55 protein-coding genes, 9 tRNA genes, 1 rRNA gene and 5 pseudogenes (1 of these 70 running past the window's edge) are annotated in these 57,671 nt (G+C 38.7%); 14 read left to right on the top strand and 56 right to left on the bottom strand.

All coding sequences use genetic code 11. The annotated features are described in order from the left end of the window. On the top strand, nt 1-1,012 hold the end of the coding sequence (locus tag AC1TO4_RS16090) for an EAL domain-containing protein (RefSeq protein WP_482106156.1). 1,385 nt of this gene lie to the left of the window's left edge; the window shows 1,012 of its 2,397 coding nt (coding positions 1,386-2,397); the start codon falls outside the window, past its left edge; the stop codon is at nt 1,010-1,012. Between the two features lie 367 nt (nt 1,013-1,379). Here AC1TO4_RS16090 and AC1TO4_RS16085 read toward each other — a convergent pair. Then, nucleotides 1,380-1,823 (bottom strand): annotated as a pseudogene (locus AC1TO4_RS16085) (aldehyde dehydrogenase family protein); the annotation flags it as partial. A gap of 259 nt (nt 1,824-2,082) precedes the next feature. On the opposite strand from AC1TO4_RS16085, the gene AC1TO4_RS16080 reads away from it, so the two are divergent. After that, nucleotides 2,083-2,883 carry an IclR family transcriptional regulator gene (locus AC1TO4_RS16080; protein ID WP_482106155.1) on the top strand — a complete coding sequence of 267 codons (801 nt, stop codon included), beginning with the start codon at nt 2,083-2,085 and terminating at the stop codon, nt 2,881-2,883. A gap of 367 nt (nt 2,884-3,250) precedes the next feature. On the opposite strand, the gene AC1TO4_RS16075 is transcribed toward AC1TO4_RS16080, so the two are convergent. Together AC1TO4_RS16075 and AC1TO4_RS16070 are read right to left on the bottom strand one after the other, a co-directional pair. Further along, nucleotides 3,251-4,669, bottom strand: coding sequence for a purine-cytosine permease family protein (locus AC1TO4_RS16075; RefSeq protein ID WP_482106154.1), 1,419 nt, complete (start codon nt 4,667-4,669; stop codon nt 3,251-3,253). A gap of 795 nt (nt 4,670-5,464) precedes the next feature. After that, complete coding sequence (locus AC1TO4_RS16070) at nt 5,465-6,439, bottom strand: NAD(P)H-dependent flavin oxidoreductase (protein ID WP_482106153.1); 975 nt, start codon at nt 6,437-6,439, stop codon at nt 5,465-5,467. 84 nt (nt 6,440-6,523) lie between these two features. Here AC1TO4_RS16070 and AC1TO4_RS16065 point away from each other — a divergent pair, with 84 nt between their 5' ends. Beyond that, nucleotides 6,524-7,051: a gamma carbonic anhydrase family protein gene (locus AC1TO4_RS16065; RefSeq protein WP_482106152.1), complete on the top strand. Its 528-nt coding sequence runs from the start codon at nt 6,524-6,526 to the stop codon at nt 7,049-7,051. 58 nt (nt 7,052-7,109) lie between these two features. On the opposite strand, the gene paaX is transcribed toward AC1TO4_RS16065, so the two are convergent. The 14 genes from paaX to AC1TO4_RS15995 all read right to left on the bottom strand — a co-directional run bounded on the left by paaX (nt 7,110) and on the right by AC1TO4_RS15995 (nt 19,214). Continuing rightward, nucleotides 7,110-7,988 (bottom strand): phenylacetic acid degradation operon negative regulatory protein PaaX, encoded by an 879-nt coding sequence (gene paaX, locus AC1TO4_RS16060; RefSeq protein WP_482100951.1) that lies wholly within the window; start codon nt 7,986-7,988, stop codon nt 7,110-7,112. A gap of 86 nt (nt 7,989-8,074) precedes the next feature. Continuing rightward, a complete protein-coding gene (locus AC1TO4_RS16055; RefSeq protein ID WP_482106151.1) occupies nt 8,075-8,851 on the bottom strand; it encodes an enoyl-CoA hydratase-related protein in 777 nt (258 codons plus the stop codon). A 286-nt stretch (nt 8,852-9,137) separates the two neighbouring features. Next, entirely contained in the window at nt 9,138-10,343 is a 1,206-nt protein-coding gene (locus AC1TO4_RS16050; protein ID WP_482106150.1) for a 3-oxoadipyl-CoA thiolase, read from the bottom strand. Then, nucleotides 10,340-11,212, bottom strand: a complete 873-nt coding sequence (locus AC1TO4_RS16045; protein ID WP_482100954.1) for a 3-hydroxyacyl-CoA dehydrogenase — start codon at nt 11,210-11,212, stop codon at nt 10,340-10,342. Before AC1TO4_RS16045 ends, AC1TO4_RS16050 begins: the two co-directional genes overlap by 4 nt. Before the next feature lie 397 nt (nt 11,213-11,609). Beyond that, nucleotides 11,610-13,127, bottom strand: a complete 1,518-nt coding sequence (locus tag AC1TO4_RS16040; RefSeq protein WP_482106149.1) for an aldehyde dehydrogenase family protein — start codon at nt 13,125-13,127, stop codon at nt 11,610-11,612. A gap of 13 nt (nt 13,128-13,140) precedes the next feature. After that, nucleotides 13,141-13,914 (bottom strand): enoyl-CoA hydratase-related protein, encoded by a 774-nt coding sequence (locus AC1TO4_RS16035; RefSeq protein WP_482106148.1) that lies wholly within the window; start codon nt 13,912-13,914, stop codon nt 13,141-13,143. Nucleotides 13,915-13,926: 12 nt separating this feature from the next. Next, on the bottom strand, nt 13,927-14,706 hold the full coding sequence (locus tag AC1TO4_RS16030; RefSeq protein WP_482106147.1) for an enoyl-CoA hydratase/isomerase family protein: 780 nt from the start codon (nt 14,704-14,706) through the stop codon (nt 13,927-13,929). Beyond that, the gene (locus tag AC1TO4_RS16025; RefSeq protein WP_482106146.1) at nt 14,706-15,008 is read right to left on the bottom strand and encodes an EthD family reductase; all 303 of its coding nucleotides are present in this window, start codon (nt 15,006-15,008) and stop codon (nt 14,706-14,708) included. Before AC1TO4_RS16025 ends, AC1TO4_RS16030 begins: the two co-directional genes overlap by 1 nt. A 17-nt stretch (nt 15,009-15,025) precedes the next feature. Then, complete coding sequence (gene paaD / locus AC1TO4_RS16020; RefSeq protein WP_482100959.1) at nt 15,026-15,526, bottom strand: 1,2-phenylacetyl-CoA epoxidase subunit PaaD; 501 nt, start codon at nt 15,524-15,526, stop codon at nt 15,026-15,028. Between the two features lie 25 nt (nt 15,527-15,551). After that, nucleotides 15,552-16,364 carry a 1,2-phenylacetyl-CoA epoxidase subunit PaaC gene (paaC, locus tag AC1TO4_RS16015; RefSeq protein ID WP_482106145.1) on the bottom strand — a complete coding sequence of 271 codons (813 nt, stop codon included), beginning with the start codon at nt 16,362-16,364 and terminating at the stop codon, nt 15,552-15,554. Continuing rightward, nucleotides 16,361-16,708, bottom strand: a complete 348-nt coding sequence (gene paaB / locus AC1TO4_RS16010; RefSeq protein ID WP_482100961.1) for a 1,2-phenylacetyl-CoA epoxidase subunit PaaB — start codon at nt 16,706-16,708, stop codon at nt 16,361-16,363. Before paaB ends, paaC begins: the two co-directional genes overlap by 4 nt. A 19-nt stretch (nt 16,709-16,727) precedes the next feature. Next, nucleotides 16,728-17,633: a 1,2-phenylacetyl-CoA epoxidase subunit PaaA gene (gene paaA / locus AC1TO4_RS16005; RefSeq protein ID WP_482106162.1), complete on the bottom strand. Its 906-nt coding sequence runs from the start codon at nt 17,631-17,633 to the stop codon at nt 16,728-16,730. 272 nt (nt 17,634-17,905) lie between these two features. Further along, nucleotides 17,906-18,145, bottom strand: coding sequence for a ferredoxin (locus tag AC1TO4_RS16000; RefSeq protein ID WP_482100962.1), 240 nt, complete (start codon nt 18,143-18,145; stop codon nt 17,906-17,908). Nucleotides 18,146-18,188: 43 nt separating this feature from the next. Continuing rightward, the gene (locus tag AC1TO4_RS15995; RefSeq protein WP_482106144.1) at nt 18,189-19,214 is read right to left on the bottom strand and encodes an NAD(P)/FAD-dependent oxidoreductase; all 1,026 of its coding nucleotides are present in this window, start codon (nt 19,212-19,214) and stop codon (nt 18,189-18,191) included. A gap of 393 nt (nt 19,215-19,607) precedes the next feature. Here AC1TO4_RS15995 and AC1TO4_RS15990 point away from each other — a divergent pair, with 393 nt between their 5' ends. Then, nucleotides 19,608-20,057, top strand: coding sequence for a PaaI family thioesterase (locus tag AC1TO4_RS15990; RefSeq protein WP_482106143.1), 450 nt, complete (start codon nt 19,608-19,610; stop codon nt 20,055-20,057). A 151-nt stretch (nt 20,058-20,208) separates the two neighbouring features. On the opposite strand, the gene AC1TO4_RS15985 is transcribed toward AC1TO4_RS15990, so the two are convergent. The 11 genes from AC1TO4_RS15985 to AC1TO4_RS15935 form a co-directional block, all read right to left on the bottom strand. Then, a complete protein-coding gene (locus AC1TO4_RS15985) occupies nt 20,209-21,387 on the bottom strand; it encodes an ABC transporter substrate-binding protein (protein ID WP_482106142.1) in 1,179 nt (392 codons plus the stop codon). 15 nt (nt 21,388-21,402) lie between these two features. Next, complete coding sequence (locus AC1TO4_RS15980) at nt 21,403-22,143, bottom strand: ABC transporter ATP-binding protein (RefSeq protein WP_482106141.1); 741 nt, start codon at nt 22,141-22,143, stop codon at nt 21,403-21,405. Further along, the gene (locus tag AC1TO4_RS15975) at nt 22,140-22,925 is read right to left on the bottom strand and encodes an ABC transporter ATP-binding protein (protein ID WP_482106140.1); all 786 of its coding nucleotides are present in this window, start codon (nt 22,923-22,925) and stop codon (nt 22,140-22,142) included. The genes AC1TO4_RS15980 and AC1TO4_RS15975 overlap by 4 nt, the downstream gene beginning before the upstream one ends. 16 nt (nt 22,926-22,941) lie before the next feature. After that, nucleotides 22,942-23,973 carry a branched-chain amino acid ABC transporter permease gene (locus AC1TO4_RS15970; protein ID WP_482106139.1) on the bottom strand — a complete coding sequence of 344 codons (1,032 nt, stop codon included), beginning with the start codon at nt 23,971-23,973 and terminating at the stop codon, nt 22,942-22,944. Continuing rightward, nucleotides 23,973-24,851, bottom strand: a complete 879-nt coding sequence (locus AC1TO4_RS15965) for a branched-chain amino acid ABC transporter permease (protein ID WP_482100969.1) — start codon at nt 24,849-24,851, stop codon at nt 23,973-23,975. The genes AC1TO4_RS15970 and AC1TO4_RS15965 overlap by 1 nt, the downstream gene beginning before the upstream one ends. Before the next feature lie 30 nt (nt 24,852-24,881). Continuing rightward, nucleotides 24,882-26,171, bottom strand: coding sequence for a phenylacetate--CoA ligase family protein (locus AC1TO4_RS15960; protein WP_482101017.1), 1,290 nt, complete (start codon nt 26,169-26,171; stop codon nt 24,882-24,884). A gap of 1,184 nt (nt 26,172-27,355) precedes the next feature. Further along, entirely contained in the window at nt 27,356-28,012 is a 657-nt protein-coding gene (locus AC1TO4_RS15955; protein WP_482106138.1) for a carboxymuconolactone decarboxylase family protein, read from the bottom strand. A gap of 215 nt (nt 28,013-28,227) precedes the next feature. Next, entirely contained in the window at nt 28,228-29,613 is a 1,386-nt protein-coding gene (locus AC1TO4_RS15950) for an LLM class flavin-dependent oxidoreductase (RefSeq protein ID WP_482106137.1), read from the bottom strand. A 619-nt stretch (nt 29,614-30,232) separates the two neighbouring features. Continuing rightward, complete coding sequence (locus AC1TO4_RS15945) at nt 30,233-30,433, bottom strand: cold-shock protein (protein WP_025783429.1); 201 nt, start codon at nt 30,431-30,433, stop codon at nt 30,233-30,235. A 963-nt stretch (nt 30,434-31,396) separates the two neighbouring features. Then, complete coding sequence (locus tag AC1TO4_RS15940) at nt 31,397-31,654, bottom strand: hypothetical protein (protein ID WP_482106136.1); 258 nt, start codon at nt 31,652-31,654, stop codon at nt 31,397-31,399. Between the two features lie 280 nt (nt 31,655-31,934). After that, nucleotides 31,935-32,111 (bottom strand): hypothetical protein, encoded by a 177-nt coding sequence (locus AC1TO4_RS15935; RefSeq protein ID WP_482106135.1) that lies wholly within the window; start codon nt 32,109-32,111, stop codon nt 31,935-31,937. Between the two features lie 376 nt (nt 32,112-32,487). On the opposite strand from AC1TO4_RS15935, the gene AC1TO4_RS15930 reads away from it, so the two are divergent. From AC1TO4_RS15930 to AC1TO4_RS15915, 4 genes are all read left to right on the top strand, one after another. After that, nucleotides 32,488-33,291, top strand: a complete 804-nt coding sequence (locus tag AC1TO4_RS15930) for a LysM peptidoglycan-binding domain-containing protein (protein ID WP_482106134.1) — start codon at nt 32,488-32,490, stop codon at nt 33,289-33,291. 19 nt (nt 33,292-33,310) lie between these two features. After that, nucleotides 33,311-33,400: a YjcZ family sporulation protein gene (locus tag AC1TO4_RS15925; protein WP_482100975.1), complete on the top strand. Its 90-nt coding sequence runs from the start codon at nt 33,311-33,313 to the stop codon at nt 33,398-33,400. A gap of 434 nt (nt 33,401-33,834) precedes the next feature. Then, complete coding sequence (locus AC1TO4_RS15920) at nt 33,835-34,653, top strand: mechanosensitive ion channel family protein (RefSeq protein WP_482106133.1); 819 nt, start codon at nt 33,835-33,837, stop codon at nt 34,651-34,653. 603 nt (nt 34,654-35,256) lie between these two features. Beyond that, nucleotides 35,257-36,075 (top strand): serine/threonine-protein kinase, encoded by an 819-nt coding sequence (locus tag AC1TO4_RS15915; RefSeq protein WP_482106132.1) that lies wholly within the window; start codon nt 35,257-35,259, stop codon nt 36,073-36,075. 560 nt (nt 36,076-36,635) lie between these two features. On the opposite strand, the gene AC1TO4_RS15910 is transcribed toward AC1TO4_RS15915, so the two are convergent. Further along, complete coding sequence (locus AC1TO4_RS15910; RefSeq protein WP_482106131.1) at nt 36,636-36,914, bottom strand: hypothetical protein; 279 nt, start codon at nt 36,912-36,914, stop codon at nt 36,636-36,638. Nucleotides 36,915-37,230: 316 nt separating this feature from the next. On the opposite strand from AC1TO4_RS15910, the gene AC1TO4_RS15905 reads away from it, so the two are divergent. After that, entirely contained in the window at nt 37,231-38,070 is an 840-nt protein-coding gene (locus AC1TO4_RS15905; protein ID WP_482106130.1) for a CAP domain-containing protein, read from the top strand. Nucleotides 38,071-38,796: 726 nt separating this feature from the next. On the opposite strand, the gene AC1TO4_RS15900 is transcribed toward AC1TO4_RS15905, so the two are convergent. Further along, entirely contained in the window at nt 38,797-39,087 is a 291-nt protein-coding gene (locus tag AC1TO4_RS15900) for a hypothetical protein (protein WP_482106129.1), read from the bottom strand. Between the two features lie 180 nt (nt 39,088-39,267). Here AC1TO4_RS15900 and AC1TO4_RS15895 point away from each other — a divergent pair, with 180 nt between their 5' ends. Next, entirely contained in the window at nt 39,268-39,465 is a 198-nt protein-coding gene (locus tag AC1TO4_RS15895) for a transposase (RefSeq protein WP_482106161.1), read from the top strand. An 898-nt stretch (nt 39,466-40,363) separates the two neighbouring features. Here the strand turns inward: AC1TO4_RS15895 and AC1TO4_RS15890 are convergent. The 10 genes and pseudogenes from AC1TO4_RS15890 to AC1TO4_RS15845 all read right to left on the bottom strand — a co-directional run bounded on the left by AC1TO4_RS15890 (nt 40,364) and on the right by AC1TO4_RS15845 (nt 48,574). Beyond that, nucleotides 40,364-40,789: an SRPBCC family protein gene (locus AC1TO4_RS15890; protein ID WP_482100982.1), complete on the bottom strand. Its 426-nt coding sequence runs from the start codon at nt 40,787-40,789 to the stop codon at nt 40,364-40,366. A gap of 174 nt (nt 40,790-40,963) precedes the next feature. Then, nucleotides 40,964-42,409 carry a beta propeller repeat protein gene (locus AC1TO4_RS15885; RefSeq protein ID WP_482106128.1) on the bottom strand — a complete coding sequence of 482 codons (1,446 nt, stop codon included), beginning with the start codon at nt 42,407-42,409 and terminating at the stop codon, nt 40,964-40,966. A 485-nt stretch (nt 42,410-42,894) separates the two neighbouring features. Next, a complete protein-coding gene (locus tag AC1TO4_RS15880) occupies nt 42,895-43,104 on the bottom strand; it encodes a hypothetical protein (RefSeq protein WP_482106127.1) in 210 nt (69 codons plus the stop codon). A gap of 15 nt (nt 43,105-43,119) precedes the next feature. Beyond that, nucleotides 43,120-43,572, bottom strand: a pseudogene (locus AC1TO4_RS15875) (group I intron-associated PD-(D/E)XK endonuclease). Between the two features lie 583 nt (nt 43,573-44,155). Continuing rightward, the gene (locus AC1TO4_RS15870; protein ID WP_482106126.1) at nt 44,156-44,530 is read right to left on the bottom strand and encodes a DUF6744 family protein; all 375 of its coding nucleotides are present in this window, start codon (nt 44,528-44,530) and stop codon (nt 44,156-44,158) included. 226 nt (nt 44,531-44,756) lie between these two features. Then, a pseudogene (locus AC1TO4_RS15865) lies at nt 44,757-45,184 on the bottom strand (nicotinate phosphoribosyltransferase); the annotation flags it as partial. A 60-nt stretch (nt 45,185-45,244) separates the two neighbouring features. Then, a complete protein-coding gene (locus AC1TO4_RS15860; RefSeq protein ID WP_482106125.1) occupies nt 45,245-45,823 on the bottom strand; it encodes an HD domain-containing protein in 579 nt (192 codons plus the stop codon). Nucleotides 45,824-45,862: 39 nt separating this feature from the next. Then, entirely contained in the window at nt 45,863-46,651 is a 789-nt protein-coding gene (locus tag AC1TO4_RS15855; protein ID WP_482106124.1) for an SIR2 family NAD-dependent protein deacylase, read from the bottom strand. A gap of 141 nt (nt 46,652-46,792) precedes the next feature. After that, nucleotides 46,793-47,671, bottom strand: coding sequence for an SIR2 family NAD-dependent protein deacylase (locus AC1TO4_RS15850; protein ID WP_482106123.1), 879 nt, complete (start codon nt 47,669-47,671; stop codon nt 46,793-46,795). 36 nt (nt 47,672-47,707) lie between these two features. After that, on the bottom strand, nt 47,708-48,574 hold the full coding sequence (locus tag AC1TO4_RS15845) for an SIR2 family NAD-dependent protein deacylase (RefSeq protein WP_482106122.1): 867 nt from the start codon (nt 48,572-48,574) through the stop codon (nt 47,708-47,710). 219 nt (nt 48,575-48,793) lie between these two features. On the opposite strand from AC1TO4_RS15845, the gene AC1TO4_RS15840 reads away from it, so the two are divergent. From AC1TO4_RS15840 to AC1TO4_RS15830, 3 genes and pseudogenes are all read left to right on the top strand, one after another. Next, on the top strand, nt 48,794-49,129 hold the full coding sequence (locus AC1TO4_RS15840; protein ID WP_482100989.1) for a winged helix-turn-helix transcriptional regulator: 336 nt from the start codon (nt 48,794-48,796) through the stop codon (nt 49,127-49,129). A gap of 285 nt (nt 49,130-49,414) precedes the next feature. Then, entirely contained in the window at nt 49,415-49,774 is a 360-nt protein-coding gene (locus tag AC1TO4_RS15835; protein WP_482106121.1) for a MarR family winged helix-turn-helix transcriptional regulator, read from the top strand. 40 nt (nt 49,775-49,814) lie between these two features. Next, nucleotides 49,815-50,996: pseudogene (locus tag AC1TO4_RS15830) on the top strand (MFS transporter). 160 nt (nt 50,997-51,156) lie between these two features. On the opposite strand, the gene AC1TO4_RS15825 reads toward AC1TO4_RS15830, so the two are convergent. Next, a complete protein-coding gene (locus tag AC1TO4_RS15825; RefSeq protein WP_482106160.1) occupies nt 51,157-51,264 on the bottom strand; it encodes an Lrp/AsnC ligand binding domain-containing protein in 108 nt (35 codons plus the stop codon). A 373-nt stretch (nt 51,265-51,637) separates the two neighbouring features. Here AC1TO4_RS15825 and AC1TO4_RS15820 point away from each other — a divergent pair, with 373 nt between their 5' ends. Next, complete coding sequence (locus tag AC1TO4_RS15820; protein ID WP_482106120.1) at nt 51,638-52,183, top strand: cysteine hydrolase family protein; 546 nt, start codon at nt 51,638-51,640, stop codon at nt 52,181-52,183. Between the two features lie 277 nt (nt 52,184-52,460). Here AC1TO4_RS15820 and AC1TO4_RS15815 read toward each other — a convergent pair whose 3' ends face one another. From AC1TO4_RS15815 to rrf, 15 genes and pseudogenes are all read right to left on the bottom strand, one after another. Then, complete coding sequence (locus AC1TO4_RS15815) at nt 52,461-53,075, bottom strand: PH domain-containing protein (protein WP_482106119.1); 615 nt, start codon at nt 53,073-53,075, stop codon at nt 52,461-52,463. A gap of 461 nt (nt 53,076-53,536) precedes the next feature. After that, nucleotides 53,537-53,956, bottom strand: a pseudogene (locus tag AC1TO4_RS15810) (group I intron-associated PD-(D/E)XK endonuclease). A gap of 546 nt (nt 53,957-54,502) precedes the next feature. Further along, nucleotides 54,503-54,652, bottom strand: a complete 150-nt coding sequence (locus tag AC1TO4_RS15805; protein ID WP_482106118.1) for a hypothetical protein — start codon at nt 54,650-54,652, stop codon at nt 54,503-54,505. Nucleotides 54,653-54,737: 85 nt separating this feature from the next. Further along, complete coding sequence (locus tag AC1TO4_RS15800) at nt 54,738-54,932, bottom strand: hypothetical protein (RefSeq protein ID WP_482100996.1); 195 nt, start codon at nt 54,930-54,932, stop codon at nt 54,738-54,740. A 24-nt stretch (nt 54,933-54,956) separates the two neighbouring features. Next, nucleotides 54,957-55,679, bottom strand: coding sequence for a DUF6744 family protein (locus AC1TO4_RS15795; RefSeq protein ID WP_482106117.1), 723 nt, complete (start codon nt 55,677-55,679; stop codon nt 54,957-54,959). Nucleotides 55,680-56,420: 741 nt separating this feature from the next. Beyond that, nucleotides 56,421-56,492: transfer RNA gene (locus AC1TO4_RS15790), tRNA-Glu, on the bottom strand. Nucleotides 56,493-56,544: 52 nt separating this feature from the next. Then, nucleotides 56,545-56,619: transfer RNA gene (locus AC1TO4_RS15785), tRNA-Asn, on the bottom strand. Between the two features lies 1 nt (nt 56,620). Next, nucleotides 56,621-56,697: transfer RNA gene (locus AC1TO4_RS15780), tRNA-Ile, on the bottom strand. Between the two features lie 7 nt (nt 56,698-56,704). Further along, nucleotides 56,705-56,775: transfer RNA gene (locus tag AC1TO4_RS15775), tRNA-Gly, on the bottom strand. 70 nt (nt 56,776-56,845) lie between these two features. Next, a tRNA-Asp gene (locus AC1TO4_RS15770) sits at nt 56,846-56,921 on the bottom strand. 3 nt (nt 56,922-56,924) lie between these two features. After that, a tRNA-Met gene (locus tag AC1TO4_RS15765) sits at nt 56,925-56,999 on the bottom strand. A gap of 45 nt (nt 57,000-57,044) precedes the next feature. Continuing rightward, nucleotides 57,045-57,121: transfer RNA gene (locus AC1TO4_RS15760), tRNA-Arg, on the bottom strand. A gap of 132 nt (nt 57,122-57,253) precedes the next feature. After that, a tRNA-Lys gene (locus AC1TO4_RS15755) sits at nt 57,254-57,329 on the bottom strand. A gap of 90 nt (nt 57,330-57,419) precedes the next feature. Further along, nucleotides 57,420-57,495 (bottom strand) — tRNA-Val (locus AC1TO4_RS15750). 47 nt (nt 57,496-57,542) lie between these two features. After that, a 5S ribosomal RNA gene (gene rrf / locus AC1TO4_RS15745) occupies nt 57,543-57,658 on the bottom strand. Nucleotides 57,659-57,671 lie beyond the last annotated feature (13 nt).

The following is a 57,671-nucleotide window of genomic DNA, read 5'->3' as shown; positions in this document are numbered from 1 at the left end:
TTATAAGGCGAAAGATAGTGAAGACTTTGCCAAGGAATTATTGGGAGAATTCAGAAACAGCTTTTTAATCGACGGTAGCAATTACCATATTACTCCAAGCATTGGAATTAGCCTCTTTCCAAATGATGGGGATGACGCTAATACATTAATAAAACATGCAGATACCGCAATGTACTACGTGAAAGATAGAGGGAAAAATAACTATCAATTGTTTACATCGGAAATGCATCATGATTTTTACAGAAAAATGATGATTGAAAAACAATTAAGAACCGCTTTAGAAAATGAAGAATTCGAACTTTATTACCAGCCTATTATGAATCTGAAAACAAATGAAATCATGGGAATGGAATCTCTTATAAGCTGGAATAACAAAACACTTGGACAAGTTACACCGGATGAATTTATTTCAATTGCGGAAGAAACAGGAATGATTATTCCAATAGGCCACTGGGTACTGAATACAGCAATTGAACAAAGTGCTCGTTGGCAAAAGGAAGCATATAAGCCATTAAGAGTAGGTATTAATGTATCTGTCAGACAATTAATCGATCCAAATTTTCTAGAGAAAGTGAAAACCACAATTGAGAACAATGCACTTGATGCGACCTATATCGTGTTAGAGATTACTGAAAGTATTGCGATGTATGCAGAGGCGATGAGTGAAAAGTTAGATGCCTTAAAAGAACTTGGTATAAGTCTATCAATGGATGACTTTGGAACAGGATACTCATCACTCGGCTATTTGAATAAATATCCACTTGATTCATTGAAAATCGATAAGTCATTTGTTATTGGAATGAATCGAGACGATGAGAGCAAAGCCATTGTAAAAACGATTATAGCCGTAGCAAAAGAACTCGATTTGAAAGTCATAGCTGAAGGTGTAGAAGGACAAGAAGAATATCAATTCTTAAATGAGATTGGCTGTGATTACGCTCAAGGCTATTACTTCAGCCCCCCACTCCCTGCAATCGATTTCAAAGAAAAATGGCTTACATCGGGCGACTGACCCATTGGAATGCTAACGATACATTTTTGACATGAAACACTTGTAAATGGTTTTATATCAACGTAAAAATGACTATCCAATCGATATACAATTGGATAGTCATTTTTATTTTTCCCTCGGCATAGGAATTGGTGAGGCCTTGAAGTTATCCTACCTTTTCCTATTGCTTTTTGTTAACTATAAAGCTTTTACTAGTAGATTATTTTCTCTAGTTCCTTTAAGTGTACAAGTTGGATGCTATAGTATCAAAAACGTGAGCTACACCGTCTAAAACAACCTGTTGGTAAACATTATATCTTTGGCAAAGGTCTAAAAATTGAAACTAAACGACCAGTCTCCGGTACAATTCCGTCAACTGGTCGTATCATATCGCGAAATGCAAGGCTATATTATCTTGTTGGTATGCCTCCGTTCCTACTGTTGTCATATAGTTAGCAAAGAAATGGAAATTGTACGCTGCACGTTCAATATCCACTTTTTTCGAAAGCCATAATGGCTTTCCTGTATCCAAGGACTCGAGTATTGCTAATTCCTCTTTTCTTTCTAAGATCAAATCTCCTATTTTGCGAATGATAGCGGAGCGCTGACTTAATGGCATGTTTCCCCAATCTCCTTTAATAACCCTTCTCGCGATACCGACTGCATGATCTACTTCTTCTTTTCCACCTTCTGCAACAATTCCTAACACCTCTTCAGTTGCTGGGTTAATATTTTCAAATGTTTTACCATTGACTGATTGCAAATACTTTCCATTAATATAGTGGAAGCAATCGATTGGACTTACTTTCACCTTTGTTATTGTTGTTTGCATGATAAATTCCTCCTTATTTTTTCATAAATATATAGTTAATAAACGTTCAAAATCAGAACTTTTTATCAACTTGACCTAACTATAGGGGTAATATCAAAATATATAAACGTCGGCGTTCCAATACAACAAATAAAAATATAACCGATCAGTTATTTAATTTACTTAGAGTATATGTATACATAAAGCATCTTTCGCTGATATAATTACGAATTATACCGTTCCTTTATACGGAACAAAAATATTGGAGGGTAAAAAAGTCATGTCAGAAAATAAAGGAAGTCCACAAATTCTAACTTCCGTCAGAAATGCACTACGTATACTCAAAAGTTTTTCAACCTTTGAACCTACGAAGAGAGTTAACGAGCTTTCCAAATCCTTAGGTTTAGGTAAAAGTACCGTAAGCAGACTACTTTCAACGCTAGCAAGTGAAGGTTTCGTAACAAAAGACGAGAAGACCAATGCTTACCGTTTAGGGTTATCCGTTCTCACCTTAGGTGGAATTATCACAAATGATTTAGAGATTCATAAGGAGGCCACACCTGTTCTGTCCAAATTAGTTAATGATACGGGTGAAACAGCGCATTTAGCCATATTAGATGAACTTGAAACGATTTATATTCATAAGGAAGAGTGCAATCATCCTGTTCGCATCTTGACTCATCTTGGCAGAAGAAATCCATCTTATTGTACAAGTTCAGGTAAGGTCCTACTTGCTTTTAGTGAATCCAACATTGTAGAAAAAGTGATTGAAGAAGGACTGGTTGCCCATATGAATAATACACTTACGAATCCCGCTCAATTACGAAACGAGCTTGAAACGATTCGCCAGCAGGGATTTGCAGTCAGTACAGAGGAGCTAACCGAGGGAACGAGATCAGTTGCAGCCCCAATCCGTGACTATACTGGCCAGATTGTGAGTGCCGTTGCTGTAGTCGGTCCCATCCAACGAATGACAGACCATAAAATCAATCAAATTGCAAAAAAAGTCATGGAGGCAGGAAATGAAGCATCGGAACGACTTGGGTATGATGAACGGTATTTCAAACATTTACGGAGTTGATTTTGAGGTGTGATTGGATAGAGGCTTGTTATGTAGCAAATGCACTTGGCCAACGGGATGCAAGTCCATCAAAAATTTTATCTTTTAAATGGTATTCAGCACTCCCTAAAACGAGAGAATGGAAAAGTTGAAATCGATAACAGCACACAAAAAGAATTTTGTATAATAAAATCACGCGGGAAATAGAATTATACCGATTTTCAAGCTCACTTGTCCCTTTAGCATATACCTTATATGGTTTTAACGGAAAATTTGAGTAAATAGTAAAAAAACCAATATTTAAGAAAATGGTCATAAACAAAAAAACGCACCCGGAGCGCAAAGCTTACAGGTGCGGCAATTCATTGGTGGAACTCATTATGTTTTCTCAGGCAATCCAATCCTCTTTCGGAATATCATGCACTTCTCTCTTCATATAATAACGGCCTTTTGTCGCTATTCCCAGGATGACGGTCAGAATAGCCGCCAAAAATGCTGCGAAAAACGCTGCCGTACTTTGGAGGAATGTGCCCATATAGCCGAGTGCCGCAATCGTCCCCAGTATAGTAGGCACGGTCAACGCTACAACACCTACCGGATTCCATTTATACAAATTTTTCTGTCTTGATTCATAATAACCTGGTCCGATTTTAAGCCATTTCTTAAGAATCAGTGCATCTGTTACTAGAATCGACGCCCAACTCATTAATGCGACGCCTTGGAAAGTCATTGCCATACCGAGATGGTCGACAATACCGCCGAGCATCAGGATCATTGCAGCAACTGCAGCCACCACGACCCAAAAGCGACGCCCAGGTTTAAAGCCGAACATGTTTTCAAAAAAGTTCGACAGGGACAGCGAGCTGCTGTAAATATTGGTAATGTTGATGCGAATTTGTGTGAGCACTGTAAACAGCACACCGCCGAGCCCTAACAGGACAACGATGTAAACACCCGGGTTTGCTTCGCCAAGTGTGACACCGAACCAAATACCGAGGCCGCCCATCACGCCAAAACAAAATATTTGCGGAATAAAACCGATGGCGATTGAACCGATTTTTAAATCTTTTGGTTTCAGGAAACGCGCGTAATCCGAGGCAATTAACGCGGTTAGCCCCATTATGCCGTGCTGCATTCCTATACATAACAGCAATGCGGCTCCGCCGATTTGGACGCCTTCAGGAATATAGGTCCAAAAATTGCCCGCGTATTGCGACGGGTAGTTGGACGCAACGACAATCGCTGCAATCAGAAAGATGAAAAAAATGGGCAATGACCATTTCTGTAGTTTGTCCAATTGTTTAATGCCGAACCAGTTTAATGGAATGACCAATGAACCAAAGACGACAATTAAGAGCCATACAGGGATGGCGGGGAAATATGCATGGACCGCAGCGACTAGAATCATGCCTTCAAATGCACAATACATGATAAAATTCGATGCGTAGATTAATGAGGTTAACGAGGCCCCGATGTAACCGAATCCTCCGCGGGATAATAAGTTGACATTCATACCGGATTTTGCCGACAAATAAACGATGATGCTTCCAAGGATTCCTGCGACAATAATAGCGTAGATTGCCGAGATGATCGCATTGGCCGCTCCAAATTTCAGTGCCAGGACGCTTCCCGTCTGGAAATAGAATATGGCAGTTGCGATGCCGAATGTGATATTGGTGATACTTAGCCATCCCATTTTACGTTCTTCACGTGGGACTCGGTCAAATGTATAGTCACCAGTTTTTTCTTCTTTGGGGCTTAAGTCTTTTTCTTCTAAATCTAGATCTGCGGAAATATCAGATCGCATTCAATCAAGTCCTTTCAGTATTCATTTGTAGTTCTCTTTGTCACAGGGAATGTTAGATAGGATTGGACTGTATGTCTTATCGGGGAAAGACAGTTCGCATGCTACGAGGACATCAAGATTCTGTTGATTCACCTGAGACAAAAAAAGATGTGATTGTTTCTACCCAGAAAATTCTGGAGCGGATAAAATCACTCTGCTTATAATTTTAACATAATTTAATTCAAATATATGACTTCTATCTTCGACTCATTCAAAATGCCTATATTAATTTCGTTCATATTTTAGTGAATAATACCTGTTAAAGGCTCATTCTGATAAGTTAGAGCTAAACAACGATTTCATCAAAATAGTTAACACTTGTTATTCACATGAGATACTCGTCTCTCGGATAGGTAATTTTCTATCTATTTTAGACAACTTAATCTGTCGGAACAAATTCTCATTGATTTTGCATGGTCTATTAGTTTTTTTATATTCAGTTTTCGTTTATTCAATGTGTATAATATGTAAAAATCTTTTCAAAACATGCATTACTCTAACCACATACTTTAACGAATTACGGTAAGCCATTCTCGGAGCTTTTAATTGTCTAGTCCATCTCCCCCCTCTATTTCATGAATATAAAAACACCGACAGCTATTCCCGTCAGTGCATGTTGTACTTACATATTAATAGCTGCTAAGCTTCCGATATTCTAGTAGGATTACCTGGTTCGTAACCTCAACTAAACAAATTCATTTTTCTCCATGACGCGGGTTGGTGTTAACCCGGTCGATTAGGTATTGCATTACTTGCCTAATCATTTTTATTTCTTTGTATTTTTCCGAATTCACCTAGTGATTTATTCATTCTATTTTCCGCTTCTTCCATCATACTATTTAGTAAATCTTTAACAGTCGGAATGTTTTCGATCAATCCGGCAATTTGACCGCTATTGATAAAACCATTTTCCATATCGCCTTCAATTGCACCTTTAACATGTTGTTTTTCCGATGTCATTTCACCATATTGTTCAATTGTCATTCCTGCTCTTTCCAAGCTATTAAGTTTCATAGCATAAGGTGTCTTTAAAATCCGCCTCAACCTTCCAACACTACGTCCAATAAGTAACGTTTCTGTATCACTTGCTTTCACAAGGCTCTGCTTGTACGTGTCATGGAATGGCGCCTCCTTCGTCGCGATTAAACGCGTACCAATCTGCACACCACTTGCGCCTAACATTAGCGCAGCTGCCAATCCTTTGCCATCACCGATTCCACCCGCAGCAATTACCGGTACTTTAACACTTTTCACTATTTGCGGTATTAGCGTGAATGTCGTCAGCTCCAAAGTTGAGTTGATGCCAGCTGCTTCAAACCCCTCTGCCACTAATATATCTGCCCCGGCCGCTTCCGCTTTTTGGGCATGCTTCACTGAAGCTACGAGCGCAATGACTATCACACCCCGTTCATGTAGTTCTGAAATATAGGGCGCTGGATTTCCCGCCGACAGCGAAACAACAGCAATATTATATTTGGTAACAAGGTTAATAAGTTCTTTTACGTATGGTGAAACACTGATTGCGATATTGATTGCGAAGTTTTTATCCGTTAGTTTTTTTGTTTCAACTATTATATCTTCTACTTCTTCCGGAGTCATTGTTCCGCATCCTATTGTACCTAGACCCCCAGCCTCTGAAACTGCTGCCGTCAGTTGTGCATTACTAATGTTGCCCATTCCACCTTGAATAATCGGAAAATCAATCTGAAGCATTTCACAAACGTATATCATTTTTCATCCACTCCTATGTAAATATGTTATAGTATATGGAGTTAAAAAACAATTATGATACTTTAAAAAATGGGGGTAATTTTTATGATAATTACGTATAAAGGGAAAAAACCAGTTCTCGATCCAACAGTTTTCGTCGCACCAGGTGCTAAAGTTATCGGGGAAGTTCAGATTGGGCTAGAATCTACCATTTGGTTTAATACAGTCCTACGAGGGGATGAAGGGTCTATTACAATAGGCAATAGATGTAGCATCCAGGACAATTCAACAATCCATTTATATGAGGGCGCTCCAGTCCTTATAGATGATGAAGTGACCGTTGGACATAATGTAATCCTGCATGGCTGCAAAGTTGGAAAACGGTCAATAATTGGCATGGGATCTACAATTCTAGACCATGCCGAAATTGGTGAAGAGTGTATTATTGGCGCGAACACATTAATCCCACCCGGAAAGAAAATTCCTCCGCGCTCACTGGTTGTCGGTTCACCCGGGAAAGTAGTAAGGGAATTGAACGAAAAAGATTTCGAAATTATTCAACTGTCGATTGATTCATATGTTCAAAAAGGCTATGAATACCGAGAGATTTTCAAAAACAGTGAAAATGATTAAAAAAACTGGGTAGCCTTTAGGCACCCAGTTTTTTTATGAAAATAATTGTCGATAGTTATTAGTCAATAATGAGCGGGTGGTCATCTGCATCATAAGATTTATCTTTCCTGCGCATGTCATTATCTTCTTGAAATACATCTTCGAAAAATTGGTTAGCCGATTGGGCCAATAGCTTATAATATTGTTCAAACAAATGAGCGGCATGATTACCGTTCCATATTTCCGGAAGCAACTCTTTCGGTAGTCCAGGATCTATAAAAAGGAACTTACGATATTCATGGACAAGGTTTGTTCTCTCTACGAAGCACTCTGCATTCGTCATTTGCCCATTATTTATTAGGCTTTGATGAACAATATACTTATTGCTGTACGTCGAAATGAATTCCTGATACTTCCCTTCAATTTCTGAAAGTGGCCAGCTTTTTTCAACAAGCGCTCTGTCTGCTTGCGGTCCTTTATATTCGGATAGGAATAAATCCACGTAAGCTTGGATGTTATATTTATCAATGAGTAGTCTTACTTCTACCCCAAGGTCATTCGGTGTAATCCAGCAACCATTTGAAAAGCTCCCTAGTCCACTCCATAAAAGTTCCTTACGCAGTTCATCACGAATCTGTCTTTTTTCTTCCGGAATCGCGTACATCAATATACGCCATTTACCATCCCACTCGTGTGGCATCAATTTAAATATTCGGGCAGCTGCCTCTTCAATTCGTATTTCTCCACGAGATGTCAAGAAATAATAGCTTTTATTCCCCTTTTTTTCCGAATTAAGCCACCCTTGCTTCATCATTCTGGAAACGGCAACACGAACGGATTGTTCATTATGTCCAAACTCTTTCAGTAATCTAATCAGGCTACCAATCCAGATATTATTTCCGTAATGACGAATATAATCTCCATATATTGTAAAAATCATTGATTGTGCATTCGCCAATTAACCTCACTCTTTCTTATTCGAACATAAAAATGTATCATGATTTTTCCTATTCCCATTATATCGTTTTATCAATAAAAGAAAACTTATTTACCCAAAAATAGCGGACTTCTTTTTTCACTGAATGCAAGGAGAGCTTCCGTTCGATCTTCGGTCGGGATTATTAATTCGTAGGCTTTCGATTCAATTGCAAGTCCCGTCTGCAAATCCGTGTTCATCCCTTGTGTAATTGCATACTTCGCTTGCCTAATTGCAACCGGACCATTTTTCATCATATCGTAAGCTAGTTGTTCACAAGCTGCAAGAAGTTCTTCCTTATTCACAACTCTCAAAACAATACCGAGCCCTAGAGCTTCTTCTGCAGTGATTCTTCTTGCAGTGAAGATTAACTCTTTCGCCTTCATTTCTCCTACAAGTCTTGGAAGGCGTTGCGTCCCGCCAGCACCTGGAATAATGGCCCAGCTCGTTTCAGTCAGCCCCATTTTCACACCCTCGACCGCTATTGAAAAGTCACATGATAACATCAACTCAAAACCGCCGCCAAATGCATAGCCGTTCACTGCAGCAATTGTCGGCTGTGGCAGACTCGCAATGCTGTTGAACGCATCTCTAATTGCTTTGACGTTTCTCCTAACCTCTGTTTCATTTAGTGTCTTACGTTCTTTCAAATCAGCGCCTGCACTAAATGATTTTTCACCTGCTCCAGTAAAAATAACCACTTTCACCTCTTGATCTAACGAAATAGAATCCGTTACCTCTTGAAGCTGATGTAGCGTTTCGTAATTAAAGCAATTCAATGCTTCTTCACGGTTAACAGTCACATATGCAATATTGTTTTCTTTTTTATATAAAATAGTTGACATTTTTCCATCTCCTTTATAATAAACAAAAGCACAAGCGCCTGGTCAAGGGCGACAGGCATAAGACAGACCGGCGAAGAGGCGTTCTTTGCCTCGCAAGCCGGTATGACTTATGATCCGAGCCCTTAGGCGCTGGAGTCTAGACGTGAAAGATCACCTTCCGCAGGTTATCCACAGTACGAGATTTTATCATTTCCTAGTGTAAAAAAACTGTCCAACTCCTGCCGCGGCTCATCCTTTCCTTTTCAAGAAGAGCACCGGCCCTTGAAGGACAGCTATTTTCAACTAATTATTCCGTTACATTCTCAATAATTGCCGCAATTCCCTGGCCTACCCCGATACACATCGTTGCTAGTCCATATTTAACGTCCTGTTTTTTCATTTCATATAAAAGTGTAGTAAGAATTCTGGCCCCACTAGCACCTAATGGATGTCCAAATGCGATTGCGCCACCATTGACGTTTACTTTTTTATCATCTAGTTCTAACTGGCGTATACACTCAAGCGATTGAGAAGCAAAAGCCTCATTTAATTCAACAAGTCCAATATCATTTGTTGTCAGCCCTGCTCGTTCCAATGCTTTTCTTGAAGCATATATCGGACCAAGACCCATTACGGCAGGTTCAAGTCCCGCTGTTGCTCCAATAACATATTTAGCTAGCGGCTTAAGGTTTAGTTCTTTCGCTTTCTCAGCACTCATAAGAAGCAAAGCAGACGCACCGTCATTGACACCCGAAGCGTTGCCTGCTGTAACGGTACCACCTTCAAATATCGGTTTCAGTTTACCAAGCTTTTCAAGTGTCGTGTCCGCCCTTGGATGTTCATCCCGATCCACAGTGATTTCGTTACCTTTCCGATCTTTATAGACAACCGGAACAATTTCTTCAGCGAAACGATTTTCTTCCATTGCTCTTTTCGCACGTTGTTGGCTTTCATAAGCAAATAAATCCTGATTTTCTCGCGTTATCGCATATCGTTGTGCGACGTTTTCAGCTGTCTGCGGCATTGAATCTACGCCATACATTTCTTTCAGCTTATTATTCGTAAAGCGCCAACCGATTGTTGTATCTTGTAATTCCATATTGCCACGTGGAAATGCTTTATCAGGTTTTGACATGACAAGGGGTGCACGCGTCATGCTTTCTGTTCCGCCGGCAATGTAAATATCGCCATCTCCAACCGCGATTGCTCTTGCAGCGAAAATGACAGCATCAAGCCCTGAACCACAAAGACGGTTAATCGTCGTGCCCGCCACTTCGACAGGAAGACCCGCTAACAAGCCGGACATTCGAGCTACATTACGGTTATCTTCCCCAGCTTGATTAGCGTTTCCGAATATAACTTCTTCAATTTTCTCTGTCGGCAGGTTGGGATTCCGTTCGACTAGTGCCTTAATAACAACCGCTCCCAAATCATCCGGACGTACGTCTTTCAACGCGCCATTATATCTACCGATGGGTGTACGGACAGCATCTACTATGACTACTTCTCTCATTTCGTAACCACCTCTTCTACAATTGTATAGTCGTATACGCCTTTACCACTTTTTCGACCAAGGCGGCCCGCTTTTACATATTGCTCCAATAGAGGCGCGGGACGGTACTTCTCTCCAAGCTTTTCGTGTAAATATTTCAGGTTATTCAGACGCGCATCAAGTCCAACCAAATCCACGAGTTCAAATGGTCCCATGGGGTAATTTAAACCAAGCTTAATTGCTTTATCAATTTCTTCTGGTGTTCCAAGCCCTTCTTGTAGCATGTAAAATGCTTCGTTGCCAACAAGTGCACTAATTCGGCTTGTGACGAATCCTGGAAATTCATTAATAACAACAGTTTCTTTGCCCATATTCACGGCTACTTGTCTAATTACATCCGCCGTTTCATCACTTGTTTCCAAACCACGAACAATTTCAACAAGTGGCATTTTATGTACAGGATTGAAAAAGTGCATAGCGATTGTTTTTTCTGGACGTTTACCGAAAGAAGCAATTTCTGTCGGACTCATCGTCGATGTATTCGTTGCAAAATAACACTCTTTTGAAGCGTGTTCTTCTATTTCTTCAAACACTTGTTTTTTAATCGATGCTAGTTCAGGTACGGCTTCAATAATTAAATCCGCGTTTCCTGCAACTTTTGCAAGATTGTTTTCATAGTTTAAATTTTGGCGCGCCTTTTCAGCTGTATCCGCTGAGATTTTTCCATACTTAAGTCCTTTTTCAAAAATAACTTCAATTTCATTCTTTGCATTTTGTAGTGCAGTCTCGTTAATATCAACAATCGTAACTGAATACCCACCAAGTGCTCCAACATAGGCAATCCCTCTACCCATCACGCCGGAACCGACAACAACTATACGATTAATCATCAGTACCCTCCTTTTTATGATGAAAGAATACGGACAAGAGATAACACATCCCTGTCCGTCATTTTTTAATAGATCATTATAATTTTTCAATATGGAACAATGTCTAGCTCCGGGCGCAAGCCGCTCGGGCCATAAACAATCCAGCTATGTGGCAAAGTGCGCCACGCCGTGCCTGCAAGGAGGCAGGTATGCAGTCGTTGCGACAGGACGTCGCGATCTTAGACTGCCTTCCTTTTGACTTATGCCTGTCGCGGCTAAACTGCGCCCTGCGCTTTTCTTGTCTAGCTCCAGGCGCAAGCCGCTCGGGTCATAAGCAATCAAGCTATGTGGCAAAGTGCGCCACGTCGCTGGATTGACTTATGCCTGTCGCGGCTAAACTGCGCCTTGCGCTTTTCAATTATAGTCCGAATGGATTTACTGGACGGCTGCCAAAGTAAGACATGATGCTTTTCGTTTCAGTGTAAAGATCAAGCGATCCGACTGATAGTTCACGGCCAAATCCGGATTGTTTATAGCCACCGAATGGTGTACCTGGGAATGCAGAGAATGGCGTATTAATCATAACGATTCCCGCTTGAATTTGGTTTGCAACACGTGTTGTAGTTGCATCATTTGTTGACCAAATAGAAGATGCTAGACCAAATTCTGAGTCATTCGCTAATGCAATTGCCTCTTTTTCATTTTTAAACTTCGATACTACAACAACTGGACCGAAGATTTCTTCACGCACAACCTTCATTTCTTGTGTTACGTTTCCAATAATTGTCGGCGCATACCAATACCCGTTTTCAAAGCCTTCTGGTTTCAATTCTTTCCCACCAGTAAGGATTTCCGCACCTTCATCAATCGCAGATTGAACATACATTTTCACTGTGTCCAATTGTCCTTGATCGATAACCGCGCCCATATGTGTTCCTTTATCAAATGGATCTCCAATTGATAGTTTTTCTGTTTTAGCAATAAACTTCTCAACGAACTCATCGTACACATTTTCATGAATATAGATACGCGTACGTGCATCACAAGATTGACCTGTGTTATTGAACGCACCATAGAGTGAACCATCAACAGCCGCCTCAATGTCTGCATCTTCAAAAACAAGGCTTGGGGATTTCCCACCAAGTTCTAGTGTTACGCGTTTTACAGTTCCTGCTGCTCTTGCCATAATGTCTTTTCCGATTGGTGTAGAACCCGTGAACGCAACTTTATTCACTAAATCATGTTCTACCAAGTAGTTACCAATTTCAGAACCAGATCCTGGTAAAATGTTAACAACGCCGGCTGGAACGCCTGCTTCGAAACAAATTTCCCCAAGAATAATAGCTGTAAGCGGCGTTAGTGACGCCGGTTTAATAACAACCGAGCAACCTGCTGCAATCGCCGGAGCAATTTTCCAAGCAGCCATCATTAGTGGATAGTTCCACGGAATAATTTGCGCACATACACCTAGTGGTTCTTTTTCTGTGTAGTTATGGAATTGACCAGGTACGTTGTTTACAGAGCCACCGTGTCCAACAATTGCGCCCGCGTAAAATTCAAAGTCTTCAATTGCTTGTGAAATCTGCCCTTTAGCAGCTGCAAGTGATTTACCTGTATTTAAAATTTCAAGTTCTACCAGCTCATTAAAGCGTGAGCCCATAATTGCTGCAATTTTGTTGAGTACACGTGCACGACGTCCTGAAGGCGTTATTTTCCATTTTCCATTATCAAATGAATCTCTGGCAGCTTGAACAGCTCTTTCAGCATCTTCTTGTGTTGCTTTTGCTACTTCCGCAAGAAGTTCACCCGTCGCAGGATTGTAAATTTTTGTGCGTTCGCCATTGCTACTTTCGACTTGTTCACCGTTAATGAAAAGTTTGTAAAAGTCACGTTTCATTGATTCTTGCTCTATTTTTCCTTCTTGAATTGTCGTCATTGGTTTATTCCTCCTATTGTCCTGTATAAACAGGTTTGCGTTTTTCCATAAATGCAGTAACACCTTCACGATGATCAGTTGTTAAACCAGCTATACGCTGCCCTTGTGCTTCTTGTTCAAGATAATCTTCAAAAGATAATTCCGTAACTGCTTTCAAGGATCGTTTTATCAAGCCTATTGCTTTTGTTGGCAGAGCGGCAAGATGCGCTGCAAATGTGGTTATATCTTCTTCCCATGTTTCAGATGAAATAAGTCGATTCGCAAGACCCATTTCTACTGCCTTATCGGCTGGTACTTTTTCTCCTAAAACGGCTAGTTCCAACGCTTTGGAATGTCCTACAAGTTGTGTCAAATAATAGAGATTACCAGAATCAGGAATAAGACCGACATGTACAAAAGCGTTCAAAAAACTTGCACGTTCCGAAATAAGTCTGAAGTCACACGCAAGTGCGAGGCTAAATCCGGCTCCAGCTGCAACTCCATTTACAGCTGCAATAATCGGTTTTTCACATTGTCTAATTTGATTAACCATCGGACCATAATGGTCTCTTAGCACTTGACCATGGTCCATGTTTTCATCGACTTCTGATAAATCCTGTCCGGAACAAAATGCCCGTCCTTCACCCGTTATGACAATACAACGAACTGCGTCATCATTGGAAGCGGCTTTGACTGCATTTTTCACTTCTCGGTTCATCTGTGCGATAAATGCATTCAGTTTGTCTGGCCTATTTAAATAGAGCCATGCAATTCCATTTTCAACTTCATAACGAATTGTCTCAAACATTGAGCTACCTCCTTACTTACCCTGAAAATCTGGTTTTCTTTTTTCAACAAATGCGTTCATACCTTCTTTTTGATCCTGTGAAGCGAATAGTAGATAGAAATTTTTCCGTTCATATTGCATTCCTTCATTTAAAGGAGAGTCCACTGCTTTATTTACCGAATCTTTAATGAGGCGTACCGATAGTGGCGGCTGTTTAGCAAGCCGTTTTGCAAATTTCAACGTTTCTTCCATTAATAGTTCAGGGGCAACGATTTTGTTGATGACTCCGTGTTTCAGAGCCGTTTCCGCAGAAATCCGCTCCCCTGTCCATAGCCATTCCAGTGCTTTCGTACGACCAGCAAGTTTCGTCAACCTCTGTGTACCTCCTGCACCTGGCATGACGCCAAGGCCAACCTCTGGAAATGAAAATTCTGTGCCGCTTGCTGAGATTAATAGATCACAGCAAAGGGCAAGTTCGAACCCTCCGCCCATTACGAAGCCTTTTACTGCACCGATGATTGGCTTTTTAATGAGAGCTAAGCGGTCCCAATCGGCAAATTGATTCAAAAGCTCAAGGCTGATTGGATTATCATTAGCCATCTCATCAATGTCAGCTCCAGCTGAAAATGCGCGTCCTTTTCCAGTCAACACGATGATTCTTACAGTATCGTCACGATCAAATTCTTCCATCGCAATGACTACTTCACTAATCAGTTTCCGATTCAATGAATTTAACTGACGGGGCCGATTCAGACAAATGACCGCAATGTCGTTTCCCTCTATTGAAGTTTCAATGAATTCGAAACTGGTCATTATGCATCCTCACCAATCATTAATGTGACAAGATTACCTGCAAACCCCATTAAGTCCTTACCAGATGCTTTCCCTTCAGGTGAACGTAAGCCTTGCTGTAATGCTTCTAAATTGTCATAGTACATCTCGCATGTTAGGTAGTATTTTCCTTCGCCACCCATTGGAGATCCAGTTACTTTAGTTACCTTCATTTCACGCAGTCCAGGAATTTTCGCTGTAATTGGTGCATGAACATTGAAGTAATGTTCATCAAATTCCTCTTTATTTTCAGGGTGTTTGTATAACGCAATTAGTTTAGCCATTTATTATTCTCCTCACTTTACATTAGTGTCGAAACAGGTTTCATTGCCTCAAATACGTTTTTACAGCTCTTACAATACAAAATACTTCTGCACGCAGTCGGCCCAAAAATATTTTCCATTGTCACATATGTAGATCCACAATATGCGCAATCAACATGCCATGAACCATCTTCTTCAAAATGGCGGGGTGGTGGAGCTATTCCGAACGCTCGCAGATTCACATGCCCTTCTTCTGTAATACGGTCTGACGTCCAAGGTGGATGAAAGACGATTTCTACTTCGACTTCTTCCACTTCAGGAAGTTGTTTTATAGCATTTGCCGTGTTTTTTTTAATAATGTCGAGAGCCGGGCATCCTAAAAACGTCGGAAGTAGAACTACTTTTACGTTATTTCCTTCAGTCGTGACTTCTTCAACCATACCAAGGTCAATAATGCTAACTGAGTCAATTTCAGGATCTTTCACTGTCATGAGCACTTCTAATACACGCTCCGTTGTTAATTCTAAAGTTGTAGTCATTAAGATCGCCTCTTTCCTTTTTCAGTTACCAGGTAGCCGCCGGATCTAACTTGTAAACTTCTGAAAGTGTAAGCAGTGCTTCATCCAAATCTTCTGTATGCTCGCCATTCCGTCCATTATTCGTTGGTTTTTCAGGAATCGTCGGTAGATCCATTTGTAGAGCAACAAACACTGGTTCGATGCTTGCTATCCAGTTTTCTTTCAACTTTTCCTCATTGTCTATCAATTTATATTTTTCAATTGCTAGTTCTTGATTTCCAAAAGAGAATACATCTCCAAAGTCATTCATAACGAGAGCAATTGCATCATTCATTTTCTTTTTTGCAACATCGGTAGAACTCAATAATTGCTTAAACCAAGTTTCCCAATGTAACCTGTGATAATAAAGTTCCATTTTCACTTTTACTGCCGCTTCAGCAAGTGGTCTATACGAGCTTTGGCATAAAGAATCGACTTTCATTTTTTTTGCTTGTGTGTAAAAATAACTTCTTACAACTTGATATGCCCAATCATACTGGGGCGTCTCCATATAATAGCCATCACCGTTTACTCGCTCAGTCAAAATGCTGTTTCTTCTTTCATGTGCCGGTCGCAAATGAGCCAGATCATCCGCTTCTCCCACTCCCAAATCTTCTAGAAGCTTGTAGAACATTGCTGCATGCCCCATACTGTCTTGGCTAATTGAAGAAGAAGCGACGTCTTCCTCAATGTGAGGAGCTAGCCCGAGCCACTCAGATCCACGATAAGAGTACAAGAAATCATCATCCGCTAATTGGAATAACAAACTCGTTATCGCTTCTTTGTTTTCCACGGTCAATACGTTTTCGATAGTGCTCATTTCTGATCTCCTCCCCATGACAAGATTTCTTTTTCATCCAACATTCCCTGTTCGTAGTGACGCCACTTTTTCTTTAAGTAGCCGTATCCTTTTGTCGTACGATAATCTTTATTGTCAAGTCTGCCGAGCGTCATTTTCTCTTCAGCGTTCAACCTTCTAACGTGGTTCCGATTCACAACCCAAATGTCGGCAACCGGTTCGCGGCGCATGAAATTTTCTTGCGCCAACATGATAGCCATTTCTTCGTTTGGAGCCAGCAAGCTGAATTGGTGCTGGAATGACGAACTCGGCGTCCGTTTACTAAATACTTCATATTCTTGATAAAATGTATTCTCTTGTGCCATTTTCCCCCAACTCCTATCTTTATTTGATTGTCGCGCTTAGTGCATCACGAACCCATGCACTATGTTCATAAGATGACCGGCGCAAGTTCAGGCGTGCTTGTGAACGGGGCCCTTTATTTTTAATAATTCTCTTAAACTCTTCCCAATCTGGTTGTTGGTACGACCATAACTCATTTTCTTTATCGTAGTGGAAAGTCGGATCTGGAATTGTTAAGCCAAGCGATAAAATACGCGGAATGTATTTATCAAAAAAGAGTTGCCTGAAATCCTCATTTGTTTTCGTACGGATTTTATATTTGATGGTTAAGTCTTGTTTCGATGAACCCGTTGTTTCTTTACTTGCCGGTCCGAAGAACATCAGTAATGCCTCCCACCAGCGATTAAGAGCGTCTTGAATCATTGCCTTTTGATCTTCCGTGCCTTCTGCTAACGCCATGATGATTGACTCCCCATGCTGTGCATGAAATACTTCTTCAGCACAAATGCGTTGCAACGCCCTTGCGTAGGGTCCGTATGAAGCACCAAGCATATCGGTCTGTGTAATAATAGCTGCTCCATCAACAAGCCAGCCTACGAGGCCTGCATCTGCCCATGTTCTCGTTTCCATGTGGAATACGTTATGAAATTTCAAGTCCTCATTGAATAAGTCCTGCATTATATCTCCACGGTTTTTGCCATATGGTACTAGTAAGTCTTCCGTAACTCGAAGTAGCAACTGGCCATGGCCCATTTCGTCCTGTACTTTTGCCATAATGCCAAGCTTTCTATTAAGAGAAGGGGCTTTCGGTACCCATTCTTTCTCAGGAAGCGCTCCCATTATTTCGCTAATACCGTGCATCGAAATCAGTTTAATCAATGTCTGTCTGTATTCTTCAGGCATCCAATCATCTGCTTCGATCTTATCCCCTGCCTTAATACGTTGCATAAAATGTGCTACCTTTTCCTCATCAGCCGTAATCTGTAAAGTCGTCAATTTAAATCCCCCTTTATTTGAGCTATATAATCTCACCGCTTCGTATAACAAGATTTTAACGATGACTGTGTATATTGTTATATATAAGGTCAGTATAGTGCATAGATATTCAAAAAGCAAATGTATTCTGATAAATTTAAATTTTATTTTTGACTGTCAAATTTTGAATTTTAAGTAGTCCGTAAACATGCGAATAGACTAGTTATGAAATTGAATTAACTCTCTTATGCTTCCTCTAGTACAATTGGGTGTTGCGATACTTTAATTGAATCAGTAGGGCAGCCTTCCAATGCATCTTCTAGATCATCGTATAGATCTTCATCAACTTCAGAACACCCTTCGTTATCATCTAGATGTACAAACGCAAGTCCTTCATCGTTATAATCAAAAATGTCTGGCGCACTCGCCCCACACGCTCCGCAGGCAATACAAGTTTCCTGATCAACAATCGTATATTTAGCCATTCCATTCGTCCCCTCCTTATACTGTTCGCAACACGCCTATCTTTTATTGACCGACTTTAACTTTCTTCTTTTCTGTTTGTTCCATAAGCGTTGTACTGTGAGTTGCTTGCACTTTCGCTGTTGGATCGATGTAAACCTTAGCATTGCTGACTGCTGTCGGAGCCTCGCCAAATCCACTTGCAATCAACTTTACTTTCCCTTCATACGTGCAAATATCACCGGCTGCATAAATGCCCTCTATATTCGTTTCCATTTTTGAGTTGACGACAATACTATTTTTCACGATTTCAAGGCCCCATTCGCTAATTGGACCGAGTGATGAAACGAACCCGTAGTTTACGATAACGTCGTCTACATCAATTACTTCTTCTTGATCGCCCTTCACTTTTTCAAGGACAACCTGTTCTATATTATTTGCACCAATAAATTCTATAGGTACGAACGGAGTTTTGACTTCAACGGATGAGTTCATTAGATTTTCTACACTTGCCTCATGAGCACGGAATTTATCGCGTCTGTGTACAAGCGTCACTTTTTTTGCAATTGGCTCTAGCATCAATGACCAGTCAACAGCTGAGTCGCCACCTCCAAAGATTTGTACATTCTTACCTGCAAACTGTTGTAAATCCTTTATGAAGTAATGCAAGTTCTTCCCTTCGAACTTTTCTGCTGAATCCAGATTAAGTTTTTTGGGCTGAAACGCGCCATTACCCGCCGTAATAATTATGGTCTTAGAAAAATGAATTGCGCGATTCGTTGTCAGTTTAAAAGTTCCGTCAACTTGTTTCTCTACTTGCTGAACGTCCTGTTCAAGTGTGATCGTCGGCTCGAATTGAGACATTTGATTTACTAAATTATCAATGAGTTCCTGACCACTAATTTTCGGAAATCCAGCAATATCATAAATATACTTTTCAGGATATAAAGCAGAGAGCTGACCACCAAGTTGTGGCAGGCTTTCAATAACGTTCACAGACATTTTTCTCATACCGGCGTAAAATGCGGTAAATAATCCTACAGGGCCTCCACCAATAATTGTCACATCAAAGACTTTTTGTTCGTTACTCATAACTAAACTCCTCTTTTCCGATTATCTGATTTCACTTGCCAATGTGTTGGCAAACATTCCGACGGTGTGTACCAGTTCAATAGTATAACTGGATTTGAACGTTACGATTATTTCTTGTTATACAAAGTACTTTAATACATAATTAATTCAGTGTCAACAATAATTTCTGAAAACTCTTAGTTTTGCTTCCTTTTCACGTAACTTTCAGAATCTTGTTCACTTTCCGAATTATATATGGTACGATTTTGACTAGTTGTATATCTATTTTTTATATACCGTTTAGTTTATGTTTTATAATAATTGAGTATTTCCGTAGGGATTTTCATCTTTTAAGTACCTAATTATGCAGTAATCTCCAAAAAAATATATTGAATTAATGAGAGGTGTGGCAAAATGACAACACGCATTGATGATTTCGCTGTCCATGAACAACACTATGATGAAATTCGCACTATTATGGAGCAGGAGCCATACGCACAGTTTATCGGCATGAAGCTGATAGATTTTGGTCCCGGTACAGCTACAGCGGAACTAGTTCCTAACGAGAATATGTTAAACGCGCACAATACGGTTCACGGTGCAGTATTGTTTTCATTAGCTGATTACGTTTTTGCTGTTGCAAGTAACTCATATGGAAAAACTGCAGTCGGAGTTACAACGACAATGAATTTTATGTCAGCTGCTCTTCCCGGCGAAACAATTACTGCTGTCGCCCGCGAAGATAAACGAAACCACCGCCTTGCCTGGTATACTATTGATATCAGTAATGGAAAAGAACTTGTTGCAACGATGCAAGCAATGGTATATCGAAAAAAAGAGTATTTCATTCAAATAGAAGAGTAAGTGAAAAAGAGGCTAGTTTTTCAAAGAAGCCTAATTAAATATGACAAGGACAAAACACCCCCCGCATCGGTTTTAATCGATGCGGGGGGTGTTTTCTATTAAGAGGATACGTCATAGATGTAGGTGTATTTTGTTTCCAAGATCCTAATTACTATTTAAGTAGCGTCCACTTACCATCCTTAACAACAGCCATAACTAAGCTATCTGCTGTTAAACCGTTATGATCTTTAGCAGTTAGGTTGTAAATGCCAGTTGTACCAATCCATTTCGTAACGTCATTTTCCAAATAATCACGAATCGATTCGCGATCCGTAGCTCCATTTTTCAACGCCTCGATGACAAGCATTAAGTTATCATAGCCGTAAGAACCGAAGTTTGTCGGCTCACTGCTAAACTTATCTAAGTAATCTTTATAAAAAGTAGAAATCACGTCAAATTGGATATCATCCTCCGCAATCTGATCCGGGAAGAGTAACTTACCTGTTGGAATAACAACCCCTTCAGCCGCGTCTTCAGCTAGTGTGATAAAGTTTTGGTTGGCAATTCCATGACTTCCTATAATCGGTAAATCAATACCTAAATCACGTGTGTTTTTAGCGACAACTGCCGGACCTGGGTTTGTTCCCCATACGACAATTGCTTCTGCTTTCGCGCTGTTTATTTTTGTGAGTTGTGCACTCATATCTGGATCTTGAGTGTTGTAACTTTCTTTTGCAACAATATCAACGTCATATTCCTTTGCTAGTGCTTCCATCTGTTCGAGTCCACTTGAACCAAATGCATTTGAGTCAATAATAGTTCCAACCTTACTGATTCCCTGCTCTTTTAAATACATGTAAACGCGCTCAACCGCATGTCTGTCAGATTGTGGCGTTTTGAACACCCACTTTGCTTCTTCGACTGGCTCAACGATATGTGTACTTGCTGCAGCTGAAATCATCGGTACTTGTTGCTGCATCGCAATCCCTTTAATCGCCAGACTTTCACCGCTTCCAGATGAACCAAGAAGCACAAGAACCTTTTCATCATTGACCAAACGATTCGCTTCCTGAGTTGCCTTCTCTTGGCTAGATTCATCGTCAGCTAAAATAATTTTCAACGGTACTCCATTGATACCGCCTTCACTATTAATCTTGTCTTCAATTAATTTAGTTGCATTCCATTCTGGCTCGCCAAGTGGACTATTCGGTCCAGTTTTCGAGTAAATAGCTCCAATTTTATACTCACTGACTTCGCCAGAGCTTTCTTCATTGTCAGACCCCTCGCTACATGCTGCAAGGATCAATACAGTCATTATAGTCAATAGCGATGTTAAAAATAACTTTCTCATTTTTTATCCCCCATTTTAGTGTACTGTTTGACCTAGGTATGCTTCTTTTACTTCAGGGTCATTTAACAATTCTTTAGAGCTCCCGCTATTTACAATCCCTCCGTGTGAAATTACATAACCACGGTCGGCAATTTTTAAAGAGGCCGTAACATTCTGTTCTATTAATAATATGGTCGTGCCGAATTCAGCACGTAAATCCCGAACGAGTTCAAGCACATCTTTCGCAATAAGCGGGGCTAATCCTAGCGTAGGCTCATCAAGAAGTAGTAATTCAGGCTCCGACATAACACCTCGTGCAATTGCAAGCATCTGCTGCTGCCCGCCGGACATCGTTCCACCTAATTGGTCTTTCCTCTCCTCTAATATAGGGAATAATCCAAAAACTCTTTCGATATTTTTTTCAATATTTTTCATTTTGGTCTTCTTACGATGATGATAGGCACCTAGATATAGGTTGTCCAAGACAGTCATCGTTGAAAATACTTGCCGATGTTCTGGTACGTGCACAAGATGTCTCCCAACGACTTTTTCTGCTTCCATTCCAGTTATGTCATTCCCCTGGTATACTATTTTTCCATTAGTCGGCTTTAAAATCCCTGAAATCGTTTGCAATAAGGTTGTTTTACCGGCACCGTTCGCACCAAGCAATGCAACGATTTCTCCTTTATCAACGGATAAAGAGACGCCCTTTAAGGCTTGGATAGGCCCATAACTAACAGATATATCGATTACGTCCATTAATTTATTTTTGCTCATATGGCCTCCTCCACCTTTTCGATTTCATCTATATCAGCTCCTAAGTAGGCAGTGATAACTGCTTCATTCTCTTGAATTTCCTTTGGGGTTCCCTCGGCTATTTTTGTCCCTTGATCCAAGACAATAATCTTCTCACAAATGCTCATAACAAGATCCATGTCATGCTCGACAACTAAAACTGTCACGCCTGTATCGCGCACTCTTATAATTAATTCGCTCATTTCTTGAGTCTCTTTATGATTCAATCCAGCCGCAATTTCATCCAGTAATAGTAATTTCGGGTTTGTCGCAAACGCTCTTGCGAATTCAAGCAGACGTAACTTTCCGAGTGATAAACTAGCCGCCTTCTGATCATAGAGATCCTCAAGACCAAAAAACTCCAAATAACTCATTGCTTTGTCGTATACTTGCTTCTCTTCTCTCTTTGAACCGAGAAGTAGTGACACCATTCCAAGAATATCCGTCTTCGTTTGCACATGCTGACCAACCATTACATTCTCGATGACTGTCATACTTTTAAATACCTGTATGTTTTGAAAAGTACGTGAAATACCTAATGGCGCAACTTGAAATGCTGGAAGTTTTTCGATTCTTTTCCCCAAAAATGTAATACTTCCAGTAGTGGGTGGAAAAATCGAAGAAATCATATTAAACATTGTACTTTTCCCCGCACCGTTTGGACCGATCAATCCAACAATTTGTCCTTCTTCAACCGTAAATGAAACTTCATTATTGGCGACGACTCCACCAAACTTTTTCGTAATAGCGTCAACCTTCAACAATCAAATCGCCTCACTTTCATGAAACTTCCCTTTTAGCCCCTAGTTTTATCCTTTGTTTTTTACTCGATTGTTTCGACAAATTTGATTCAATCCAATCAGCAATAGTTGGGAACAAGCCGCGTGGTACAAAAATGACAACAAGCATTAATATCAAGCCGTAAATGACATGTTCAAAGTCACTGGTAATGAAAGGAAACTGTTCACCAAGCATATGAACGATAATACCTACAACTCGGATTAGAATTGTTCCGATTAACGCCCCCCATACACTGCCACTTCCTCCTAGTACAACCATTGCTAAAAAAAGAATTGATGCATCGAATGTAAACGCTGCTGGTGAAATACTGTAACTCATATGTGCAAACAGCCAGCCCGCAAGTCCGGCAAACATAGCGCTTAAAATGAAGATTTGCATTTTATATTTCCCAGTATTCACACCCATCGAACTTGAGGCAATTTCACTGTCATGAATTGATCGTAGCGCTCTCCCAACTCTCGAATGAACAATATTTAAAGAAAGAATTAAGACGATGATGACGAAAAACCAAACGAGGTAATAATAGGGAATTCCTTGATTAATCGTGTAACCAAATAATTTTAGTTGCGGTATTCCATAAAACCCTGAAGCACCCTTTGTTACGTCACGCCATTCTACCAGTAGCGTATGGACGATTATTCCAAGTGCAAGCGTCGCCATTGCAAGATAGTAGCCGCTTAATCGTGACATAGTATGACCCATGACATAGGCCAGCAATCCAGGAATAAGAAGTGCGAATGGCAGACTTACCCATGGACTCCACCCCATTGTCGCCGTCAATACTGACGTCGTATATGCACCAACACCGTAAAACGCAGCTTGTCCAAGTGAAATTTGACCTGCATATCCCATCAATAACCCGAGTCCAATTGCGATAATAGCGTAAATGCCAGCGAATGTTGCATGCGTTAAATAGAATGACTGTGTGACCACAAATGGGAATCCAATAATCACCAAAGCAAAGAGTAACACACCCATCCATTTTGTTTGTTGAACCCCTTGTAACTTCATCACAATCCTCCTTTTCCAACGCTTTTTTCACCTAAAATACCACTAGGGCGAATTAGTAAGATTAACAGAATCGCCGAAAAAGTAATCGCATCTTTCATTCCTGAGCTGATGTAACCAGCACCTAGGGATTCCAATAAGCCAATCAACAATCCACCAATAACAGCTCCTGGGGCACTTCCAAGCCCGCCCAAAATTGCTGCCGAGAAACCTTTTATGCCGAGCATTGTACCCATATCATAGGCTGGGAACATAATTGGGGCGATAGCAAGACCCGCCAATGCGCCGAGCGCTGCACTTAAAGCGAATGAAAGCGCTGACATTTTTTTAGGGCTGATTCCCATCAATCGTGCTGCCAATGGATTTACTGATGACGCTCGGAACGCTTTACCTACCATTGTTTTATCAAGTAACAGATATAATAGTACAACTACTAAAAGCATTATTACGATAACCCAAATTGCTTGTGGTGTAATTGTAGCTCCTGCAATGTTGACCGGATTATTTTCTGTAAACGGAGCAACTCGCAATTGATCCTTCCCCCAAATGATACTAGCGATTCCACGAAAAAATATGGCCGTTCCAATCGTTAATATAATCAGACTAATGGCATTTGCTCCTTTAGCCCTCCTAATTAGAACAAACTCCATTCCCCAGCCTATCATCGAAACAAAGATGATAGTCACAATAAAACCTAGCCAGTAGGGCATACCGGCAGACGATAAAGAAAACATCGTCAAACCACCCAACATTACAAATTCTCCTTGAGCTAGATTAATAACCTTTGTCACACTATAAATAGTAACGAAACCGAGAGCGACAATGGCATAAATACTGCCAATTGTCATCCCAGTTAACGTAAACTGTAAAAGGTCCCCCATCACACACACACCCCTTTTTAGTTTTGCTAATTAAACACTAACTAGGCATTTCTCCCGTTTATCGACAACTCTGATAGCCTTTCCTTCCGAACGTGGAATCGTTTTTGGTGGATTCACAACAATATCTACGGATATGAGACAAGTATTTTTCATCTGGTGTTGAATTTTTCTCTTTAATAAAGTAATTCTTTCGTGTTTTAAATCTTCACCAATTTCATTATAAAGAGATGTATCACACTCAACATGTAGTACTACAGCATCCATAGCACCTTTACGGACTAAATGGATTTGATACACTGGCGTGAGTTCACTAACTTGGAGAAGTTCCCTTTCCATTTCCGATGGGAAAACGTTTACACCGCGAATAATCATCATATCGTCCGTCCGCCCTTTGACACGTGACATTCTCGTCGTAGTTCTTCCACATTTACATTTCTCACGAGTGATGGAAGCAATATCTCCCGTACGGTAGCGGATAATTGGCAGCGCTTCCTTTTGAAGACTAGTAAAGACAAGCTCCCCACTTTCTCCATCCGCAACAGGTTGAAGCGTATCTACATCAATTACTTCTACATAGAAATGATCCTCTGCTATATGAAGACCGTCCTGCTCTTCATGACACTCAATTGCTACGCCAGGTCCCATAATTTCACTTAAACCATATATATCTACTGCTTTAAAGTTTAGTTTTTTCTCGAGAGTAGCACGCATTTCTTCCGACCATGCTTCTGCTCCGAGAATGCCATATTCAAGATTGGTCTCACGTGGGTCAATCCCCATATCCTCCATCTTTTCAACGATGCTCAGAATGTATGAAGGCGTTCCACAAATACCTCTTGGCTTCAGATCATTAATTAGTGTAATTTGGCGTTCTGTATTTCCACCGGAAATTGGAACTGTCGCAACGCCAAGTTCATCTGCACCTTGGTGAAGTCCCAGACCACCCGTAAATAATCCATAACCATATGCGTTATGAAATACATCCGATTTCCTTCCACCAGCCGTAACGATTGCTCTTGCAACAATAGTTCCCCAATTTTTTAAATCCTTTTCGGTATAACCAACGATTGTCGGTTTGCCACTTGTCCCGGATGAACCATGAATCCGATTAATATTTTCTATTGGCTCAGCGAATAAACCATAAGGATATGTATCCCGAAAATCTTTCTTGACCGTAAATGGAAGTTTTACAATGTCATCAATAGTTTGAATATCCTCGGGTTTTACACCCAGCTCATCAAACTTCTTTTTGTAAAAATCAACATTACCATATACCTTTTTCACTGTCTCTTTAAGACCAGTTAACTGCCACTCTTCCATTTGTACGCGTGAGGCTGTTTCAATTTCCGGATTATACAAAATACTTCCCCCTTTTAGATAATTAACATTTCTAGGTCATTCCAATATAACTAAAAATAAACGCTTAGTTGAAATTCTGTAATGCAATAATAGATTAATACAAAGTTCAGATAATGTCAATTTAAATTTCTGAACATTCACAAACCGAATTTCTTTCTTACCGAAAAAAAGAATGGTACAAGATTCCAAATCAAATCAAAATCGCCTACAACTATAAGGAAATTTAATATAGATTGTTTTGTATTTTTAAAATTAAATGGTTTTTTGATACCAGCTAAAGCGCAAATTATTAATACTAATATGGTTTCATCAATCATCATTTCAAGAATAAAAGAGAGAAACGAGATTTATTTAAACTAATCAATTCTGTCCAATTGCCCTTGCCTTTATCACTAATCGATGTTGCTATAGTACAGATATATTCAACAAAACAGCAGGAAAAAAAGTGATTTGTAGACAAGGCTAATGATTTTTTCATACATTTTGGGCGTAAGTAGTAATGTGCGATGCACTAGAAACTTTTTATAAGGATTTCCGTGGAAAGGCAAATGGGGTCTGTTTTTTAATATCAAGTATCAACAACGGATTATAATCGAAAACTTAAGCGTATTTGACTTTGAATTACGTGACGCGGATTGACATTTGAACACAACGACCGTAAACATAAAATAGGTTCTTTCAATTAGTGATATAATTATCAATATACTCTGTTATATTATAAAAAAGTAATATATAAGGTATTTATTTATGGCTGAATTCACCACATCACTTAACGAATACTTGATTTGTACGGTTGCGGACATATCTTCAGTTTCCAGTTATTTTGTAACATCTACCCGATATGAATCATTGTTTCATTATACTAAAATGTTAGGGTACAAAAAATGGGTTTCGCACCAATGACTGAAACCCTAATCTCTCGAAATCCCAGTTATGTCTTCGGTTTGCGACTGATTTAATGTTGTAGCAGGAGAACTTGTAAATTTGTGAAATATACACATGCGAAAAAAAAGATGGCAATTGCTGGTCTTTGCAAATCAATAATTTTTATTAGTGTAAATACAAAAACAGGTCACTTAGTGTGACCTGCTTTTGCCGTTCAATAAAGCAATGAAACACTAAGAACCTTGATTTTATATCTATATTTATGAATCAAATGCATTTAATGCGTTTACACTATGAGCCAAGGCTGAACCCGCTTTTAATGCAGTTGCCACCATAATCGATTCTGCTATTTCTTCCATAGTTGCGTCAGCACCCTTTGCACCCTTCGTATGAATGTCAATACAGTACGGGCATCCCGTTGTATGGGCAACAGCAACAGCAATCAATTCTTTCTCTTTTACACTTAATAAACTTTCTTTCATTGTTTTTGTATCAAAATCAAGAAATGACTTAAATATATCTCCATTTAGCTTTGAGAATTCTTTTAATCTATTAAAATATGACGCTTTATATAATTCATCGTCTTCATTTTGATCGTATGCGTTTAATGCATTCACTCCATGTGCAAGTGCTGAGCCTGCCTTTAGAGCCGTTGCGACCATGATGGCTTCAGACATTTCTTCTTTTGTAACATCTTCTGTTTTTGCTGCTGACACATGAACTTCTATACAATATGGACAACCTGTTGTATGAGCTACAGCAATGGCAATTAATTCTTTTAACTTTTTCGTGAGCTTTCCCTCTGATAGTGCAAGTTTGTCGAACTGTACAAAAGCTTTGAAAGTATCTGGTACAAGATCACTTAATTCTCCAAGACGGTTAAAATACGATTTTCTATACAATTCTTCTCTGCTCAAAATTTCTTCCCCCTAATTAATATCTTATATTGTTTGTTTTTTCGACATTTTTCTCCAGCTTCAAAATAATGTAATCCTTTTCTCACAATCTTTTTAGTGCTAATAGATTCAATCACTTTTGGCCTCTTGACCTTTTTGGAAATCAGGTTTTTTATAACCAGTATTATGTTCATTTGTATACATTAGTTATTTTTCCGAATACCCTCAACATCTTTTCATTGATCAACCGGTTGCAGCTTACGTGAAAAGCGTTTTCCCGCGTGATGTTCTGGTAGCTGGTCACCGGCTTCGAATAGATTCGCCCGCATAGTCGTCGCTTCAGACTGCTTCCGTACGAGTCCTCTTTCTTGCAAAACAGGCACGACTAGTTCGGCGAAATCTTTGAATGATCCAGGTTTGACCGCATACGTAATATTGAACCCATCCACATCCGCCTCATTTACCCAACGTTCCATTTCGTCTGCTATTTTTTCAGGTGTCCCGACTACAACAGGGCCGATTCCGCCAATCCCTACAAATTCCGCGATTTCTTTGATTGACCACTTTTTATCCGGATCCACCTTCGTGAAGATTTCAACCCTTGAACGCATAGAGTCATTTTCGACAAATTGCAAGTCCTCATCCAAATCATATTCTGACAAATCAATTCCAGTCCATCCGCTGAACAGACTCATTGCTCCTTCAAGGCTTATATACTTCTTGTAATCATTGTACTTTTCTTCCGCCTCTTCTTGTGTCCGTCCAACAATCGGTGTGAACAGGCTGAAGATTTTTATTTCATCCCTTTTCCTGCCAAATGTCTCGGCTTGGCTACGGATTTTTTCTACGTATTTTTTGGCTATGTCAGCTGTTGGCATGGAAATATATATACCTTCCGCATGTTCAGCCGCAAAAGCAGCCCCTCTTGGTGATAATCCCGCTTGAAAAATGACTGGTGTGCGCTGTGGAGACGGTTCGCAAAGGTGAGCACCTGGAACAGAGAAGTGCTTCCCTTGATGGTTAATGTCATGCACTTTTTTCGGATCAATGTACACTTTACGTTTCGGGTCTCTCACAACAGCATCCTCTTCCCAGCTCTGTTCCCATAATTTATAACACACCTCCAAATACTCTTCAGCAATGTCATACCGCGTACTATGATCGATTTGTTTATCAAGCCCCATGTTTAAAGCGGCGCTCTTCAAGTAAGACGTGACAATATTCCAACCAACCCTTCCTTTTGTCAAATGGTCCAATGTCGAAATGCGGCGCGCAAATGTGTAGGGATGTTCATGTGTAACGGAAGCCGTCACGCCAAATCCAAGATTTTTTGTCACCGCCGCCATTGCTGGCACAACCAAGAGTGGATCATTGACAGGTGATTGCACTGCTTGGCGTAGTGAAGCATCCCTTGTACCTTCGTACACATCGTAAGGACCTAACACGTCTGCTAAAAAGATTGAGTCAAATTGTGCAGCTTCCAATAGTTTCGCAAGCTCTATCCAATAGTCGATGTCTGTATATCGATGAGCTTCACTATCAGGATGCGACCATAATCCAGGCGATTGATTGCTCGGGCAGTTCATTTCAAAAGCGTTTAATAGAATTCGTTTTTTTGTCATTTCATATTCCTCCTAAGTGATATTGAACCAAATGTAGACCAAAATAAAAAGCTCTCTTTTAAGAATAAAATTCTTAAATCGAGAGCCGCTAGTTGTCTAGTAGGCTTACAAATTCATTTATTGCCTCGTTTGAATTCGCTAGAAATCAGATTATATGACTTCTTCTATCAACGACCATTAGCACATAAAAACCAGGTATCGACTGTAATATAAACACCTCTGTTTACGGTGAAGTTACCTAATATTTGGTCTGTTATCGATTCTCAACTAAACTGTACCCTTTTGTAATAGCCTTGAAATAAGTATTTCCAAATTACCAAAACTTTAATAAATCTATTCTGATACTTGTAAACTGTATATTAGATACTAATTAACTTTACTAAAAGAGTCAAGGGTTATGATGTAATATTTTGAATTTTATAATCAATTTAATTTCACTTACATACTCACTACAAACTGTTCCCATCTATTTTCTGAAAGAAATAATTTTTTTAAAAATTACACTAAAAATATGCACAGATTATCGTTATCGGTTAAAGTGACACAGATTACTATTAATATAAACTATTTTAAGCAAATAAAAAAAGACCCTACAAGTAGGGTCTTTTTATAGCTGTTATTAAGCTTTTTGAACGTTTGTAGCTTGTAGGCCACGTTGTCCTTGTTCAATTTCAAATGTTACACTTTGACCTTCGTCTAAAGATTTGAAACCTTCGCTTTGAATTGCTGAGAAATGTACGAATACGTCCTCTCCTGCTTCACGCTCGATGAATCCAAAACCTTTTTCTGCATTAAACCATTTAACTGTACCTTGTTCCATAATTGTTGCCTCCTAGTGCGGATATCCACACAATATGTTACTACCCTTGTTCAAATACCTTAGACGAAAAACAAAATTCTCAATCTGAAAAAGAACAAAAATAACTCTTAATAAGAATAACACATATACGATGAAATAGATAGCAATATCATTTGTTTCAGCATCCTTCTTCACCTTTTTATATACTTTCACGTTGTTAGAGTGCTAAAAGTCTACTTTCAACCAAGCAGTTTTAATGCACTAACCCAAGAATGATAATTGTCTTCATCAAGTTGAATTTCATTAAGCAATTTAGACGGGTTACGTTTACTTCTTCTGAATCGACGAGAGTGTCGATATTTTTTTCATTCCATGTAGTAAGACCTCTTGTGAAAATACTATCCAAACGAGGTTGTTACACTTCACTTCCTACATTTGTATCTAGCAACCCTTCCGCTCCCTTAACTGTAGGCGTTGAAAGTTCTCCGAGGTTCGTTTTACTTCTGCGTTATCTTTATTGACTAAGAGCCATGCTTTGATTGCTTCTGAGTTCTTTGTTATTCATCCTTGCGCCATTATAGTTCACGCCTATAAGGGCACAATAAATAAGCTTCTTTTAGGTCTATGCTCAAAGACCGGTTGCATAACGGAGCAACGAACCGAGATAGCGGATCACTTCCTCCCTAAAATATAATTGCGTTTAACAATATATCCGTGAAGCAAAATGACCTACCTCCTTTACCGTAATTTCAACCACAGTACAATATCACTATACACGAGTCGAACAGGACTACTCTACAATAATCACTTTTATCATTCTATTTTCCTTAAGCCCGTGTTTGAAAGGTTAATACAACATATGGGTAACCTGCTTGTTTTCTTTTAGCTATTTATCTTCTATGTTAATTAGTCTTGTTAACCCATTTATTCAACCATTCAATTTCCCATTGCTGTAAACTCTGTTCGTCCTTTTATCTCTTTCTGCTAAATTGCGTTAATTTTCTTCTGATTCATTGGAATCTCAAACAATTCCTCTAATGCCATATCGAGACACTGATATCCGATTTTCCCTCTAAAGGCATCATAAGCACATTTGAGTACAAGGTAGTCATGATAGTCATTTTCATCGCGGATGGCATGGATATCTACTTTTTCGGACAATGCATAATAACCACTTCGATGTACTTTTGCGACTTCGCATAGATGGGTCGTTAACCTCTTTAATTGAAACTTACGAATCACTTCGTTAATCACCTGATATTTTTCTGCTGATGTTAGAGTTATTTCTCGGCCTGACTCTCTAATTCCTCGAGCTTTTTTAACAATTCGACCTCAGCTTCAAGATATTTAATCCGCGCTTCAGCTTTATTAAGTTTCTTCTCAGGAGATTACTCTTTAGTGGATGGGCGACCAGTACCTCCTTTTCAGCGCCGTTCCTGAAAGTACCCATCTTCTCCGTGAAGCTGATATGAATATCTCCAACGACTAAGTGAACTATTAGCTTTCTCGGTGCCAATCATTTCTAAGTCAAATCCAAGTTCAGTAAAAATTTGAGACGGCCTTTACCGTTCTGATTCTCTACGACGGCTAATACTTTAAATTTAGGTTTATATTGGATAGAACGTTCTGAGGCTGAGTTCACATCAGGATTTGTTTCTAATAATCTACGTTGAAGTTCATTGAAAAGTATTTTTCTCATTTTAAACACTCCTATCAGGCTAGTTATCTTCAGTTTACATAGACTTTAAGACAGAAAAAACTCAAAATGGGATCGCTTTTTTAAAAGTGTCCACCATTTGGGGTTCAGTTCAGAACGGTAACAATGTGATTTGTTTCGTGATAAAAATGACTTTTGACAAGAGGGTGAAAATCATCCCACGTGACAACTCCTTAGAATCCTTCTGCTATCGCTCCAGTCAGACATGCACCCTTGACACTTCCCGTTTATAATTCTGTTGATAATTCCATGAATGACTCAATATGATTGTCCCCATCCTCTTTGTTTTACAAGAATATCTTAATAGTAAGATTGTCTTGTTTGAGTACAGACACTTTTAAAAATTAAAATGGAGGTGATGATATTGTCAATAGTTTTTAATAAAACTTATATTTACACAGTAAGTAAGAGCGATACATTATATTCAATAGCTCGTAGATTTGGAAGTTTTGTTGAAGCAATAGGAAGAGCGAATCATTTATTTCAGCCGGTAACTGATCCTGGTCATATTTATCCTGGAGATGTACTTGTCGTTCCAGTTCTTTCGAAAACTGATAAAATAACTTATATTGTTAAATCCGGAGATACAGTTAGTAAGATTGCTTCTAGGTTTGATGCATTTAGTGATTTAGTTTCTGGTATTAATGATTTAGTAAACCCCAACATTATTTTCCCTAGTCAACCATTAACAGTACCTGTATTTATATACGAAATACGATCAGGTGATACACTTTCATCGATTTCGAATAGATTTGGAATTTCCCTTTCAAGCATAACAATGGCAAACCAAAATCGACCAGGTTACCAAGGAAATCTGATTTGGCCAGAATATGAGCTAATTCTGCCTTTACCAGCCTCTCAAAACATTGTCGTATGGACTCCACTTCCGGGAACAATAGTGGTTAATGGACAAAAAATAGAGGGTCAGGCAAGAGCGTTTGAAGCAAATGTTTTATATCAATTAAGAGACGCTAACGGAACTATTGTTTCTAAAGAACGTTCTACAATGGCTGACAAAGGAGCTCCTGAGTACGGAAATTTCACAAGTACTCTGCCATTCGACAGAACCCCTACATCAAATACTGGTGAACTTTGGGTTTACACAAGAAGTGCTAAAGATGGTAGTATCCAAGACTTGGTAAAGACAAAAGTCTATTTTTAAGAAAGTTTACCTTGTATTAATGCATAATTATGATGGGCGAGAGGGATTCGCGTTGACTGTTGTATTGTTTATCCTTTTGATCATCATTGGTGCTGCATGGGTAAACTAAAATAAAAGGCGAAGAAGCTGGATTGTAAATCAGCTTCTTTCCTTTTTATATTTACTTCAATTTTGGATGAGTATTTCACCATGAATTTCTAACCCCATCACATATTCTTTTTATTATTTCCGACAATATTGTATGAAAAACAAAGAATTGTACATACCATTCCTGATTCATAAAATTTAGCTATTCTGTAAGAATGAAAAGGGAATTAATCTTGCCCAGGTTCAATTCCCTCATGGACCTTTATCTCTATATCTTTTAATAACCATTTAGCAACGAAAAACACATTCTGGTAATATAATCGTTCCTCAAGAAGCCAGTATACTGCTTATTTTTTTAATGTAACCATGCTATCGTAAAGGGTTGTTGCGAAAGGATGGTTTTTCTTCTTATCTGCATTCCTTTGGTATAGTGCAAAAAAAGTGGGAGTTGATTGGATGTTTTTCTTGGAACTGTTCCGGCAGTCGCCGGTAAAAATAGTAACGGTGGCACTGCTGATTCTACTCACGGTTTATTTGCTCCGCAAATCCATCAAGCTTTTTTTTGACAAAACGAGCATCTTGGATGAAAAGCGGGAAGAGACATTAATTCATTTCGCCAACCAGGTGACAAAGGCATTGGGACTGGTCATCTTTTTTATTTATGTACTTAGCTATTTCTACGACCTAACAAAGCTTGTCACTGGTTCCGTCGTGGTCGTAGGTGCCTTGGCATTGATCCTTCAGCATATCATCCGCGATTACATTATGGGGCTGACCTACTTGTTTGAGCGCCAGATCCATCACGGGGATTATGTGATCATCAATGGAAACCGTCAGGGGAAAATCGAGGATATTAGCATGCGCCACCTGAAAATCCGCCAGCATGACGGATACCTCTATACGGTCTCCTATAGCAGCATCATGGAACTTCAGAACGGGACCCGGGGAATGCGCCGGGTAACCGAAAGCCTTGTCCTCAACTATACGCAAAATCCTGACGTTGCTTTCAAAGTGATGGAGGAAATGGCACAAACATGCAACGAGAAATACGGTGAATACCTGTTGAAGGATGAGAACGGCGTTCCCGTGGAGAGTTTCAAATTCAACCAAATCACCGAACTGAACGTGGATTTCAGGGGTCACCGGTATTCATTATCAGGTCTTGTGAAGGAAGCGGATTTCGTGAATGCGGGCAAAAAAGTAAGGTATGAACTGGCGATGGCTGCCTACAAGAACGACTTGTTGATGGCAGATAGCCTCAACACAAGCCAATAAAAATCATAAAAAGCTAGAGTTCATATCTCTTGCTTTTTTTGTTGTTTTAATGAATACAACAAGTGAAGGCATCGAAGTCGAGTTCAGCTGGTTCGTCACCCTACCGTTGTGCTCCACATATAAAACTTGTTGGTTAACTTCCAAATACGCACTTCCATCCATACATTGTTAAGTCTAGCCAGAACTACAAAAAGGCTAATTAAAATTGCTGACACCATCCTGGAAACAGAAGAGGAATTTGTACGGTAAACCATTCGTGGGCGAACAATTGTTGGATGACACAGCTAGAGCAAAATGTCGTAATACTGGTAGACCTAAGGTTAATCAGATAAAATTAAATTAGGCTATCGCCATGTATTATCGAAGAATGACAGTTAAAGAAGCTCCCCAGATTTCGGCTGCTTCAATCCATTAAGCTTTTTTAAAAAGTAACTTCTTTATTAACGGCCGTACTCTTTTATACTTCATACTCAATTAATTTCTGCTGGACTTTGTGAGCTTTCCGAGTACATTAAGTTTCTAAAAACAATCTAAGGTACTATGGGGTTTTTAAGTTTTGTGTAGGATCCTAAGTTAAAAGAAGGGGTGAGGGAAGTTTCAATTTTGCGTTCAATTAAAAAAATTTATCAATTTTTTGTCGATATACCTATAAAAGAAGGGACGGTTTTAAACGGACGCTACGAGGTTTTGAATGTTATAGGGACTGGAAGCTATGGCATTGTTTATCTCTGTAATGATTTGAAGTCACAAGAGAATAGAGTGGTTAAACAGCTTCGTCCAAGTAAAAGTCGTAACAAAAAAGAAGTTATGCTATTTAAAAGTGAAACCTCTGTGTTGCGTTCACTGAACCATAGAAATATGCCAGTATTATATGAAGATTTTTCAAATAACGGATACTTTTTTTATGTGATGAGTCTTATTGAAGGAGAGCATTTGGAAGACCATATTTTTTATAATAAGAAAACTTTTAATGAGAAAGAGTCTTTATTAATTCTTGGTCAAATGCTCGAATTAGTCAATTATCTTCACACAGAAAATATTTACCATCAAGATTTACGTATTCCAAACATTTTATTGAAAAATAATGAGCCATTTTTGATTGATTTTGGTTTATCTAAGCAAAGAGTCTCGGTTGACCCATTGCAATTACCATCTGGTTCTTTACATAACAAACAGAAAGATATCCTAGAAATGAAACAACAGGACTACTATGATTTAGGTGAAATACTTTTATATTTGCTTTATACGACGTACTCTTTCAAAATTAAAAAAGCTCTTCCTTGGACAGAAGAGCTATCTTTAGAAAAGGGAACCATTTATTTGCTGAAAAGACTATTACAAATTAAAGAACCTTATCCAACTATTAGTGAAATTTCAACCGATCTTCATGCTGCAATTAAAGCTGTACAAAAAGTACATTAGCCGTAGTTAGGAAGGTTAGCTGCTGCTCCGCCCCTTCCGTTTGTAGTGGTTACTTCCGCTCATAGGAGATCGATTATAGTTTCGATTGCTGCTACTGCCCCGACGATAATGATTTCCTCGTTCACTGCTACTCCCACGACGATATTGACCACGTCTTCGTTCGCTGCTTCCTTGGGACAGTTGCTTGATTTGCTTCATTATTTTTTTAAACATTTTCTTCCTCTTTTCATCATTTTTTTGGAGATTATTGTTTGATGTTTTTTGTTTACTATAGCATTGAGTAAGAACAAAACTAAAATAATTTGTACTCAGCTAAGCTAAGACTAACTATTTTATGTCAAAAGATCTGGTCATTTTTCATCTCTACTCTCCACACTTTAGTGAGCTTGGTTTTATAATGGTAGATATATTTTATGTCAAAAACCGAACGGAAAATCCTGATTGTTCCTTCTACCCAACCAGCTAGGCAATTTTAGATTATTCATCTTCTTTCTGCCCTGATTTAAACCAATCATTTACGACGTTTTAGCAATGCCCACGCATACAATCCTATTTGATGGTTATCCCGAACATCGAGGCTGAATCTGCATCAGAAAGTGAAAGTTGAAAATGAACCTCCGTATCACCCACGTTTTCATTAATCGATGCATGACTAACTCTGACATTTCATTCATAGTCACTACTGGATGAAACTCAGCCTCAATCATCCCATTTAAAAAGGTTTCGGAATGAGACACCCCATTAATTTTATCCTCGACTACTTTATGAACCCCTTTACACAAAGCAAAATGGTATTTTGCTGAAGTAACAGCGTATTTCATATCATTCATCGAATTCATACTGAACAATTCCTTTCCGATTATAAAAACCCTTTTTTATTTCAATGTGCGTATGGAATGGTCAAATGGTTGTCTGAATCCGTCAAGATGGAAGCCCATCTAGTGATTATAGGTGAAGGCATGAAATCGTTAATTTAGGAGGTCGTCAACCCCTATTAAGATGAAAAATAAAGATAGTTGACCAGACTTATCCATTTCCATAGAATATGAGACCTTTGCAAGAGTATTCATTTTAGAATTGGATAGACTGGAAAAAAAACCCGATATTCTAACTCTCCCACGCGTTATGATAGATTGCGAAGGGAGGAGTAATGAGATGAAAAAATCGATTGCAGTACTCATGCTCGGTTCGGCGCTCATACTGCCGAACAACAATAGTGTAGAAGCTTCAAATTTGGACAATAATGTACAGGTGCAAAAAGCACAGCAGTACATTCAAAGCTACATAGGGGGGGACAAACAACCCTATATGGACAACACTTTACTCAAAAAAACGATTAATTTTGATCGACTTTATAGTTTAGCGAAATCTTATGCAAATAATACAGAGGTTGCTGTACCAACCCAGAACCAACAGCAAACTAAACCAGTTACGGTTAAGCCAGAAGCGAAACCAGTGAAGGAGCCTGTTACAGCTAAGCCGGTAGAAAAACCAGCTCCGACTAAGCAGCCGGCAGCGACACCAACACCGGAAGCAACTCCACCGGCTAAGACAGCACCGCAAAAACCGGCAGAAGTAGCGCCAGTAAAACCTGCAGAAACAGCATCTGATGCATCTGTTTCTGAAATTGAAAAAGCTGTACTTGACCTAACAAATGTTGAAAGGCAAAAAGCAGGTCTTAAACCATTACAAACAGATGCTAAATTGATGAACTCTGCAAGACAAAAATCATCAGATATGGCATTAAAAGGATACTTTTCACATACAAGCCCGACTTACGGATCACCGTTCGATCAAATGAAAGCTAATGGTGTAACGTATAAATCGGCTGCTGAAAATATTGCGATGGGCCAACGTACAGCCGAAGAAGTCGTAAAAGGATGGATGGAATCACCAGGGCATAGACAAAATATCTTAACGGCTGATTTCACTCACATCGGTATCGGTTATGACAAAAACGGAAACTACTGGACGCAGCAATTTATCCAGAAATAATATGATTGAAGAGTCGTCCTTTGCACCGGAATCGTTCCGGTACAGAGGATGACTTTTTTGGTACATTTCCAGTTTTTGCTAACCATTGTTAAGTGAATCAATTTCATAATGTGTACTTTTAAAAAATCATAAAGAAACAGAATTTGAAATGATTTTAAAAAATTTAATAAAATTTCCGATTACTCTATTGTGGTTAGTTGAAGCTGGGTGAGTCGATCAACTGCAAGTTTACTAGCATTGTACGCAATATAAACCAAGTCGATATGAACTTTGGCTTTCTCACCTGTACAATGATAAATCCGATCTAGTAGAAAATGAGTTGGGCATTTACACGTTCAACGGAACTTCCTTATAGATTCCATCTCATTTCATCGCCCCTCTTGCAGGTGCAGTGCAGAAGGTATTAAGCGTGAATCGCACATTCTTTTTGAAGGATTGGGTATCCATCATCCTCAACAGGAGGTGGGATGTTTCAAGGACGACAAAACCCAGCACGATTAGTTCGGTTGAATTTTATTTTGCTACATGTGCTTCGACTTCAGGGTAGATATACAGCTTATTTCTACAGATTTTAGTTTTGAAAAACACTATGCGGTTTCCCCCTTCCGTAAAAAGACAATAAAAATAACACGTTTCATTCAATGACTGAATGAAACGTGTTTTGTGTCAAATAGATTATTTAAAATCTTACCCTTGTTCAAGTAATGCACCCGTTAGCTTGAGAAGTTACCAAAGATTATTTGTCTGTTTTTGTAACATCATTTCTAATTTTTTTCTATACTTATTATGATAGGAATTTCTCCACATTTTTTCAATATTTATTTTACCAATGATGTGTCGCACTTTGTCATTTTCGTTGATTAACTTATTGCATTGGACATTCTCAATATATGCTTGAAACCATTTGTATTGTTTAAGAAACTCAATGTTCTTGTTAATTTCTTCTTTTGTAACATCTTTCATAGAAGAAAAAATAAGTGTTCCAATTGAACCTATCAGTTCGAGTAAAATTCCCAATAAATCTCCCCCCCTTTGTTAATAAACACCTTTAGGTTACCAATTCGCACTTATAAACTAACCTGCCCTGTTACCCATACATGTAGCGCAAATTCAGCGCTACACCACAGAGGATGAAAATGTGTACAGAACGGGTATTGGATACCACGGTTGGATTCTATTCCTAGCGTTGCCACTCGTATGGCTGAACAAATCCTAGCTGAAGTCGGAACCGATGTCGGGAATCAATTTCCAAGCTCTTCCCATCTATGTTCCTGGGCAGGATTAGTCCCTGGCCATAACGAAAGTGCTGGCAAAAGGAAATCCACGAATATGAAAAAAGGAAACAAATATCTAAAGTCGGCCTTAGTAGAAGCCGCTCACTCTATAAGAGGGTAGAAGACCTATCTTGGCGCAATGTATAGGCGCACAGCTACACGAAAAGGCAAAAAACGTGCAGGTATTTCTGTGGCCACGCCATTTTGAGGATTGCCTATTACCTCTTAACACGCAAAGAAATGTATGTAGACTTAGGCGTAGATTATTTTGACAAACAAAAGCAACAATCTATTGTACGGTATTCTGTTCGAAGGCTCGAAAACTTAGGATACAACGTTACAATTACTGAATCGCAAGTCTCCTAATCCAAAAATTATTCTGAACCAATAACTAGTCGCTGCACTTTTTTCGAAAAAAATGAGCTACGTTTCTTTTAGTGTTGCCATTTTCACGAAGTTTGGCGTTTAATTTTCATGGGAGTTCAATTAGAAAAAGCTACCCTTACAGGCACTTACTTGTTTAACTAAAGCAGCCGTTGGATGAATATTCGAATATCTAAACTTTTAACTATCATTGTATCTCAATTGGAAAAACTACGCTTTAACTTGTTTGTATTAGTTCCTTAGGTTCTACGATGTCCAAGTAATTTTTGATAAAACTGATTGTTTTGTTGTCCTTTTTTCGTAATCATCGAAATATGGTAGTGTCCTGCTATCTTGTTCATATTGGTTCCTCCCTTTAGGCAAAAAAAAAGAGGCATTAAGCCTCTTTGTTCTCATTCATTAGTTCTACATCGCTACGTTGTTCTATTGTTTGTTCGGATGCAACTATTTCCATTGATTGATTTTTGATTCTTTGTTGTGCAATCTCTAACAACACAGCATCAATTAAAAGTCCTATCGCTAAAACGGAGAAAGCTGTTGGATGCGTACCATTGATTATTTAATAATAAGCATCTCCGCCTACCCAAATATTAACAGGTTCATGTAAATAAAAATCCTCTTGGCTACCCTTGTTTTTATTGTTGCTCTGCATACTTTTTAAAATTATTTAAAATTGACTGCCAACCTTCCTGTTGCATCTCGATTGGATTTTCTGTCTCTGGATCAAATACTTGTATGATTTTCGTGTCGTTTTCTTCTAGAAGAAAAGTTATTTCAACTTTTCTTCCATCCCCTAAAGTATAAGAAATGAACTCATTTAATTTCACTTCATCATATACTCCACCAAAATCAAATCCAAAGCTTCCATCTTTCGCTTCCATTCTGGAGGAAAATTTTCCACCTGCTCTTAAATCATTTTCAGAAAATGGAGTGTGCCAATCATCTGAAGCACTATTCCATTTTGTTATATGATTAGGCTCTGTCCAATATTTCCATACATTTTCAACTGGTGCATGAACTGTTGTTTTAATAGTAATTTTTGAATTATTTTCTTTCGTCATTTTTCCACACCTTTCTTTATAAGTTTTTTTTTTGTATTTATGGTTACATAGTAAACATAATATAGCAATATAGACCATAATGGTGGTCTTGTTTAACTTTAGCACCCGTTAGTTTAAGTGAAATGTTTCACAATCTATTTTTTCATGGATATACACTTCAAATTTTTATTGTCTCTACGGAATCGGCATTTCTTCCCACGAATAATCCGGTATCGTTGCAATCCATAACTTATCTCCCATGATATCGACATCCCAAACGATGGTATCCATCGCATCAAACACTTTTTCAGATTTTCTTTCATCTGCCGTGTTGATAGAATAAATAGTTTCACCTCTATTTGTGATTCCGAATAATTTCTCTCCTTTTTTTATAAGTCTAACTACCATTTTATCAACTTGAATTTCACTCCAATTTTCCTCTTTAAGGTTTCGGGTCCAAAACCCACTTTCTGTGGTAATGAATAGCCTATTATTAATCACTTTCATATCATCAGGTACATGATTACTATTCGGCATGGTTATCTCGTTCCAGCCATCATTTGTCTTTTGCAAAATCTTCCTTTCTTCTGTCAATCCAACCACATCACCATGATCCGATATTTGAACCACATAAAATGGTTTAGGACCAATAGCCTGTTCCCAACTCCCACCTTGATTGGTCGTATAGTAAACCTTTCCATTTGATAGTACAGCTATATGGTTATTGATTGAATAATCCATGTTCTGAATCCTGTGGTCTAATGAAAGAATTTTCGTCCCTTTACTTTTTGATGTATAACCTGTCCACAATTCTTTTTCCGTTGCTCCATATAACTGATCATTCATATCAAACCAAGCGTGTGTTACATAATCATTAGTTTGGAGTTCTGTCCATGTTTCTCCATTGTTATCGCTCCATTCAATAAAAGGCTGTTTGGTTGTACTAAATTGTGTTGGCTTTTTGTCTCCCCATACCACTAAATTGTTCTTTCCAGCGACAACACCTGTAATCGCCATCCCATCTTTTGTTAGGTTATCGGTGCCATTACGTCTGGATATTAATCCTCCACCGTATGGTAATTTATGAATGGCACTGACCACATCTCCATTTTGGGCATTGAATGAAATTCGAACAAAGCGGTTATCCCGATCATTTCCTACCACATCTAGAATGGGTGTACCATCGATACTATCAAGTGCAAAATGATATCCTGTTGCCCAATCTTTTCCTTGTTTTAGTCCGTATTTATCCTTTGCTAGTTGGAGAACATCAGAGCTATCCAACTTGATTTCATCGTAGGGTATTGTTGGACCCGGAGTTTGCTTTCCCAGTCTAAAATCGTTAATTTTCTTTTCTGAGATACCAATTATTACATAATCATCCGCACTTGGAACGATAAAGATCATAGTCCAAATAAAGCGTTTTCCATTTACTCCTCTCGAGCCTCCCTTCGTTTCATCAACGCTGTTTACACTTGTAAGTGTTGCGTTTACATTCCATTCTTTTGCTCGCTGCAATCCAATGTCAATTGCTTCTTTTAGCGTAATTTCACCATCTGAAGCAATTCCTTCATGTCCAATCAAATTTGCAAAAACTAAAAAAACAACTAAGAAACAAGCGATTTTTTTAAAGAACCTCAAAGTTACCACCATCCTATGCTCCTATTTAGGATGGAGTAAATACTTCGTTATATACCCTCTTAGATCCAATATAACAAACAAAATACTCCTTAATATGGCTCGATTGCGGAACAAAAATTTAATAAGCGCTCTTTATCAAAAAAAGTAACCTATCAATAATTTTAAAACCCAATATATGTTCCAAAACTCGTCCTTCTCTGAACACACACAAATCCCCGTTATAATGAATGCTTTTTATCAATAGATGTTACGAAATCCTGTTCATTATTCTACGTTCAATAACCTAATATAATCTATCTTATGTTGCAATGAAGAAACCCAGCTAATCTTCTAATGTGAAGTTAGTCAGTTTTTTAAATTTATATGTGCAAAATAACGCTTGAAATACGAGCAAATTATCGGTCATAGTGACACCCACTACCAGAAGTACAGATCCCTTGGATATACAATCTGAACAAAAAAAGAAGATCAGATTTCTCCGACCTTCACAATTTCCTTGTAATACTTAACTTGCGATACATTGCTATTACCTTTATATTTTCTCGTTCCCATACTACATTCCTAAACACCGGGATTTTGAATTGTTTCTCCATTTCAGTCATTAAACCAGCCAGTAGAATATCTTTTCTTGGTTGATCTGCATGGATGATCCTTTCATATTCCCTTTGATATTCTAAAAGTGATTTCTTGGCCATCACTATCTGCCCCCTCTAGCTACTTCTCTTTTGGCACGGATTAGTGTGCGTATAGGATCCCTCTTCCAATATATGTAAATCATGTACTTTTTGCTTTTTAGTGAATTTCTTCGGTCTACCTTCACGGAAATCAGGATTCTGCTTCGCATGGCTGGGATCAAAGTAATAGCATTCATCAGTTTATGGACAATAAACGCATTACACATCAATTTCATTTTTTCGACAACTGATGTAAATATTCCTTTTGTGTTGCAATTAGATGAACGAAATCTGACTTCTAGAATCCCTCTAGAAGTTAACTCCCTATACTTGACTTGAACCCTTTTGAAATAACCATCTTTGTTAAACGACAAGATCAAATGGGGAATGTTCGGTATGAGGTATCAATATCATATAGCCCTTTTGGTGTAAATCGACCTGGGCTTTTAAAACTCCTAAATCTCCCTTATTCTAAGTGTGATGATACAAGGTTGTTCACCTCTTTCCTGTAATGTGCCGGTGCTCAATAGAAACATCACTGATTTCCTTTAAAAATAAAACAAGAATCTTACCGTTTTCATAACTATCAGTCCCAATTTTGAATTATATCCATTATGATTGATAGGGAAAATTATTTCCAATTTTATAAACGACATATCAGTAGATCATTCGATGTTTCTTTCATAAGCATAGTGCTGGGACAAGCTAATCACTTGTCCTGTTTTAAATTTGTGTAGTCATTTTCCATAAAAATTTAATTCCAACCGGATTCTCAACAAAATTAGAAACACCTGAAACATTGAATTAACAACGTCTCAGGTGTTTCTTATTGAATCTACTTTCAAATTAAGTCCCAGGAGGGCGTTTTTAAGAGCTTTTAAACCATTATAAACCAAGGTTTTTTCTATTCAATGTGTAAAATATGTGTATAGACTTTTCATGACGCGTATTATTGCAAAGACATACTTCTTCGTATTAAGTCGACCGTATTTCTCTAAATCTAAATGCACACAAAGTTACTATCAGTCATGGAAATTTCGTTCTCCGTAATAAATGTTAGAGAACTTTTCTGCTAATCTAGCGTGATTACTCCCACTTCACTTTTGTAATTAAGACGTTTCCCAGCCTGTTTTACTGTTTCCACTTCAATGTTTCTTTGCACGTAGCTCTTGTCCGAGAACACTTCACGTTTAAAAAAGTTCTCGAATACGTCAGCGCGTCCATTAGATTTTCTAGTCTCTATTTCTTTAGTACTTCTTCGGAATGCATCGGCTGAACGAATTGCATTCCGCATCCATTCAACCGGTAATCCCGATTGAATGAGTGCTTTCTCAAAATCATTCATTTTGATTAATTGCTTGCCAACCGAGAACCACATTAAATACCCTAGAATACCGTCTTGTTGCTTGTTTTGGACAGCCGTCATATTATCAAGATTAATTGACATACCTAACAACGCTTTCTATTTTTGTATTTTAAGTAAATAAAAAAACGCATTTATATCTAGCGATTGCTAAGTAAATCTGTTTTAAAATAACCCGATTTTCCTATTTCAATAGATCCTCTTCTATCACCCTTCAATACCTTTTTTAATACAAAAAACCGACATCTCCTGAATAGGAAAAAACGGTTTTAATATAGTTCACGTAATATGCGTATGTATCAATTTTGACTTTGGTTGCGATCAATGTTTGATAGTTCACGATATTCAACAAGGCCGTCTCGATGAGTTGCGCTTCGATTAACGGTGTATTCGATACGAAGAATGGGTTCGTTGCCAAATACAACTTCCCCCTTCTTTCACGGAACGAACAGTTCCTGTAAAACGTACCGTTCGCAAAAAGTCAACATAGTCTTCTCGATAGCCAAGTTCCTTTAAATACTCCAAATCGCTTTCAGAAAAATGAAATGCTTGAAGATATTCAATGATTCGTTCCAATCCAGCAAAAATCACATACCCATTTCCAAACGGCAATTTCCGAAAATACAATTCAAATACTGCTTTTCCCCTATTAATATTGTCCTCCAAATTAGCTTCTTCCGTATTGATTCTGTACAAGTCCGTGTGAAGAGCGAGGCTATCATCAACATACCTGTTCATTACACTTACCACCTAACCTTACAAAGTACGCCCGGACCTGCTAACGTTAAATAGACTTTTTTATGCACTAGTTTCATTACTTTTCTGTAAGAGATCTTTTGCAAATTCAACAAGTTGACGAGCTTCTTCGGTCCGAAGATAGTTAACATCCAAAGCATCAGTACCCAGACGGAAACGATCCAGTGCGTCAGCATCCTTGAAAATTTGATACAGCAGCACGTCCCGTCCACTTAAATCGGGAGACTTTGCAATCTCTGACAAACTAAGTGAATCATCCTGGTCATGGTAATAGATAATGTAGTAGGTTTTCGCATCATAGGACAAATCATGCGCACGACTATACTCTTTGTAATACACTGCTGCACGACTACCATGTCCTTTATCAATCCCATCATCAAGGCGACGGGAATCATGGAAAACAGCCGCCATCGCTAGTAGCTCCTTTTCCTCTTCACTCAGACCTTTTTGATGCCCGATGAGGAGTGCCAGTAACAGTACGCGGGCGCAATGGGTTTTCGTATGCCATTCACTATCCGGCAGCCAAAACTCTACGTTTTGCTCCATGAATGTATACCATCGTTCATAAGGCTCTTTGATGGGCTGGCAGACAGGTTTATCCAGAATATTTGACAGATACATCATTCATTCCCCCTCTGTTTTCTACTAATGCAAATTAGCTTATTTCATCTGAACTAATTGCTCTAACACTTCGGCAATATCGCCGTCAACACCAATAGACTTAGCTGCAATTGCATTTGGTATATAAAGCTCGGTTCCTTTATTCAGGGTAATATAAGTAGCAATTTCTTCCGAGCTAGCTAAATTCATAAATGGAGCTTTAATCAATTGATTTCTTGCACCTACGCCTAATTCCAGTAAGACTATTTTTTTGCCAAGAGCATTATCGATAAAATTCTGATAAGCCTGCAAACTGGCTTGCCATGCCTCACCTCTTAGAAAATTGCGATCGACTTCGACATGTACTTGCATTGGGTCACCACATTCTAGACATTTAGGAATAAGGCTTGAAGGAACTTTCCCATTTTCTTGGTTTCGGGCCATTTCATTCAATATTTCGTCACCTGGGTAAATTTGATTATGGCAACCATGAGAACATTGCAAATACCGACAATTGCCCTCTATTTCAAAAAGGCGTTCCTTTGGAAATCCTGCCAATGTAAAATGAGAATCTGTATTTGAGGTAACTACAAAATAATTTTTATCCTTCACCAATTCATAAAGGTTGTTTACAACAGGACTAGCTTCCTTGTTGTTTAAAAAGTAGGCGTACATACGGCTAAAAAATGCCCACTTCTCTTCCTCTGATGAATATGGATAAAAAGCTCCTTGTAGGATGCTACGAAAACCATATTTATTACGGAGATCGCCAAAATGTTCCAGAAAGGACGAATCCTCTGAAAAAAATATTAGTACCTCCCGAAATGGCGAGGCCGTTACTTGCGCCAATTACAATGCTGTCAGCCTCTTCTATTTTTCTTAAAACCTTATAATATTTCTCTTTCATATGAACCTCCATTATTTCTAAAATTTCGATGAATATATTTTACTTAATGAATTCGCGTAATGAGAAACCAGATTGCCGAGTACTTATCCAATATCCGAATCTCTTTTTTCCTTCCCGCTCAAAGTATCTTGTAAGACATGTGCAATATCTTCTTTAATGGCAAGTCCTTTTCCAATTAACTCTCGAGGAACGATCGCATCTTTAGGATTAATTGTAATGTAGTAGGCGTCCGGAAAACTATAAGTCATATTCCAAAACGGCTCTTTAATAAACATTGGTGTCATTGTTCCAACGCCTAATTCCAGAAAGAGAATTTTTTTCTCTTTGTTTCTTATAAGAAACTCATTGTATTTTCTTAATTCACTTTGGTAAGTGCTTCCTTCCAGAAATACATAAGAGCGCACCCATGGTTCCATTTCCTGCCCGCATTCTGAACATACTGGAATTAACTCTGTTGGAATTCTGGTTCCCTCTATGTTTGCATACATGTTCTCAACTTGCTCTTTATTAAAATAAATTTGATCATGGCAACGGGAGCCACATTGAAAATAACGCAAATCCCCTTGAATTGGGGAAACTTTCTCTTCAGGGAAAGTCTTGGGAAACTGTGCGTCTTGATTCGTTGTAACAATGAAATAGTCTTTGTCTTGAAGTAGTTGCAATAAATCTAGGTAGGGGCGACCAGCTTCGGCATCATGTAATAATTTAATTTCAGTCGCAAGAAAAGCCCACCGTTCTTCACTTGTAGGATAACGGAAATGATAGCCCATAAAAAGGTTTTCAATCCCATATTTATCTGCAAATCCTCCAAAATGCTTCAGGAAATTTTCATCAGTATGATAAAAACTAGTGTGTCCAATAGCCTCAGACATTCCAGCAGCGCCACCTACCACAATTGCCTCAGCTTCTTGGATTTTGTTTAGTAATGTGTCTATGTTGTCTTGATATTGTTGTGATAACATATTTTTTTGTCCTCCTTTGTATTTTTCGCTTTCCTATTATTGAGCTACTTTCGCCTTCTCGTTCAGGGCATCTTCAAGAACTCGGGCAATATCTTCGTTAATTGCGAGTCCTTTTTCGCTTATCTCTCTAGGAACCACCGCATCTTTAGGATTGATGCTGATATAGTATGCATTCGGCAAACTATGAGTCATCTCCCAAAATGGCTCTTTAATAAACATCGGCGTCATCGTTCCTACGCCTAATTCCAGGAATAGGATCTTTTTATATTTGTTTTTCATAAGGAATGCTTGGAATTTCATTAATTCGCTTCTGAAAAGGCTTCCTTCTAGAAAAACACGAGATCGTACCCATGGTTCCATATCCTCCCCACATTCTGGACAAGTAGGAATCAACTCTGTGGGAATTTTAGTTCCCTCTATGTTTGCGTACATTTCTTCAACTTGCTTTTTATTGAAATAAACATGATCGTGGCAACGGTTGCAACATTGATAATAACGCCAATCCCCTTGAATCGCAGAGACCTTCTCTCCGGGAAAAACCTTTGAAAACTGAGTGTCTTGATTCGTTGTAAGGACGAAATAGTTTTTATCTTGAAGCAGTTGCAATAAATCAAGGTAGGGCTTACCGGCTTCGGCATCATATACAAACTTGTTTAAAGTAGCAATATAAGCCCAGCGTTCTTCTCTTGTCTCAAAACGGTGATAAAAACCATAAAAAATATTTTCAATCCCATACTTATCTGCAAATTCACTAAAATATTTCAGAAAGATTTCATCTGTCTGATACCAGTTGTACCCGGCGGCAGCAGACATCCCAGCAGCGCCACCAACCACAACCGCCTCAGCTTCTTCGATTTTCTGAAGTAGTGTCACTAAATGGTCTTGATATTGTTGTGTTAACATACTATATTTGTCCTCCTATAGATTTATACATTGCAGTTGAAAACATTCACGCATATATTGCCCCCCGCTCAACAACAAATCGTAAAGTCTCAGATGCGCAATATCTGTTTTGGTTGTAAAGCACACCTTTACTTGAACCTAAATATATTATATAGTGGATACAAACTAAAAAACAGTATGCACTTTTACGACGCATACTATCCAGAAGGATAGTGTAAAATGAAAAATTCCAAAATGAATGTTGCTGACAATGAAGAGACCTCTTTCGGTTACACACTTTCTATTATTAACGGCAAATGGAAGCTACTAATTATTTACAATTTATCAAAAAACGGTGTAGTGCGTTATAATGAACTTCAGCGTATGATGGGTAAAATAACATATAAAACGCTCAGTTCTACACTAAAGGAAATGGTAAGTGATGGTATAGTCCATCGTGAAGAATATCCACAAATCCCTCCTAAGGTGGAATATAGCCTGACTGAAAAGGGGCACACGCTCTGGCCTATTATCCAGATAATGTGCCAATGGGGAGATCATAATAAGGAAATATAAAAGAGAGATACTTCAGGTATATTGCATGGTTGATTTGATCCTGAAGACTCAAAGAAAAAATGGTTGCAATCATCCGTATTTGATGATTGCAACCATTTTTCTTCGAATTATTTCCATTGTCTTTTGGTGTATAACAAGCTCTTCTAATATTTTTCATAAAACCAAATGTACCGTCTAAACGTTCTTTGTGAAATGAAAAAACTGTCGACAAAAAATGCGTTAACATATAAGATACATTTCTTCAGTTAAGTTCAGTTTACTTAACTGAAGAAGATGGAGGATATTATGCATTCAAATTATCAAAAATTGTTTAAAGAATTGACTGTCGTTTTTAGTGAATATTATTTAAATTATCTATTGTACAATGAAATCGCCAAGAAATTTGCGATTTCGAAAAGTGCTGTGAGCCAAGTATTATCGAAGCTCGAAGCACTAAATTTTATCAAACGTGAGGCCAATCCAAATAATCATCGCGAGTACTTCATCGGGTTTGCAGAAGAAGGTCTCGCTTATCAGACATTAAGTAAAGAAGCAGATAAAGAATTTATGACGAAGCACTTCGCTGACATCGATTTAGAACAATTGCAAAATGTATTACAAACGATGAAGAAAGTAAATGCATCCATTTCATCTTCCGACAAATAGGACCGTGAATTGTTTGACAATTAATTAGAGGAAATCAATTATGAATCGAAAAGAGAAAGTGTCTATTGCACTTGCATTATCTAGTTTATTTATTGCTTTTGTCGGGATGGGACTTGCCGCACCAGTTATGCCATCGATTGCGAAGGATTTAAGTTTAAGTGGTGCCGTTGTAGGATACTTGTTCGCTGCGATGGCCTTTGCACAGTTTCTCGCTTCCCCTTTTACAGGTGTATGGGTCGATTCAATCGGCCGTAAAAAAATGATGGTCATCGGTCTTTTGTTATTTTCATTTTCAGAGGCACTGTTTGGCTTTTCAAATGAAACGTGGCTATTATTTGTAAGCCGTCTACTTGGCGGTGTAGGTGCCGCTTTCATTATGCCAGCTGTTGTTACGTATATTGCCGATAAAACGACGCTAACAAATCGTGCAAAAGTGTTAGGCTAGCAATCGGCTGCGATTAGTTTAGGATTTATAATTGGTCCAGGAATTGGCGGATTTATTGCGGAGTTTGGGATACGCGCACCGTTCTTCTTCGCTGCTGCCATATCATCGATTACTGCCATTGTTATTGCCATTGTAATGGACGATTCAATTTCAACAGAGCAGCTACAAATAAATCGTGCATCCGCTGTACGACCAGCGTTTATTCAGGAGTTTAAAAAATCTTTTCAGTCACAGCACTTCACACCACTACTGATCGTGTTCGTACTAGCGTTTGGACTAGCCGTTTATGAAATGATGTTTAGCTTATTCGTCGATGAAAAGTTTGGCTTTACGGTCCGTGATATTTCATTTATTATTACAATCGGTTCAATAGCTGGGGTTGTCGCTCAAATTTTATTCTTTGATAAGCTGGTCAGATTAATTGGGGAACGAATGCTGATTAATTTAACCTTACTATCTTCTGCTATTTTTATCTATATTACGATTTTAATAGATGGTTACTGGACGATGATTGTCATTACGAGCATTGTATTTTTCTCTGGTGATATTTTACGCCCTGCTGTGACATCCTTTTTGTCAAAAATCGTTGGGGAAAACCAGGGGTATATTGCGGGTATGAACTCTGCTTACACTAGCTTAGGTATCATAATAGGACCAATTATTGGCGGTATTTTATTTGATATCAACATCGATATACCGTATGTATTTGCCGCAGTTGTGCTTGTCATCGCGTTTGTTATTTCAAGTACAAAATTAAAGAAGCCTCACCTCAATTAAACCTACTTAAAAATTCGCTATCTCATTAGATAGCGAATTTTTATTTTATATTCAAATCACTGGTCGTAACCATTTTATCATGTAGCAGTCAAAGGACTTTGTTGTTTAATCTCTTGTATCGATAAATGTACACTATAATTCCCATACTCAAGAATTTTATCTAGAAAGAGAGATTCAATTGTTTTTGAGAGTTCAATTTGACTTTTATATGGTAACAGCCTTCTCCTGATACGCGGTGAACTTCCACTACTTCTTTGCAATCATTCATTAATCGGATAAACGCATCATGGTTTGCTGTTTTCATAAATATAATGATAAACGCTGTATAAGTGAGTCCCACTTTCATTTCATCGACTTGTAGAGAGAAGGCTATAATTACGCCACTATCTTCAAGTTTTTTATACGATTCCCTACTACTTGTCCCGTCATATGAATTTGTTCGCCTAAGTCTTACCATTGGATACGTGAATTATCGGATAGTAACCGTAGGATCTGAAATTCAATGTTATCAAGTTCCATAATACATTTGTTTCACCGTAAAATTTTTTGAGCTGAAAGTGTTTCGCCAACCTATCGATAAAAAACAATATACGAGATATGATTAAAGTGGACCAAAATACTTTAAATGAGGTGGAGATATAATGAGCACAGCGCTAATTATTGTAGATATTCAAAATGACTATTTCCCAAATGGAAAGATGGAATTAGTTAATCCAGATAAAGCCGCGGCTAATGCTGCTAAAGTTCTTGAATGGTTTAGGCAGAACAATAAAGAGAATATTTTTCATGTTCAGCATATCGCAGCTGATCCTGCTTTAGGATTCTTCCTTCCGGATACGGACGGTGCTGCAATACATGAAACTGTTCAACCTTTGGAAAGCGAAAGCATTATCATCAAACATTTCCCTAACAGCTTTTTACAGACTGATTTGGAAAACAAATTAAGAGAAAATGGCGTAACCAAGGTAGTCGTGGTAGGAATGATGACGCATATGTGTATTGATGCGACAGTCAGAGCGGCAGTGGATCTAGGCTTCGAGACGACACTTATTGAAGATGCATGTGCGACGACAGACTTATCTTATGATGGTAAAGACGTTCCAGCTGAACAGGTTCATTACGCGTTTGTCGGTGCACTTAACGGTATGTATTGTGCTGTAACTTCGACTGAGGACTTCTTGCAATAAGAAACACAATCTTAATGTAAAAGGCATTTGGGAATGCGCTTATTCCCAAATGCCTTTTAATTTTTCTGGAAACAATCTATGCGAACAATCTCCTCATTTAGCCTGATTTATGCAGTAATAGTATCCTTTACTAGCACATCTAATTTACCTGTTTCCGGGGTTGTTTTGGAACTTGGGACCTTTCCTGTTGAAGGCAAAAACTTTTCAAAGTGTAGATTTACAAATCAGAAGGACCCCACACTTTTCTAAAGAATAAAATGTACTGCTAGCTTATAAGTTAATTGTTAATATATTTCTCAAACACATCACCAAAGTCTTTAATTCGGTATTGGTCACGGGCAGCCGTTAACCAGGAGAAACCAAACTCGGTCAATTGTTTATACTGGTCGGCTAGCTGGATATCAGACAGTCGTGCGTTATGCAACACTGTTACAGCTTTATCAAGACTTCCATTCGCTAACTCTAACAGGATATTGTTGTCGTGGACTTTTTCCGAAATATAAGATAATGCTTTGTACAGATCAATCAATTGGGCAAGTTGCTTTTTATCAACGTCAATGCTGAACGATTGATTGCCTAAAGAGAACTTGATTTCAACATCCAAATCCACTTTTCCCGCCGTTTCCAAAAACACATCGGTAATTTGATATTGCGAATACGAATAGCGTTTTAGCAAGCGCTTCGAAGATATAGCTTTCTCTCCATCGACGTGAATAAATGCAATGTTCGTAAAGCAATATTCATCCATTTTTGTCTTGATTAAAAAATAAATCTTTTCATTCTCTTCATTTCGAATATAATCATCCGCATCCGTTTTATCATAATCTTCTGGACCTATGATTTTACCGATATCCGACAAGCCTAACGCATCTGAAGCAAATTTTTTCAACATATGCCTCGCCCCTTCTCTCTACTTATATTCTTTCACCTGTATTATATAACTTTTCTTGAGATAAATGTAGAACCTCTATTCAAACTGATAAGTAATTCCCTGTGAACTTCTCTCACCTTGTCTGGTAACATTGAAGATTGATTACTTGCGAATCTAACTTAGTGTAGCCTGTCCATTACTCTCGATTTCTGTAACAGTCAAACGGTAACAACACTAACCAAATAATCCTGTCTTTTTCGTCATAATAAAAAATCCTTCATTCAGTTGAAAGGTTAAAGGATATTTTAATTAGTCAAAGATACTCTATTGTTTTTTTAAAAATTGTGTTTGTACATTTAGAGAAGAAAAAGTAAAACCGCATCTTGTTCTTTAACCCTATTTACTAAATAGACTTATTTCATATCTTTTATACATCTTTAAAATGACCACGGAGGGATTCATCCCCCCAATTGATGTCTTGGCTAAACACTAGGAACTTCACGATAATCTTTTGCAAACTTTACGTTGTGCTCCTGATTATTCTTCGGTGCCGCTACTCTCAAGCTTAATGACTTATCAAATAGTTTAGGGTCAAAGTAATAGAATTCATCGGTTTGTGGACAATAAACGCAATACACATCAATTTCGTTTTTTTCGACAACTGATGTAACAATACCTTTTGTGTTGCAATAAGATGAACGAAATCTGACCTCTAGAATCCCTCTAGAAGTTAACTCCCTATACTTGACCTGAACTCTTTTGAAATAACCATCTTTATAAACGACAAGATCAAATGGGGAATGTTCAGTATGGGGTGCCATTATCATATAGCCCTTTTGGTGTAAATCGACCTGGGCTTTTAAAACTCCTAAATCTCCCTAATTCTTAGTGTGATGATACAAGGTTGTTCACCTCTTTCCTGTAATGTGCCGGTGCTCGATAGAAACATCACTAATTTCCTTTAAATATAAAACAAGAATCTTACCGTTTTCATGACAATCAGTCCCAATTTTGAATTATATTCATTATGATTGATAGGGAATAATATTTCCAACTTTATAAACAACATAATCAGTATATCAATCGTTATTCCTTTCAAAAGCATAGCGTCAAAACAAACTAATCACTTGTCGTTTATGAAATTTGTGTAGTTGCTTTTCAAAAACTTTCAAATCCGAACGGATTTTCAACAAAATCAAAAACACCTGAAACATTGAATAAACAACGTCTCAGGTGTTTCTTATTGAATCTACTTTTCAAATTATGTCCCAGGAGGACGTTTTTAAGAGCCTTTAAACCCATATACACCAACCTTTCGTCTATTCAATGTGTATAATATGTGTATAAACTTTTCAGTCCAAAAAATGTTATAAAGACTTACTTTTTCAAGTTGAGTTACCCATTATTCTGCACTGACAACATTATGCATCTTAATGTATTTTACAACTTCAAATACTCTTCTTCGAATTCATTTGTCTGGCATAGAATAGCTTTACTAGAGCGACAAGAATTCCTTCAACTTCTTGCTCACGCTCGAAAAACTTTGCATTTAGTGCATTTTTAATTTCTTCTAATTTAGCATAATTAGTGTTTGTCATATTGAATAACCCCTTTGAATTTTAGTTTAAATAAAATAGGAAGCCGGTTTCTTTTGCAACCGTACTTCCCTATAAAGAATCCTCCTCAGTATTTCGATGAAAGAATAAACAATTCTTGTTCTTTTATTGAAAGCTCACGCATTTCCATCTGCAATTCCTGTTCTTTTAATTCATTTGAACGTTCGAGCTGATAAGCAATCTTTTTAATATGTTGCACACAATCGACAACATCTCTATCGTAGAATTTTCTTCCCATTATTGTTTGATAAAACTCAGTCATTTTAATCTCTTCATTCCACTATTTTTAGAGATTCGCAACCATTTTTGAAACCGCAGCTCGGATTGTCATGACTTTATTTTCTAGTAAATCTGCTTCATTGGTGACAATGCCTTTGTAATTACGATAGTTCTCAAGAGAGGACGTGAAGCTTACAAGCAGATTCAACCCATCCGTATGTGAATCTGGGACAAAGTAAATTCCCCCATTTTGGCGTACTGGTGTGGGTGCTAAAGACTGTAAGATTTTATTAACCATTACTCTTATTTGTTGGGCTGAATAATGGTTTCTATAAATATTAAAATTTCGTTCCGCTTCATAGCACAGCTCTTTTGCAATTTCGTTCTCCGTTATAAATCTTAGAGAACTATTGTGCTTATCTAGCGTGATTACTCCCGCTCTACTGCTGTAATTAAGACGTTTACCAGCCTGATCCACAGTCTCCACTACAATGTTCCGCTGCACGTGGCTATTGTCCGAGAACACTTCGCGAATAAGATAGTTCTCGAATACTCCAGCGTGCCCAGTAGATTTTCTAGTCTCTATCTCTTTAGTACTTCTTCGAAATGCATCGGCTGGACGAATCGCATTCGGCATCCATTCAACAGGCAATCCTGATTGAACAAGCGCTTTCTCCAAATCATCCATTTTGATTAATTGCTTGCCAACCGAGAACCACATGAGATGACCGAGAATACCGTCTTGTTGCTGGTTTTGAACAGCCGTCATATTATCAAGATTAATCGACATATCTAACAACCCTTTCTATTTTTGTATTTTATATAGATAGAAAAACGCATTTATACATAGCAATTGCTAAGTAAATGCGTTTTAAAATAACCCTCTTTTCTGATTTCAATAGCTTCTCTTCCATCTCCCTTCAGTACCTTTTTGAATGCAAAAAAACCGACATCTCCTGAATAGGAAAAATCGGCTTTAATATAGTTCAAGCAAAATGCGCAAGTACCTCTTCTGGCATGCCAAAGTAATTTTCGGACGTGTAACACGTCTGCCTAACTTCTCCTTTATATGAGGAATACGAAGGCTGAACATTTGTGCCGAATCTCCTTCTGCATATGCAAAAGTGTAACGACTTTCACCGGTGGTAAAGGTGACAAAGAAACGATTGGATATATATTAATATTAACAAAAATAGAATCACACAGCAATAAAATAAGAATGACATATTGGGGTTACATTCTTTATTTAATACTTTCTTCTAGGTCCTGTTTTAATGAGATAACCTTACCTAGTATATTTATGTTATAATGAGGGATATTTCAATCCATTTACTTCAGATTTAGCAATTGAGCATACGATTGAGGGACTTGGAGATATGTTAGCTTTGATTCGGTACAAAAATTCGTATGGCCGTTCAAAGTTTTATTCGATCAAGTTCTAGATTATTAGTACCGACTATATAGTATTCTCGAAGCAAACGAAAAGCAGCTTTACTAGTTCTAAATGAACTAGTAAAGCTGCTTTTTATTATGACCCCTACGGGATTCGAACCCGTGATACCGCCGTGAAAGGGCGGTGTCTTAACCGCTTGACCAAGGGGCCAAAGAATATGGCGGAGAAAACCCTCGCACCGCTTGAGTACTTCCCCAAAAAATGGCTCCGCAGGTAGGACTCGAACCTACGACCGATCGGTTAACAGCCGATTGCTCTACCACTGAGCTACTGCGGAATGGTGGGCCTAAGTGGACTCGAACCACCGACCTCACGCTTATCAGGCGTGCGCTCTAACCAGCTGAGCTATAGGCCCTCTTTGAAGCGAGTGAAGGGAATCGAACCCTCATCATCAGCTTGGAAGGCTGAGGTTTTACCACTAAACTACACTCGCATAATAATGGTGGCTTCGGTTTACAGTAAGCTCTCGCTTTTCTTAAACCCTATGATAATACTAATAAAAATGGCGGTCCCGACCGGGATCGAACCGGCGATCTCCTGCGTGACAGGCAGGCATGTTAACCGCTACACCACGGGACCATTTGGTTGCGGGGGCAGGATTTGAACCTGCGACCTTCGGATTATGAGCCCGACGAGATACCACTTCTCCACCCCGCGATAACAATATGAGTAACGGTAATATATAAATTGTTAAAAAAATAATGGTGCGCCCGGCAGAAGTCGAATCCACAACCTCCTGATCCGTAGTCAGGTGCTCTATCCAATTGAGCTACGAGCGCATATAAGTATAACTAAGTATTTATGCCGAGAACCGGAATCGAAACGGTAGTCACATACCGTAGGATTTTAAGTCCTGTGTGTCTGCCAGTTCCACCACACCCGCAATATCTATCATGACGGCAGTCATAAAATGGTGAGCCATGCAGGATTCGAACCTGCGACCCTCTGATTAAAAGTCAGATGCTCTACCAACTGAGCTAATGGCTCGAAAAGTGGTTCCGGACAACCTACTGATTACAAGTCAGCTGCTCTACCAATTGAGCTACTCCGGCGTATAATTTGATTTCTTGAAATTCATGGTGGAGGATGACGGGCTCGAACCGCCGACCCTCTGCTTGTAAGGCAGATGCTCTCCCAGCTGAGCTAATCCTCCTAGGTATAATTGGTTGTATACTGAAAACAGTATATTGAGTTGTTCAAGCCCGGCGACGTCCTACTCTCACAGGGGGAACCCCCCAACTACCATCGGCGCTGAAGAGCTTAACTTCCGTGTTCGGTATGGGAACGGGTGTGACCTCTTCGCAATCGTCACCAGACTCTTTGAGCTTG

The sequence above is a fragment of the Sporosarcina sp. Y838 genome, assembly GCF_056786515.1.
The sequence above is the reverse complement of the archived record's forward strand: the minus strand, read 5'-3'. Positions and strand labels throughout refer to the sequence as shown.

What these genes read in the sequence shown, in the direction of transcription:
- AC1TO4_RS16080 (WP_482106155.1), top strand. Translation starts at nt 2,083, where the DNA reads ATGTCAGAAAATAAAGGAAGTCCACAAATTCTAACTTCCGTCAGAAAT.
- AC1TO4_RS16075 (WP_482106154.1), bottom strand. Translation starts at nt 4,669, where the DNA reads ATGCGATCTGATATTTCCGCAGATCTAGATTTAGAAGAAAAAGACTTA.
- AC1TO4_RS16070 (WP_482106153.1), bottom strand. Translation starts at nt 6,439, where the DNA reads ATGATATACGTTTGTGAAATGCTTCAGATTGATTTTCCGATTATTCAA.
- AC1TO4_RS16065 (WP_482106152.1), top strand. Translation starts at nt 6,524, where the DNA reads ATGATAATTACGTATAAAGGGAAAAAACCAGTTCTCGATCCAACAGTT.
- AC1TO4_RS16055 (WP_482106151.1), bottom strand. Translation starts at nt 8,851, where the DNA reads ATGTCAACTATTTTATATAAAAAAGAAAACAATATTGCATATGTGACT.
- AC1TO4_RS16050 (WP_482106150.1), bottom strand. Translation starts at nt 10,343, where the DNA reads ATGAGAGAAGTAGTCATAGTAGATGCTGTCCGTACACCCATCGGTAGA.
- AC1TO4_RS16045 (WP_482100954.1), bottom strand. Translation starts at nt 11,212, where the DNA reads ATGATTAATCGTATAGTTGTTGTCGGTTCCGGCGTGATGGGTAGAGGG.
- AC1TO4_RS16040 (WP_482106149.1), bottom strand. Translation starts at nt 13,127, where the DNA reads ATGACGACAATTCAAGAAGGAAAAATAGAGCAAGAATCAATGAAACGT.
- AC1TO4_RS16035 (WP_482106148.1), bottom strand. Translation starts at nt 13,914, where the DNA reads ATGTTTGAGACAATTCGTTATGAAGTTGAAAATGGAATTGCATGGCTC.
- AC1TO4_RS16030 (WP_482106147.1), bottom strand. Translation starts at nt 14,706, where the DNA reads ATGACCAGTTTCGAATTCATTGAAACTTCAATAGAGGGAAACGACATT.
- AC1TO4_RS16025 (WP_482106146.1), bottom strand. Translation starts at nt 15,008, where the DNA reads ATGGCTAAACTAATTGCGTTATACAAACACCCTGAAAATAAAGAGGAA.
- paaD (WP_482100959.1), bottom strand. Translation starts at nt 15,526, where the DNA reads ATGACTACAACTTTAGAATTAACAACGGAGCGTGTATTAGAAGTGCTC.
- paaC (WP_482106145.1), bottom strand. Translation starts at nt 16,364, where the DNA reads ATGAGCACTATCGAAAACGTATTGACCGTGGAAAACAAAGAAGCGATA.
- paaB (WP_482100961.1), bottom strand. Translation starts at nt 16,708, where the DNA reads ATGGCACAAGAGAATACATTTTATCAAGAATATGAAGTATTTAGTAAA.
- paaA (WP_482106162.1), bottom strand. Translation starts at nt 17,633, where the DNA reads ATGCAACGTATTAAGGCAGGGGATAAGATCGAAGCAGATGATTGGATG.
- AC1TO4_RS16000 (WP_482100962.1), bottom strand. Translation starts at nt 18,145, where the DNA reads ATGGCTAAATATACGATTGTTGATCAGGAAACTTGTATTGCCTGCGGA.
- AC1TO4_RS15995 (WP_482106144.1), bottom strand. Translation starts at nt 19,214, where the DNA reads ATGAGTAACGAACAAAAAGTCTTTGATGTGACAATTATTGGTGGAGGC.
- AC1TO4_RS15990 (WP_482106143.1), top strand. Translation starts at nt 19,608, where the DNA reads ATGACAACACGCATTGATGATTTCGCTGTCCATGAACAACACTATGAT.
- AC1TO4_RS15985 (WP_482106142.1), bottom strand. Translation starts at nt 21,387, where the DNA reads ATGAGAAAGTTATTTTTAACATCGCTATTGACTATAATGACTGTATTG.
- AC1TO4_RS15980 (WP_482106141.1), bottom strand. Translation starts at nt 22,143, where the DNA reads ATGAGCAAAAATAAATTAATGGACGTAATCGATATATCTGTTAGTTAT.
- AC1TO4_RS15970 (WP_482106139.1), bottom strand. Translation starts at nt 23,973, where the DNA reads ATGAAGTTACAAGGGGTTCAACAAACAAAATGGATGGGTGTGTTACTC.
- AC1TO4_RS15965 (WP_482100969.1), bottom strand. Translation starts at nt 24,851, where the DNA reads ATGGGGGACCTTTTACAGTTTACGTTAACTGGGATGACAATTGGCAGT.
- AC1TO4_RS15960 (WP_482101017.1), bottom strand. Translation starts at nt 26,171, where the DNA reads ATGGAAGAGTGGCAGTTAACTGGTCTTAAAGAGACAGTGAAAAAGGTA.
- AC1TO4_RS15950 (WP_482106137.1), bottom strand. Translation starts at nt 29,613, where the DNA reads ATGACAAAAAAACGAATTCTATTAAACGCTTTTGAAATGAACTGCCCG.
- AC1TO4_RS15945 (WP_025783429.1), bottom strand. Translation starts at nt 30,433, where the DNA reads ATGGAACAAGGTACAGTTAAATGGTTTAATGCAGAAAAAGGTTTTGGA.
- AC1TO4_RS15935 (WP_482106135.1), bottom strand. Translation starts at nt 32,111, where the DNA reads ATGAGAAAAATACTTTTCAATGAACTTCAACGTAGATTATTAGAAACA.
- AC1TO4_RS15930 (WP_482106134.1), top strand. Translation starts at nt 32,488, where the DNA reads ATGATATTGTCAATAGTTTTTAATAAAACTTATATTTACACAGTAAGT.
- AC1TO4_RS15925 (WP_482100975.1), top strand. Translation starts at nt 33,311, where the DNA reads ATGCATAATTATGATGGGCGAGAGGGATTCGCGTTGACTGTTGTATTG.
- AC1TO4_RS15920 (WP_482106133.1), top strand. Translation starts at nt 33,835, where the DNA reads ATGTTTTTCTTGGAACTGTTCCGGCAGTCGCCGGTAAAAATAGTAACG.
- AC1TO4_RS15910 (WP_482106131.1), bottom strand. Translation starts at nt 36,914, where the DNA reads ATGAATTCGATGAATGATATGAAATACGCTGTTACTTCAGCAAAATAC.
- AC1TO4_RS15905 (WP_482106130.1), top strand. Translation starts at nt 37,231, where the DNA reads ATGAAAAAATCGATTGCAGTACTCATGCTCGGTTCGGCGCTCATACTG.
- AC1TO4_RS15895 (WP_482106161.1), top strand. Translation starts at nt 39,268, where the DNA reads ATGGCTGAACAAATCCTAGCTGAAGTCGGAACCGATGTCGGGAATCAA.
- AC1TO4_RS15890 (WP_482100982.1), bottom strand. Translation starts at nt 40,789, where the DNA reads ATGACGAAAGAAAATAATTCAAAAATTACTATTAAAACAACAGTTCAT.
- AC1TO4_RS15880 (WP_482106127.1), bottom strand. Translation starts at nt 43,104, where the DNA reads ATGGCCAAGAAATCACTTTTAGAATATCAAAGGGAATATGAAAGGATC.
- AC1TO4_RS15870 (WP_482106126.1), bottom strand. Translation starts at nt 44,530, where the DNA reads ATGTCAATTAATCTTGATAATATGACGGCTGTCCAAAACAAGCAACAA.
- AC1TO4_RS15860 (WP_482106125.1), bottom strand. Translation starts at nt 45,823, where the DNA reads ATGTATCTGTCAAATATTCTGGATAAACCTGTCTGCCAGCCCATCAAA.
- AC1TO4_RS15850 (WP_482106123.1), bottom strand. Translation starts at nt 47,671, where the DNA reads ATGTTATCACAACAATATCAAGACAACATAGACACATTACTAAACAAA.
- AC1TO4_RS15845 (WP_482106122.1), bottom strand. Translation starts at nt 48,574, where the DNA reads ATGTTAACACAACAATATCAAGACCATTTAGTGACACTACTTCAGAAA.
- AC1TO4_RS15840 (WP_482100989.1), top strand. Translation starts at nt 48,794, where the DNA reads ATGAAAAATTCCAAAATGAATGTTGCTGACAATGAAGAGACCTCTTTC.
- AC1TO4_RS15835 (WP_482106121.1), top strand. Translation starts at nt 49,415, where the DNA reads ATGCATTCAAATTATCAAAAATTGTTTAAAGAATTGACTGTCGTTTTT.
- AC1TO4_RS15825 (WP_482106160.1), bottom strand. Translation starts at nt 51,264, where the DNA reads ATGAATGATTGCAAAGAAGTAGTGGAAGTTCACCGCGTATCAGGAGAA.
- AC1TO4_RS15820 (WP_482106120.1), top strand. Translation starts at nt 51,638, where the DNA reads ATGAGCACAGCGCTAATTATTGTAGATATTCAAAATGACTATTTCCCA.
- AC1TO4_RS15815 (WP_482106119.1), bottom strand. Translation starts at nt 53,075, where the DNA reads ATGTTGAAAAAATTTGCTTCAGATGCGTTAGGCTTGTCGGATATCGGT.
- AC1TO4_RS15805 (WP_482106118.1), bottom strand. Translation starts at nt 54,652, where the DNA reads ATGACAAACACTAATTATGCTAAATTAGAAGAAATTAAAAATGCACTA.
- AC1TO4_RS15800 (WP_482100996.1), bottom strand. Translation starts at nt 54,932, where the DNA reads ATGACTGAGTTTTATCAAACAATAATGGGAAGAAAATTCTACGATAGA.
- AC1TO4_RS15795 (WP_482106117.1), bottom strand. Translation starts at nt 55,679, where the DNA reads ATGTCGATTAATCTTGATAATATGACGGCTGTTCAAAACCAGCAACAA.